This window comes from Enterobacter cloacae complex sp. SHL009 (assembly GCF_049237205.1).
In the GTDB taxonomy this organism is placed as follows: domain Bacteria; phylum Pseudomonadota; class Gammaproteobacteria; order Enterobacterales; family Enterobacteriaceae; genus Enterobacter; species Enterobacter cloacae_M.
On sequence record NZ_JBMKIW010000007.1, the window covers coordinates 170,023 to 227,089 of the forward strand.

Below are 57,067 nucleotides of genomic sequence, written 5' to 3' on the forward strand. Positions count from 1 at the left end.
CCAGCAGCTCACCGCTGTCCAGCGTCAGGTTGATGTCCTCCAGCGCGGGCTTACCGCCGTAATCGGCGTACAGGTTCGTAATATTCAGCATGGCGGACTCCTTATTTCACAAAACGATCGGTCACGTACTGGCTGTAATCCGTCGCCACCGCTGGCACTTTGCCCTGCTCTTTCAGGAAGGTGGCGGTATCAACAATCGCTTTGTTTACCGGCCCGGTAAGCTGCTGCACCTGCTGCGCGGGGGTCAGATAGGTATTGCCTTTCACCAGCCCCGGCACGTCCGCTTCCGGCACGCCGCTCAGGCGGGAAAGTTTTTCCAGGTTGGCGGGCTGCTTCAGCCATTCATCCGGGTTAGAGATGTACGGCTGCTGGGCATCAATCGCGCTTTTGGCGAAGGCTTTCACCACCTCAGGATGTTTCTCGGCGAAGTCTTTGCGCACGACCCACACGTCGAGGGTTGGCGCGCCCCACTGGCCCACTTTTTCTGAGTCGGTCAGCACGGTGCCGTCTTTTTCGAGTTCGTTCACTGCCGGTGCCCAGACGTAAGCCCCGTCAATATCCCCGCGCTGCCAGGCCGCGATAATCGCCGGCGGCTGCAGGTTGATGATTTGTACCTGACCCGGCTTGATGCCCCAGTGTTTGAGCGCCGCCAGCAGGCTGTAGTGGGTTGTGGAGATAAACGGCACGGCGATGCGTTTGCCGATCAGATCTTCCGGTTTAGTGATGTTTTTCTTCACTACCAGCGCTTCTGAGTTACCGAGCTGCGAGGCGAGCAGGAAAACCTCGATCGGCACCTGCTGGCTGGCCGCCACCGCCAGCGGGCTGGATCCGATATTGCCGATCTGCACGTCGCCGGAGGCTAACGCACGCACCACGGATGCGCCGCTGTCGAACTTGCGCCAGTCGACTTTCGCGCCGCTCTCTTTCGCAAAGGTGTTGTCCGCCTGCGCGACTTTCGCCGGTTCCGCAGAGGTTTGATACGCGACGGTGACGTCCACCGCCTGCGCCTGAAATGCCCACAGCGCCAGTGCGCCGAGAAGTGTGATTCGCGATGAAATTGCCATAGTGCCTGCTCCCCTTGTTGTTATGAGGGCAGTATTTCCGGCGCGGGAATTTTGATAAAGGAATAAAAATGAATCGCTCATAACGATTCGTTTTTAGATAAAAAGCGGGAAAGGATAGTTGATTTTGTGCGGTTGTTTTTTTCTCCTCTCCCCTTTGGGAAGAGGGTTAGGGTTAGGGTGAGGGGAACATAAGGCGGTAGTGGTCATTCCGTTCACTTTATGTTCCTTGCTACTCTGTAATGGCATGACCTGTGAACGTGCCAGGGTGGCTAAGTCGCCACCACCCTGGCGACGCGGGCTCCCGGCGGTAAATCGCCGCTACGCGGTGCCCTCGGCTTATTCCCTCCGGCTTATCGGGGACGGGCGGAGGTAACGTCCCTGTAAAGCCCGCCCTCTCGGCGCATCCCTGCGCCTCGCCCCGGCCTGCAGGAAACGCCTCAGCGATTTACAGCCGGACCAGAGCATAGCTGAAAGCCTTCAATCGTTCTGAAACAACTCATGTTGCTGTTTTTGATGTTTTTTCCCTCTCCCCGTGGGAGAGGGTCAGGGTGAGGGCATCAGGCGCACGAAACCTTAGATGTAGGCCGGGTAAGGCGTAGCCGCCACCCGGCAAAGCACTCAGCGCTGCGCGTTCAGCTCAGCAATATCTTTCGGCGTGGTGCGACAGCATCCACCGATTAATTTGGCCCCAGCCTCCAGCCACTGCGGTAGATACCCCGCCAGCGTCTCGCACGCTTCGCCGTGGTGGTGCCAGGTTTTGGTGACCGCATCATAATGCTCGCCCGAGTTCGGATAGACCACCAGCGGCAGCGACGTCAGGCTTTGCAGATGCTTCAGCGCCGCCGTAGTGTTTTCCAGTGCGATGCAGTTAATGCCCAGCGCGACAATCTGCGGAGAGTTTGCCAGCGCGCTGACCACCTCACGCAGCGGCGTACCGTCGCTCAGGTGTTCACTGTCCCGCAGGGTAAAGGAGAACCACGCCCGGGCGCGGGGGTACTCGGCCAGAAGCGCCGCCAGCGCCTTAATCTCGGTAAACGAGGGAAGCGTTTCGCAGGCCAGCAGGTCAGCGCCCGCATCCAGCAGCGCTTCCACGCGCGGGCGATGGAAGGCCGTAAACTCCCCGGCGCTACGCACGTAGTCGCCGCGATACTCTGAGCCATCCGCCAGATAGGCGCCGTACGGCCCAACGGAGCCCGCCACCAGCAGCGTGCCCGCGTGCGGATTTTCAGCCAGATACGCTTCGCGCGCCTTGCGCGCCAGCTCCACGCTTTTACCGATTAGCGCGCGGGACTGCGCTTCGTCCAGGCCGCGCGCCGCAAACCCCGCAGGCGTGGCCTGATAGCTGGCGGTGATCGCCACCTGCGCGCCCGCGCGGTAGTAATCGAGATGCACTTCGCGAATGAGTTCCGGGTTTTCCACCAGCACTTTGGCTGACCAGAGGCTGTCTGCCAGGTTACAGCCGCGCGCTTCCAGCTCCGTCGCCATCGCGCCATCCAGCACCACAAACGGCTGTTTTTCAAGGATGGCGGTAAGCGGGTTATTCTGCGACATGTTCAGGCTCCTGCGATGTCATATTTCGGGTCAGGTAGTACGCACCATAACACAGGGCGACAAACGGAAGCCCGCAATAAAGGGCAATGCGCTGGCTCGGGTCAAACCACAGGCCGACACAGGCCACCACGCAGAGGATAAAACCAAGCACCGGCACCAGCGGATACCACGGCGCACGATACTGCAGCGCAGAGAGCGGCTGACCGGACTGCAGATGACGGCGGCGGAAAACGAAGTGCGACGCGCAGATGCTGATCCACACCGCCACCACCGCAAAGCCAGAAATCGCCGAGAGCGCGACAAACACCGTGTCCGGGGCCACGACGCTGGAGAACAGCGCCAGCACGCCGCCGAGCATAGAGACCGAGAGCGCCGTCAGCGGCACGCCGTTTTTGTTCACGCGGGCAAAGCAGCGCGGCAGCGTTTTCTCATTCGACAGCGACCACAGCATGCGCCCGGAAGCGTACAGGCCCGAGTTCGCCGCCGAGAGGATCGCCGTCAGGATCACAAAGTTAAAAATATCCGCCGCGTAAGGAATACCGACCTTTTCAAACACCAGCACGAACGGGCTCTTTTCCACGCCCGCCTGCTGCATCGGGATCAGCGCCGCCAGCACAAACACGGTGCCGATAAAGAAGATAATCAGGCGCGCAATGGTGGTGCGGATCGCAACCGGAATCACCTTGTGCGGATTTTCCGTTTCCCCCGCCGCGATGCCGATGAGCTCGGTACCGGAGAAGGCAAAGTTCACCGCCACCATGGTCATCAGGATCGGCAGGCCGCCATGCGGGAACCAGCCCTCGGCGGTGATGTTGCTTAAGCCCGGCGCGGGTGAACCGTCCTGCATAGGGATAAAGCCAAAGACCGCCGCGCCGCCAAGAATAATAAAGGCGATAATGGTGATGACTTTGACCAGAGAGAACCAGAATTCGCCTTCCGCAAAGAAGCGCGTAGAGATGACGTTCAGGCCAAAAATCACCACGCAGAAGACCACGCACCAGGCCCAGACCGGCACCTGGGGGAACCAGTACTGCATGCAGAAGCCCGCGGCGGTAAAGCTGGAGCCGAGCGCCACTGTCCAGGTGAGCCAGTAGAGCCACGCCACGGTGTAGCCCGTCGCCGGGCCAAGATAGCGGGCGGCATAGACGTGGAACGCGCCGGTTTCCGGCATCGCCACGGAAAGCTCGCCCAGACACTGCATCACCAGCCAGACCACCAGCGCGCCTATCAGGTACGCCAGCAGCGTGCCCGCCGCCCCGGTGGTTGAAATGATGTATCCGGTATTGAAGAATAACCCTGTCCCAATCACGCCACCCAGCGAGAGCATAATCAGGTGGCGTGTTTTCATGGTGCGTTTAAGCTGCCCATTTTCTTGTTGTGTTTGCATATTACCTTCTATACGTATGGACATCTAAACATCCAAAGAAGGTGTGTTATACCGCGATTGTTAATAAAAAGCTAGATGACCAGACGCAAACGGGCACGCCTCGCGCTGAGTCTGGGGTGGGTCGTGAGGATCACATAGAGAATCGGACGCCAGGCCATAAGCACCTCCGCAAGCAGATACTTACAGCATGGTGCGGGAAAAGGCGATCTTCGGTCAGTCGAAAGTGGTATCCGCGAAGAGCGGATTCATACCGCAACACTGCCCGCAGGACGGTTAAGGCGCAGCCGCTACCCGGCGCAAGGTTGGTAATTCTCACAATCAGTTCTATAGTCGACACAGTTTCTTAGTAACCAGGACTGACTGATGCGCTTTAACGGACTGACCAAAGGTTTCTTTATCTTTATTCTTGCCCTTGTGACCTGGGCCTTCTTCGACGTGCTGTCGCCCTACTTCTCCGCGATACTCTGGGCCGCCATTCTGACCGTCATCTTCAACCCGGTAAAAAACAGGCTGCGCACCGCGCTGGGGGATCGCAACGGGCTTGCCTCGCTGTTGACCCTCGGTATTATCTGCCTGATCGTCTTTATACCGCTGATGGTGATCCTCTCCTCGCTCGCCATTGAGCTGAACGTGGTTTATACGAAGCTTCAGGAGAACAACACCCAGTTCCCGGAAGTGGTGGCAAGCATCTTCAACCATCTGCCTGACTGGGCCAGCGGCTTCCTGGCGGATCACAACCTGACCAACGCCGCGCAGATCCAGAAAAAACTCTCCGATGTCGCCCTGCAGGGCGGGCAATATCTTGCCGGCAGCGCGTTCCTGATTGGCAAGGGGACGTTTGGCTTTGCGATTAGCTTCGGCATCATGCTTTATCTGCTGTTCTTCCTGCTGAAAGACGGCCCGTATCTGGTACGCCAGATCCTCGACTCCCTGCCGCTGTCTGATTTCGCCAAGCAACATCTGTTCGCCAAATTCGTCGGCGTGTCGCGCGCCACGGTAAAAGGTACGGCGGCGGTGGCGGTGGTTCAGGGCATCCTCGGCGGGATTGCGTTTGCGATTGCCGGTATTGACGGCAGCGTGCTCTGGGGCGCGCTGATGGCCTTCCTCTCGCTGGTGCCCGCCATCGGCTCGGCGATTGTCTGGGTGCCCGCCGCCATCTTCCTGTTCGCCACCCACCAGGTGTGGCAAGGGCTGTTTATTGTCGGCTTCTTCGTGATTATCGTCGGGCTGGTGGACAATATCCTGCGCCCGCTGCTGGTCGGGAAAGACACCAAAATGCCGGACTACCTGATACTGATCTCCACCCTCGGCGGCATGGAGCTGTACGGCATTAACGGCTTTGTGATTGGGCCGCTCATTGCCGCGCTGTTTATCGCCTGCTGGAACCTCTTCTCAGGGCGCGATCACGAAGGTAACGCCGAAGAGCTGGACCCCGACTTCATCGAAGAAGGAAAAAATCCTCCAGAATTGTGAGGATGTGACGATATAGACCACACCAGGCGGCGCTGTGCCGCCTTTTTTTTCGCCTTAAATCAGACGTTTTCTATAATTTGAAGAACGCCATCCTACTCATGTCGTAAAAGGATCATCAGGTGCGAATCGCGACGATAACAAACTGGGCCTATGGGGCCACGGTCTGCCTGACCATCGCCTCCGGCATTATCATGCTGATGGCGTCCAGTGCTGATACCCTCGAGCGTCAGGCCGTTGAACAACGCCAGCGTTTTGATGAGCTTACGGAAGATATCGAAACCGATGTCTGGGCACAGTCCGATTTAGCGCGCCTCTACGTCATCAAAAAAGATCCGCAAACGCTAAAGGAATATGGCCAGTCAGAAAACAACCTGAAGAGCGTTGAACTCGGGATTGAAAAGCTGCGGGACAACGGCGCATCGGATGATGAGCTGTCCCTGCTGCGCGAAGGCATAAAAATAATCGATGAACTGCAGGACGAACAGCAGACGGCACTAACGAGCGCGGCGCAGGGAGAAGACGCGCAGGCCGTTGCGCTGCTCTACGGTGCGCCCTATGAGCAGGAGCTGGAGCGCGCGCAGAACCAGATCGATCACTTCCGCCAGATACTCGACAAACGCGTCATCGCCTCCGTTCAGGACGCGACAAAAAAATCGAAAGCGCTGCGTACCGCGTCTGAGCTGATGGTCGGCCTGACCGCCCTGCTGTTCTTGTTTGTTCTCGGCTTTATATTGAAGCGCCGCGTGCTGCGTCCCGTGGTGCGCCTGAGCGACGTGGTGCACCGCCTGGCGTCCCAGGATTACGCGGTTGAAACGCCCAATTTCAACCAGATTGATGAGATAGGCGATATGGCCCAGGCCATCCGCATCTTCCGCGAAAACGGCCTGGCGCGACAGCGTCTGGAAAGAGAACGCGATGCCGACTGGGCCATCCGCGAGCTGCTGGCGCGCATGACCCAGCGGCTGCAGGGGTGTGAGAACTTTAACGATGTGATTAACGTGGCGGAGCTGTTTGCGCCTAATATCGCACCGGGGATCGCGGGCCGACTTTACGTCCTTGACCGCGAGCCCTGGCAGATGCGCTGCGTCGCGCAATGGCTTTCGCCGGTTGGGGAAGAGACGAGCTTCCACCCGGACGAGTGCTGGGCCGTGCGCCGCGGACAGAGCCACCCGCCGGTAAACGGTGAGCCGGATATCGCGTGCTATCATCTTCCGGCCCACCAGGCGGATAGCTCGCTGTGCGTGCCGCTTATCGCCCAGGGCGAGGCCATTGGCCTGCTCTCCTTTCAGAATATTACGGCGGACAACGCCCCTTCCCGCGCCTATCTGGAACTGATGGCCGAAGCGCTCGGTCTGGCGCTGGCCAACCAGCGTCTGCGCGACGCGTTGCTGGAAAAAGCCTTGTTCGACCCGCTCACCGGCCTGCGTAATCGTCATCATCTGGAAGATACCCTGCAAACCCAAACGGCACAGGCGTTGCGCACCGGCGAGCCGTTAAGCTGCATGATGATCGACATCGATCACTTCAAGAGCATCAACGACCGCTTCGGCCATGAAGCGGGCGATCAGGTGATTAAAAGCGTGGCGTCAATTGTCCAGCGGGCTGCCCATGACAACGGACTCGCATTCCGCTACGGGGGCGAGGAGTTTCTGGTGCTGCTTCCCGGTGCCGATGAACCAGAGGCGCACGCCTGCGCGCAGAAGATTTACACCGGCGTACATGAGCTGTCGATTCGCTACGGGCTGACCGAGATTGGGCCAGTGGACGTGTCGATTGGCATTGCCAGCTACCCGCAACATGCCCAGACTGACAACCTGCTGCGCGCCGCGGATGTGGCCTTGTACCGGGCGAAAGAGCTGGGCCGCGCGCGGATTGTGAGCTTTGGGATGCTGGAGGCGGGCTGACGCTTATTCTCGCGCCCTGACTTTCCCCGGTTCAGGCGCGCGTGATAGCCCAGAGCACCACAATCCCCAGGGCATTGCTCCGCTTTTCCACATACAGGATGGTATCGGAATAAACGTTACCCTGCGGGTTACAGATGCGGATCTCCTTCTTTAATTCCGGCTCGTAGACTTCCGCACCCGAGCAGCTGTGGCGGGTACTGGACTCATACCGGTAAGGTTTGCTCCAGGCCGAATAGTCCCCCTCCAGCAGCCAGGCCGTTGTAAAGACCACGAACATGGCAACCGGCAGGCTGCAAATAAAGAAGCCGAGGTAGATTTTCACCGCGTCAGCAAGGCGCTTACCTTTTAGTCTCCCCTTTCTGATGAAATAGACCATCGGCACCAGCGCCAGCAGCAACGCCCCACAGGCAAGGTACTGCTCCCCGCGGATCGAAAGGTATGTCACGCGGTAAATGTTGACTGACCAGACCACAAAACCCGATATCAGTGCTATCCCGCCCGCGATAAGAGGGATCCAAAAGGAAAAGTGCGCTTTTTTCATGGTGGACTCGTCCTTCTCATTCTTGCCGGGTCAGAAGGTCAATCATTGCCCGGGTGGCTGCCGACTGACGTCGGTGCGGTGCGAACAGCACGGAGAAAGGTCGCGACCGTCCCCGGAGTTGTGGCAACACCTCAACTAACTGGCCGCGCTGTATTCTGTCCTGGACGATAAATTCATAGCTCTGGCAGATCCCCATCCCCTGCTCCGCGAGCGAAACCACGCCGAGTACATCGTCTGATATTTCGATGGTTGACCCCGGCAACCAGTCAATATCGCGCCCTTCATCCCGAAATACCCAGGGGGCAATGCGACCGGTACGCGGCATGATAAACGGCAGGCACTGATGGCGCTGCAACTCCTCCAGCGTCTGAGGTTTCCCTCTTCGATGCAGGTAGTCCGGGGAGGCGACCAGAAGCAATGCCGCGTCTTCCAGCTTTCGCCCCACAAGCCCGCTGTCAGGCAACTGTCCCAGACGGATCGTCAGATCGAACCCCTCCGCGATCAGGTCAACGTTGCGATTGGTGATGTTCAATTCAACCTGAACGCGCGGGTAGTGTTGGGTAAAGCGTGCCCGCAGCGGCGGCAGGCGGTAGTGGGCATAGGTCGTCGGGACACTCATTTTCACGCGACCGGTCAGATCCCCCTCCTGACCGCGTCCATCGCGTTCGGCGTCATCAAGCAGAGAAAACGCGGAGCGCGCCTGCTCAAGATAGACGCGCCCTGCTTCAGTCGGCCCCACCCGGCGGGTCGTGCGCTGTAACAGCTGCCTTCCAAGACGCGCTTCCAGGCGGGTGACCGCGCGACTCAGTACCGAAGGAGTGGTTGAAAGGGCAACCGCTGCGGCAGTAAAAGAGCCATGTTCAACAACAGCAATGAAGACTTCAACGTCTCCGAGGTAATCGAATTTTCGGCTCATTTTGCTCTCTCAGGAACAAATCTTTTTCAATTTGGCTAATTTATCTCCCGTTGGGCGATGAGTAAAGTGGCCTACATTCATCACCTGAACGTGCCACTGGAGACTTTCAATGTTCAACCGCCCCCTTATTCTGCCCGCCATCGCATTGGCGGCATTGTTTACTTTCCCGAGTGTAGTCAACGCGGCGAATAACCCGCCTCTGGAGCGCTGGCGAAGCTACGCCGGCGTGAGCTGGGATTCCGCTCAAGACGGAAAGATACCGGCGACGTTTTCCGGTTCGGTCAATGCCCCTATTGCGGGTATCCACTTTGATGCAATGGACCGGGCCTTTGTCAGCACGCCCCGGCTGGTTTCAGCTGCGGCTCCCGCGACATTAAGCATTCTTGATACCACTGCGCAGTCTGGCCCTGCCCGCCTGACGGCGTTTCCCTCCCGCGAGGGGAATGCGGTAAACACCGATCCTGCTAAGAGCCTGCGCAACGTGCTCGGTTTTTATGTTGACCGTAAAAACGGCTGGCTATGGGCGCTGGACATGGGGTTTGTTGCAGGCGAAACAGAATCCCCCGTGGGGGCGCAGAAACTGCTTGTACTGGATCTCCACTCTGGCCGCACCATCAAACGTATCGCCCTGGATGGCGTAGCGGACCGCAAGGCCAGCTTCCTTAATGATGTGGTGGTCGATGAGAACCGCCGTGTCGCCTATATCTCCGACAGCGGCTCGCGGAGTGCGCCGGAAAACCGTGTGGGCGTGATTGTCGTGGACTTCGCCACCGGTAGGGCACGACGCGTACTCGATCGTCACCCTGCGCTGCAGATTGAACCTGGCGTTAACGTTGTCTCGCACGGGGCTGAAGTATGGCCGGGTAAACCATTGCTGATTGGCATCAATGGCATTGCACTTTCTCCCGATGCGAACACGCTGTACTGGACAGTGACAACCGGCACGCGTGCGTATGCGGTACCGACCGCAATACTCAGACAGCCAGCTTCAACAGATGTGCAAATCGCCGAACAGATCCGCGATCTGGGCAGAGTGGGAGGCAACACCGACGGTATGGTGACAGATGAAAAAGGTAACCTCTACATTACCGATGTCACACGCAATGGTATCGTCAGATACGACCCTAAGACCCTTTCCATGCCGCTGATTGCGGCAAGCGAAGAGGTGCGCTGGCCAGACACGCCGGCAATCCGTCCGAACGGAGACCTTGTATTTACCTCGAGTCGCCTCAGTGACCACTTCGCGGGAGCCGTTAAACCGGGAGAGGAACGCTATGATTTGTGGCGCTTGCGTCTCGATGCTTTACAAAAATAAGGGCAAATAAACCAGGAGCCCAGCATATGGGGCTCCTGATTTTACACGATCTTATTTCCTTAAAGGCTGAACGTGGTGTCTTCCCCCTGCTCAGGAAGAAGCGGTTAACATTGCGCTCCTGGATATTCCGTGAGCCGCATTTTACTTCACGCTTCACCGAAGTAACGCACGTTTGCACAACGTAGACTGGGCCTTCGTTAATCAGAGGATGATAAAATGAAAACCCAGCAGGTCGATTTTGCTTCTTTATATTTTGGTACACCGGTCGCCATTATCTCCAGCCAAAATCCTGACGGTTCAACCAACCTGAGCCCGGTCTCCTCGTGGTGGATCCTTGACCGGAATATCGTATTCGGGCTTGGCACCTCCGGAAAGTGTTATGAAAATATCACGGGCAACCCCGATATTGTTCTGAACATTCCGGACAGCAGGCTCTGGCCGAATATTGAAGCTATCGCAAATAAAACGGGAAAAGCATCCCCACCGGAATGGAAGAAAAAGATGGGATATGTTTTTGAACCGGATAAGTTTAGCTGCGGAAATTTCCATAAAGAAAAGGCAGTAACGATTAACTCATTGAGAATTAAAGAGTGTCCTGTACAAATAGAGGCTCGGGTTTGCGGTATAGCGCCCCTGACAGGTTCACAGGGGAACCTGGTGTCCGTTGATGCCGCGATAACCTGCGTCCACGTTTCTGAGGCATTATTAATTCGTACTCAGAGAGGGGTGAAATTTAACGTGGAGAAATGGAATCCCCTCTATTACCTGTTTCGCCACTATTTCACGCTGGGTAATCGACTCGGTCAAAATTTCCGACACGATGAGTAACCCGGTCTTTTTGACTGCGGAAAGGTTTAAACTTTTCGTGATATTCTTTCTTTACGCCCCTTAGTTCTTATACTCGATCCATATTCGCCACTGTATTAACACCTGTCACGCGCAATACGTTGCGCATGACAGGTGAAGATATTTTGTTCCGGAAAAACGTCTATGTCGAAACTGGATTTGAGGTCCAAAAAAACCTGGGGGGCGCTGGCAGCTATCGCCGTTGTCGCCAGTACGCTGGCTTCTGCTTTTGCATGGACGGCGGGCTGGTTTGGGTCACGCACGGTCAGCCAGGCACTGGTGGGTGAAACACCGAAACCCTTCCCGCCAGGTTTTCGTCGCGCGCATGGAAAAGGCATCTGCTTTGCCGGAACCTTTACGCCAAACGGCTCGGCGGATTCTCTTTCAACCTCCCGCCTCTTCTCACAGCAGGAAGTGCCCGTGGTGGGCCGATTCTCTATTGGTACCGGCGATCCGCATGCCCCGGATAGTACGACCAAAACCCTGAGCATGGCGCTGCTGCTGAAGACAGATGACAAGCAACAATGGCGAATGGCGATGAACAACGAGCCTTTCTTCGCCACCCACAGCCCGGAAGGTTTTCTGGCCTTGCGAAAAGCCACTGCTGTTGATGCAGCTACCGGAAAACCGGACCCGCAGCGTCTCAAAGACTTTTTAAAAGCGTACCCGGAGGCGGAGAAATACCTTAAATGGGCGACACAAAAACCCGCGCCCGGCAGCTTCGCGGGCGCGACGTTTTACAGCATTAACGCCTTTTACCTTGTGAACGCGCAGGGGGATCGTCAAGCCGTTCGCTGGATGATGCGTCCGCACGAGCCTTTCCTTTCGATGAGCGCTGAACAACGACAGAAAGCCGATGACAACTTCCTGTTTGAAAACCTGCGTCAGCGTCTGGCGCAGAAGCCACTCTACTGGGATTACGTTTTGCAGCTCGCACAGCCGGGCGATCCGGTGGATGATCCTTCCCAGCCATGGCCGGAGGATCGCAAGCAGATGGTGGCCGGCACGCTGGAAGTGACGCGGGTCGAAGCACAATCCACAGGCGCGTGCCGCGACGTTAACTTTGATCCTTCTGTCGTTCCTGCAGGCGTTGCGGTGTCTGATGATCCCATCTTAAACGCCCGCTCCGCAGCCTACTCCCACTCTTTCAGTCGCCGCGAGCGGGAAATCGGCTACGGCAAGGCCACTGAAGCCGTGCAAAAGCAGGAGGTAAAATGAGCCCGAATAAAAATATACGAGAGCACGCGCCGCAGCATTTCAATATCCTGGCGCGAAGCCTGCACTGGCTGATGGCGGGGATGATCCTGGCGATGCTTTTCATCGGTGCCGCGATGATGACGTCGTTACATCACCGGATTTGGTTAATCGACCTGCACCGGCCGCTGGGTATCGCCATTTTACTGCTGGCAGTGGTGCGTCTGGTCAACCGGCTCCTTAGCCGGACGCCTCCACTACCTCCCGATTTGCCCGTCTGGCAGGTGCTTGCCGCAAAGGCATCACATTGGATGTTGTATGGGTTAATGCTGGCAATGCCACTGCTGGGCTGGGCGCAACTGTCGGCAGCGGGCCTGCCGATTGTGATGTTTGATGGCGTCAACCTGCCGGCGATTGTCCCGACCAGCCCAGCGCTGTATGCCTGGTGTCACGACGCCCATAGCCTTCTGGCAAAGTTGCTTTTTGCTGTGGTGCTGGTCCATCTCTCTGCCGCACTCGTTCATGCGTGGATCTACCGGGACGAAGTGTTTTCCAGCATGGCGAGAGGGGGTAAGTCGGCGTCAACCATCCAGGATGACCTGAAGTAAGTAAAGCGATGCGGGACAAGCACAATCGGAATGTTCGAGTCCTCACATATCATCGTCATCCTGAAGCTACAGACACAACCGGGACGCGTATTTAGTCTCCAGATTCGCGCCCCAAAAAGCCACGGACATCCAAAAATTGTCGTGGAAGTTAATATCAATCAATTAAAGCGATTATTTTTTAAACAGAAGAGCATTTGTGCCCATAATTTTAGCTTTTATCAAAAAGTTAAGCGTCGCTCGAGTATCAAACTCCCTGTCATCCGCAACGCCTAACTCATTGATTAAAATGAGTTTACCTCAACAAAAACGATAAAACCCCTTACTCCCCAACAAAATATATCAACTCGTGTGATATCTAAATTATAATTCTTATACTTATGTTAAAAAGGTGGAGGTCAAAATGCGATTAACCCTACTGCTGTTATGCTGTCTCGTACAAAGTGTAACCTGGGCTGGCGAACTGCCAAAACCAGTTGGTAAACCCATTTTAACGATTTACGGTAATATAGAAAATACCAATGAAAATGGAAAAGCAGTGTTTGATCTCGCCAGCCTTGAAAAACTGGGTGTGGTGAGTTTTGAGACGACATCTCCCTGGTATAACGGTCGCACGAAGTTTGAGGGTGTTCCCATGAATAAACTCATGGATTATGTGGGTGCGAAGGGAACTAATGTTAATGTTATTGCGCTCAATGATTACTCTACCGTGATCCCTCTCAGCGACTTTAAAAAATACAATGCCATACTTGCCTTAAAGATCAATGGCGAATATATGCGCATTCGCGATAAAGGCCCATCATTCATTGTATACCCCTATGACAGTCTTCCTGAGTTGAATAATCAAATTTATTACTCGCGTTCAGCATGGCAGGTTAGCAAAATGAAGATTGAGTAGTCGTTCAGGAGAACATAATGAACAGGATACTGGTTGGTATCATTTTTTCTCTTTTTATCACGACAGGATATATTGCATTTCTTGTTTACGATCGACAGCAGGAATTGCAAAAACTGACTCAATACACTGAGTCCTGGTCCGTGGCACAACTGGTATCAGAGTATTACCGTTTTGAATCATGGCTTGGTCTATACGCAACCGATACCGATGACGTTACGATAGACCAGGTCCGCATGCGTCTTGAAATTATGCTAAGCCAGAGCGATTTAATGAAAGGGGGAGATTTAGGTCGCTATATTGACAGCGATAAAGCGCATCAGGAACTCGCTTTTCGCTTAGAGAAAATACTGAGCTATCTGGATAGTCATCTTGAAAAAATGAGCCATCCAGAGTTACAGGCATACCTGACAAATATGCACGATCTCGACGCGCCGCTGAGCCAACTTTCTGCAACGGCACTTACGAAAGATATTAACACGGTTAATGAATCCAACCATAAAATACAGATCCTTTACTATATTTATTCGGTACTTTCATTATTACTAGTGATATTAAGCTTTATTCTGGGTTTCTTAATGATCTACCAGAATAAAAACATTCTCAAAGCGCACATGCAGGTTAAAAGCCTTGCTGACGAGCTTCAGATATCAAAAGAAACGCTGCAAATTCAGAACTCAAAGCTGGAGTATGATGTTTATCATGACTCCCTCACCGGCATGAAAAACCGTCTTTTCTTCTGGGACGATCTTAACAAAATTAATCTTCAGGCCGATAAAAACCACACCCCTGTCACGGTAATGCTATTTGATTTAGACCGGTTCAAGGAGGTCAACGATACCTATGGCCATGATGCCGGAGATTTGCTGTTGAATCAGGTATCCAGACGCCTCACCTCAATGAGCAGCGCCACTGATACGTTTTACCGTTTGGGCGGAGACGAGTTTGCCCTGCTTTCCAGCGGCCTCACTGAAGCAGCAGCCGTTTCGCGTGCCAAAGAAATCAGCGAACATATCAGCCAGCCCTATACGATTAATAACCAGCTGATAAAAATCGCCACCTGTGTGGGTATTGTTTTATCTGATAATGAACGGCGCTCTGATTATCTTTATAAATTTGCCGATCTGGCGCTCTACGAAGCCAAAAAAGAGGGTTCACAGCAGATAAAAGTTTTCCGTCAGTGGATGCTGCAAAAGTTACAGGAAAGCAGAACCCTTGAACATGATATGGCACTGGCGATCGATAACCATGAATTCGTTGTTTATTACCAGCCTATTGTCGATTCATTCAGCAATGAAATTTACGGCTACGAAGCGCTTATTCGCTGGATACACCCGGTTAAGGGGATACTTTCACCTGATTACTTTATCTCTGTCGCTGAAAAAACGGGGATGATCAATCAGATTGGCAAAAATGTGCTTGAGCTTGCCTGCCGGGAAGCGGTCTCCTGGACGGTTCCGGCAAGGATCTCTGTTAACGTCTCACCCGTTCAGCTGGGCACGAAATCCTTTACGGCGATGGTACAGTCCATCCTGAAGGAGACAGGACTTCCGGCAAACCGTCTTGAATTAGAGGTTACGGAGTCTTCGCTCTTCAGTGACAGCAATACGCCGATCACTATTCTCAAAAAGCTAAGAACGCTGGGTGTAAAAATTTCAATCGATGATTTCGGGACGGGTTATTCGTCGCTCTCACGGCTGAGTGAACTGAATTTTGATAAAATTAAAATCGACAAATCCTTTGTGAACCCGATATCCACGCAGGATGACGCCCTTAATATCGTTAAATTGATAACCGGCATGGCAAAGAGCCTCAATATGCGGGTCATTGCGGAAGGTGTTGAAACCGAAGCGCAGCTTGAGCGTCTTCAGGCTCTTGGCTGCGATCTCGTGCAGGGATACCTGTTCGGAAAACCACAGGCTGAGATTGACAGGAAGATTAGATACGGTTGAAATGGTTCTCCGGTTGTTTCTGGCCCAAAACCCTTCAGGTGATTGATAATAAAAGGTTAAAAAATGAAAAAAACAGCCCCAAAATATACGCCTGTTGATTTATCTCGTTGGGCCAGAAAGGAGCATTTTGAAGTCTTCCAGTCATTTGCTGAGTGTACTATTAACCAAACGGTTTTGATCGACATTACCGCACTGCGAAAACATATCAAAGAGGTCGGCTGGAAGTTTTACCCGACGATTATATTTCTCCTTTCTAAAATCATGAACCGACATCCGGAATTCCGTATGGCTATGAAGGATAATGAGCTTGTCATATGGAATGAAATTCATCCAAGCTATACCATTTTCCATCCTGAAACGGAGACCTTTTCGTCATTATGGAGCCACTTCGACGGCAATATAAATAACTTCCAGGAAACGTACGCAGAAGATATTGCACGCTATGGCAATAACCTTTCATACTGGCCTAAGGAAGAATTCCGGGAAAATATCTTTTTCGTATCGTCGATTCCCTGGGTAACGTTTACTAACTTTAATATGAATATTGCTCACATGAAGAACTTCTTTGCCCCTATGTTCACGTTTGGAAAATACTACGAACAGGATGGAAAAGTTTTGTTACCTCTCGCCGTTCAGGTTCATCACTCCGTGTGCGATGGTTTCCATGTAGCAAGAATATTCAATGAGTTGCAGGAGATGTGTGAATCACCACGAATAATCCCGACAATACCAACTCGTTGAACGTATTAATTTTAATATTATTTCGAAGACATCTAATCGCTCGAACCATGCCGATGCTTACTGTTATAAGACATTCTTTATAATATTCCCCTATTGAACTTAGAGCTTAACATGCTCACAGCGAGAGCATCTAGCCTGGTTAATAAAATGATGTTTATTATTACCTCATGATTTATTTCAAAAAAAACACCTCTCATTTTATTGTGTAATCTCTTTAAAGTTTGACCATAGTCTATAATAACCATTATCTTAAACAACCAAGTGGATTCCTCTCATCAAATGCCTGCCCTCCCTAAAATGATGCTGATATTGTGAAATTTATTAGCATACGGACAGTAATGAATCTTGCCTTTAGAAAGGCAACGTATATAAAAATCAAACACTAACCAACGCCCACTGTATTTGCATGAAAAAATGATACTGGAACTTCTATTTTACAAGAAGTTCCTTTAGGCATTCTTTCGCCCCAAACTCATAAAATAATCAGGAATATTTAGATATATTTCACTATACTGACAAATTTACTTCATGGTTCGGATGCTTTGATGTAATCGGGAAGCGAGCCTCCCGGCTTTATCTATACAAAATTCATTATTATGACATTAGATCCCGAGTATGCTCCCACAGGAAAGTTTCCAATTAACTTATCTTGTATTTTAACAGACGAAACACCAGCAGGTAATGTGATTTTAGAACCTAATGGTTGTTCATTTATACTTATTTCTGCTTTCTGCCCTTCTAAATAAATATATTTTTCATCACTTCCAGGCAGACTAAATTGCACATCAGTAGTTTCGCTACATTCAATAGAAATTTGTTTGCTACTAATATTTCCGTCCGTAAGTCTCAGCGAACCATGATCCAATAGTACTTCTTGCGTGATAAACTTACAATTTGCATTTGACGGCGGAGCTGTTATACATCCACCGGGAGCAATTAGTAATTTATAATCTACATGATCCTCACGGGGGGCTGCCCCCCATGCCATACAGTTATTAGGAGACGTATGCACTCTTTTATTTCCAGAACGATATTCAGCCGGGGCATCATTATATGCCTGCATAGCCAATTCTCCTATTGTATGTGAGCCGTCAGCAATAATACCATTAGCCAAAAAACTTACTATATCTTTATAATTTACTTCTTCGCGAGCCCATAACGTCACCATGTATCCGGAAGGAACTATTTGTTCAGAAGCAGGACCAATATTTGTTGTAATAGTTTTGAAATAGATATTCTTAACCCCATAAGGTTCATCAACGGACTTAGTCGGAATAACTACAGGATACTCACTTGCGCTTACTGAAAAAACAATCAGATTGATTAATAAATATAGTGCTCGTTTCATTAAAAACATCTCTGAGATTTATTGATAGTTTAGCATAAATGTACTAACTGCTGAAATATTACCAGGTGTTAGACTACTATTAGCAATCTCCGTAGGTTTTGCTTGTATATATGCAGAAAATGTTAACTCATTATTTCCATTAGTTAACTGTGTAAATGGGCTAGATTTATTAATGACAAGTGACGTCCCGTTACTTGTTTCTAAACCAATCGCAACGCCCCGTGCACTTGCGGAAGCGTCTAACGCCAGCATATCTGTTAGCTCATCATCAGCTATACCTTCAAATGTCACACTTACTGTTTTCATAACTGAAGGGTCGCAATTCTCAAGATGAATAGTAAACAACTCACTCTTAGTATGTTGATATTGATAAAGGTATTTGATAATTACCGAACCAAAATCGACATGTATATCGGTGTCGGAGTCTGGGATAGAACAGGGTTCGGACACTAATGCTCCAGAGAAGTGTACATTGTCCGCCGCCTGAGCTGTGTTAACTAACAGCATAGCTGCTATCATAAAGTGAATAATCCTTACTCGCTTCATCTTACAGCTCCTCATAAATAGTCAGCTTTAAGCGTCATCGTTGCCTCAAAGGCCCCTTCGGTTAAAGTCACCGCAGGATCGCGAACCGGTACTGCCTCTATTTTCGGCAGAGATGCAGGAGTACTAACTGCGATTCGCTCTGCGAAAGTTACAGCATTACCATCAATCAGAATACGGAGCCCCAGACCAGTTTTGTTTGTCATCACAGCAGCAGTATCAAAGGCTGCAGGAGCTGTAGTATCGACTATAATCGCAAGATTGTTGATGCTGTAATCGGCATCGCAATCCACGCTGTAATTAATCGGCTGCTTATAGTTGTTGCCATCAATCTTGGTAATACCAAGATTATTACCAAACGCAACCTCAATCGTCTGACCGTTGTTAATAGTGCATGGTGGTGCTACCAGGGTCCCGTGGAATGTCATGTTGTCAGTGGCTTGGGCCACGATTGGCAGCACTGCAGCCAGGGAAAGTATTTTCATTAATTGTTTCACTGATAATCTACCGTCATGGTTGCAGCCGCAGTGAAGTCGCCAGTCGGCAGATGCGTGCCAGATTGCTGCACGAGCAGCGCTTTTAGTGCTGGTTTAGTGGAAGAGGTTGTCATCACCAGGTCCGTGTTTACTGGATAGTCAATCCCGTCAGCTTTTATTTTTATGCCCAGTTCCGGAATACTTGTTTTAAGCAACTTATCGTCGAAAGTTGTGCCAGAACCATTGATTCGCATCACAAGAGTTTTGCTCTCATCAGCATTCGCACAATTCAATGTATAGTTAACATCCTTTTCTATCACTCCTCTCGACACATCGGTGGTAATAATTCCATCGCCGAAGTCTACATCGATAGTCTGGTTATCATTGATCGTGCAAGGTCCCGCCATAACAGTAACTTTTACAGTGACATTGATGGAAGTATCATCAGCAAGTGCGGTATTGCATATCACCCCCCCCACCAGAATAGCTATTGCCAGTCTATGCAGTTTCATAGCCCCTCCCTACTGATAAATCATGCTGAAATTAACCAGCGCATGATACGGACCGGCAACGAACGGAGCTGCGGTGCGTTCAGGCTGCAGGGTGAAGGTCACCTGGTTCTGGCCCGGGTTCAAAAGTATGCTGTCACTATTGCGTGATAGCATTACCGATTTCCCCTGGCTATCGCGCAGGCGGAGGCCGATACCGGATGCCCCCATTACTTTAATCAGCGCCGGATTGTCATCATCCTGCACCGCCATAAAACGCGCCTTATAAGGTGGCTGTAAAGCGCTGATGGTGGTTGTCATAGGCGTTATATTGGTGCTCCAGTTCGCCAATTCAGGGCAATCATGCAGATAGATGTTCACTTTTACCGGCGCAGCAGCTTTACCGACCTGGTTTACGTCCGCGTGACTGATGCTGCCGAGATCCACATCCTGCCAGGCCGAGTCCATCACCATCCTGCAGGTGTTCTCCAGTAGGTCACCATGGACAAACAACGTTCCCGTATCCACCAGAGGTTTTTCGTTTTCTGCACTTGCAGTACAGGCTACGGCCAGTAACAGGCTAGTGAGCAGCATAGTTTTAGTCATTCCATTCATTATGTTCTTCCTTTAGCCGGTGGTTACTTGTCTTTCAGCAGACTAGCAGTGCAACTAGCACCATTGCAGGTAAACTGAATTTGCGGTCGTCCACCGTAGTCATTCACATAGGTCAGCACTGGCGTGTTACCCAGCGCACTGGCAGCTGCCTCAATAGCGCTCTCTGTTTTTGGAGCTACCATGACCGGCTGGAAACTGACCGGATTTCCTTTTGCAGACGGGCGCCCTTCAACAATCGTCAGGTAGTACGGGGTGGGGTTGTTCAGCACATACCGATCCCCCTTGCGGGTCAGGGTCACTTTCTCTACCCAGTCCCCCTTTGCGGCCTGAGTTTTATCCAGCGCAATGCCCGACGGGCGATAGAACAACTTGATGCGGGTCTGCAGTGCAATCTGCAGAGTGTTCGGCTTGTTGCTGCGCGGAGGGATTTCTCGCAGGTTGAAATAAAACAGGGATTCCCTGTCCTGCGGCAACGAGCTTAGCGCAGGAGTGGTTTGCACTTTAACCTGACTTTTTTCGCCCGCTTCCACGCGCTGCACAGGTGGCAGTACGGTCAGCGGTGAGGTGACCTTGTTACCCTTAGAATCCTCAATCCAACCCTGAGCAAGGTATGGCAGATTTTTGTTCTCGTTGCTGATGTTGAGACTGACCGATTTCTCGCCGCCGTTTACAATTACGCGGGTGCGGTCAAGCGCGATAGCAGCACTGGCCTGTTGTGCGGTCATCAGGCCAGTCAGGGTGATAGCAAGAACGGAAAGTGCATTTTTACGGTTTAACATTTTCATTTTGTTCACTCATTTAATGATTTCAGCGCCGTCACTCATTGGCACGGCAGTAACAGATTTCCGTTCTGGTTCAGTCCTGTTAATTTCTCCGGGACGGTAACGGTGCACTGTACTTTTCCATCCCAGCTCACATCCAGTTTTGCGCCCGGCTTAAGGCCGGAGAGATACGTCTGACCTTCGTCGTTGACGATCCCAATTTCCTGTTTATCAGAGTTCTGTACGCTGGCACCAAACGGCGGGAAACTGCCATCGGCCAGACGAATAACTCCCATTGCCTTTTCTCCGGAGATCACGTTGAATTTACGGTAGCCAATCGCCCCCTCGGTCAGCGTGGCCTGCACCACCGAGGAAGAAACTTCGGCGTTATCCGGCAAGTCATTAATATCGATGCTCAGGTTATTTTTGTTATAATCGCTGACTTCAGTGATTACCGCCTTGCCGAAGCGGTTAGTACGAGTGCTGTCACTGTAACCCTGTACCGGAATGTCTGTGGCGTCACCGGTATCCACCATCACGCGAGTCCCCCCCAGGTTGTTCGCTCGGTGCAGTGCCGCACCATGCGATGTTGCCGTCACCCCTCCACGCAGAGATAGACCGGCAGAAGTGTACTGGTTCTGCTGGTAATCGACGTTGGCGGTAACATCGGTCACATCCCCAGAATGATCGTAGTAACCACTAAGCGTGCCGCCATCATTACTGCCACCTGCGGCAATACGGTAGTTATCACCATTTTTAAGGTGGTCAAAATACGCCAGATTATGGCTATTGCTGTCGCCGTTTACTGAGCCGTTATAACTGATCGAACCGGAGTCTCCCCATGGCACGGAAAGAGACAGGTACATACCATCATCATTTTCACCGTTAAATTTATTGCGATAAGCCGTCAGTGAACCGTTAATGTTTTTCCATTTACCGATGTCGAAGTAACGCGAGAGCGATAGGTTATAGCGATCTTCTGCTGGGTTATTCCAGTAAGTCTGATGCGAATAGTTCAGGTATGCGGAAAGCCCCAATGACTTAAACTGCTGGCTGAAGGTCATTGTGTACATCTCTCGACTCTGCATAAAGTCATCGTGACTCGTCGTGTAATTCAGATAGTCATTGAAGCTCATGTAATCTTTCTCGGAGAAGCGATAACCCGCGAAAGTCACCTGGCTACCGGTATCATCAAAGCGTTTCGAATAACTGACCCGGTATGACTGTCCATGTCGATCTTGGTCTTCCAGCTTTGTGTCTGAGCGCGTTACATCAAATGAGAGAGCACCCAGTATCAGCAAATCACGGCCAATACCCGCCGCCACGGAAAGGTAATCGCTGCTGCTTACCATCCCTCCATATAAGGACCAGCCGTTGCTGACCCCCCAAGAGAATTCGCCCGAACCAAAGGTTTCGCCTTCAGTGCTGTGATCGTAACTCGTCGGTTTTCCGGCAAACACCTTGTAGCGCACGCTGCCCGGACGGGTCAGATAGGGAATGCTGGCTGTGCTAACCTTAAATTCCTGCACTGAACCATCCTGCTCCTGTACCCGCACGTCAAGCATGCCAGAAACCGCATTATTCAGATCCTGTATGGCAAACGGCCCAGCCGCCACCTGAGTTTCATAAATCACTCGCCCCTGCTGGGAAATAGTCACTTTGGCATTGGTTTTCGCGACGCCGGTCACCTCTGGCGCATAACCACGCAGGTTTGGTGGCAGCATGTTGTCATCAGAAATCACGCTGGCCCCGGTAAAGCGGAAGCTATCGAACAGATCCGAATTGAGGTAGTCCTCACCCAACGTCAGCTTTGCTTTCAAGGCGGTCAGTGCTCGGTAGAGATATACCCGACTCCAAGTCCACTGTTTCTGACCAGAACCGTTATCTTCACCGGAGTGATCGTCATAATTAGTTTGCCAGTCCGCACGCGCACGCCATGCTCCCATATTGGCACCGAAGGTACCGTTACCGGAGACACTGTTCTCGTCACTGCCGTGCGAGTTCTGACGGGTCTGAGCATTGAGGTTATAGTCGGCCAACAGGCCGGGTACCCCCTCATCCCACATGCTGCTCGGCACCCAGTTATCATCGGTGTATTCCAGATAAGCCTGCGGGACGCTGATGGTCAGTACCCCGGAACTCAGATCTGGGTTCACCTCCACACCTTTCAGGGCCGTAATGTCCACGCACTGACTGTTGTGCCAGGAGGTAAATGCTTTTGCGCTGTCTTCTTTAAAGCCAAGTTTCTTTACCACTTCAGGTTTAAAACACGCTTTCGAATCCTTGCCATCCTCGCCATCGGGATAAACCGATATCGACTGCTCTTCCAGTTCGTTCTCATTAATTTTAATTTTAAATATATAATCCCCAGGCATGATATAACCACGTTTTGCGAAGTGGCTTAGATCGATATTTTCTTTATCTTTAATATCTAGCACATCAGTATTAAACTGAATATCACCCGCAGCTTTTACGTTACCGTGAAAATTTATAAAGACACATGCGGTCAATACTGTCCACTTTGCCGACCTTTTAACAAGATTATTATTTATCTTTCTGTAAATCATATCCGCCACACCAGTAACCTGACAGTCAAATAAAAAGAAAAAAGCTTGCAGAACTGAATTTAGAAATATTCAATTCGGTACCGAATAATGGCACTATAATCACCAACAACTATATCGCGCATTGTATTTCTGAGTCTAAACTGATAATCCAGCCGGTTATCTGACACTGTTATCTGCTGTAAGGATACAGGCCGACCTGGGTGGATAACTGCACCATGGCTGTCCTGCAGTTGTAGCGCTACACCGCCCGTATTACCGCTGACCCGGAAAAGGCCATCCTCTTCATCACCGTCAAAAATTATGTTCAAATACTGCCAGGCGGAGGGCTCCGATGAAGAGTCAATTGCGCACTTGGTTAAATGGATGGAAAAGTCTTCAGGTACACCCTCACCGGTGCGTTTAATATGCCCACGGGTTTCTCCGGGCATAGTAATTTCCTGATAACCGTCTCCCATATCAATATCACAAGCACTGGAAATAATTGCACCATTCATACTGACGCGTCCGGATAACGCCGGATCAAACTCTGAAGGAGGGTTAACGTCCCGGTGCGAGGCCTGCGCCGCGAAAGCCATTGCGGTAAGTAAAAACGTCAGTACGGCGTACATTAATTTACTCATAGTTTCCGGTTCTGATATTAAAAAAACGCCTGCGGGGTACAGGCGTTTCCAGCTCAGCCGCTGGGTTTACTGGTAAGCGAGAGTAAAATCAGCAATCGCGGTGAAATCACCCGTGGTTGCAGTCACACCACTATCACCCTGCAGATAAGCGGAGAACAGCAGGGTGTTGTTACCATCCTGCAGAGAATGACCGTCAGAAGCTTTACCCAGCTCAATCTGTTTACCATCCCCGTTAGTCAGGATGATGCTCGCACCTTTAGCGGTACCGGTGATGCCCAGAGAGCCCGCAGTCGCACCTTCCGCACCAGTGAAGGTTGTAGTAACAGTTTTAGCGGTTACATCGGTGCAGTTTTCCAGCTTGATTTCAAAGTTACGCGGTGTGGATGTGCCACTGTTTGCCAGCGCAGCATTTGAAATTTGTCCAAGACTTACAGTCTGATCGATACTGTCTGGGCTAATTGAACATGGAGCATCAATAATAGAGCCAGTGAATGTTACTTTGCCGTGCCCCTGGTCAGCCGCATTTGCATTCGCCATCAAAGCACCACTGAGCATTGCAGCAATAAAAGCAATTTTTTTCGTATTCATAACTTATATTCCACTACGATATATTTTTCGGGCTGATTTAATCGACCCATCCTTAACAAATAATTAACGCTACATTCCAATGTGGCGTTCGTTTGTTCGCTTTCAATTATTGCGACAGATGTATCTTCTTACAATTCAAAACTGATCCCAATTTAGACAGAGACACTTATTAAGTCATATTACCAAAATTAGAGCTTCCATTATTAAAATGCCATTCTAAATTTGGATCAATTAAAATTAAGAGCTGATAACCATGGGTGCTAGACTTATGTTTTTTCCTGGAAGAAGTGTTCACTTCACATGGAAAAATTAACACGTAAAAACATGTAACTAGTAATGGAAGATAACACATCAGTCATTATTATCTGCTTTGAGTAATTTTGTGAGTGGTATCTGCGCCTTCACGATTTCAGCATATTTACCGAAGAAAATGTCAATACCCTGCTTTATGAGGAAAGACAAGAATATTACCCGTACTCACCATTAATAATTGATGCGTACCACGGTATTTTTTACTTAAACATAGAAAGCATCACTATTCATATCGTTTATTTAAAATCAGAATTGAACCAATAAAAATTAAAAAAATTTTATTGCATATATTTCAAATTTGACTAATTTGACGGTTGCGTCTATATTTTTATTACATAATACCTAATAACTTAGAATCTATGGTAACTGTTAATCTCAAGTCAACACGCACAAATCCGAAATATTTGATGGCGTTGATGGACAAGCTGGCGCCTTATCTGCAGTATAAGCGCGTCGAAGTAAACACCCGTTACACCATAACGGCTCAGCGGCAGTCCCCCTGCTATTTTATCCGCACGGGTGCAGTTTCCATGTACCGGCAGCCGGATGACATTCTCATCGATCTGTTTGATGCCCCCACACTGCGCGGCGTGATTGCCTTACCGCCGGAAACTCTTTCGGTATACGTCATCAAAACTATCGTACCCTCTGAAATAGCGATTATCGATCGTGAAAAACTGTTCGCGCTTCTTACCGAGCACAATCTTTGGGAACTTTTGGCTGACCATCTACTGGAAGCAAGCAGCATGGTTGTCGAGAGGATGTTTAAATTAATATCCCCGACGACCTATAATGTTGTCCGCCATCAACTCTATGAACTGATCAACCTTCCGGAGGACGTTCGAGAAACCATTCTTGCGGAAAATTACATTCGCAGTAAAACCCGCCTCTCCCGCAGCGGTATTATGCGCATCCTCTCTGATTTAAAGGATGGCGGATATATCGTTATTGTTAAAGGAATCCTAAAAGAAGTTCATCACCTTCCGGAGAATTATTAAAACAACTTAGATCATTTTGTACTTCCCTGGTGCTAAGACGGAGCCGAACGAAACAACATTATTAAAGTTCCCTTGTCGCCAGCGTAAACCTTTCCTCTTTTCTTACAAAGGCTTGAGACATAGAACAAGGAGGGGCCTCATTTATACTCGGCAGAAACAGTGAACACTAATGACGACGGAGAGTCCTTCCTGTCGGAAGCTAAAGCACAAAGTTGATTTCGGTAGGTTTTCGAAGAGTTTGAAATGGTGCGATAATAGGAGCGCAACACAACAACAAAAAATATGATTCATAAGCATTTTTACGTATAAGGTCCTTTGAGATACCCCCAAAAGTACCCCCAACAAATGTAGTTGCCCCTACAAAGCTACAAGATTGACAACTGATAGTTCTTCAAATGAAAGCTATAAGTTTCGAAAGGAAAATGTTGTCGTGCGTGACGAAAACACAACTTAAGATGAATGATGAGCTTCCTTGTTCCGTATTCAAGTAGTAGGCTGCTACATTAGTGATCTTACATTTTCATTAAAGCGATGATATGAAAAACAGTCCATATACAAATACAGACACCACTCTGCGTGCTGCCGGCTCAGTCTTGGGGCTCTTACCACAGATTACAGGTTTAGCCGTAGGGTTTACAGGCCTCGCTTATATAATTGGATGGAAAGAATCCTCTGCATACTATCGTGAGCTTGGAGCACCTTGGGCCTCCTCCATGTTAACTTCAGTCCAGATAATGCAGACTAGTATTTCTCTTATCACTATTATTTTTGCGGTTGCATTCTGTAGCTTTGTTGCGCTGCTTGAAAATAAAGCCGGAATGAAAGGCCTTCGTCGGTGGTCAATTTTTTTCCTTGTGCTGGCGTCGATTTCTTACTGTTCATCATTGATTTTTGATAAACATGTAAGTTCGAATTTATTAGTTGGTATTACTGGTTTTTTTTGGGCGATAGCCACAGGCACTACTGTGGGAGAATTAATTGCCTGCTTAGCACTTCGTGAATTAAAATGGAGTGGGTACGAAGTTTATTTATTGTATTTCATTCTAGCATTTGGAATTTTTTATGCTCCCACCCTGATAGGGGAGTCCAGGGCTAAGATGGCTGCCGACTTTACTTCAAATAGACTGCCAACCGTTCGTTTAGATGAAAATAAAATAAATGAATGGAAACTATTAGGTCCATGCGGTGATAATTTCTTATTGATAACACAAAGCACTGACAAAAAAGGAAGGCTATTTAAAGTAGTTGCCGCAGAGAGCATTTCCGAAATCAAAGCCACAGCAAGGTAAAGAAATCCCTCTCCAAAAATAAGCAAATAAAGCTATGACTTTAACTAAGACATAGCTTTTATTGTTCAACCTCTATCGAATAAAGGATGTATTACAAAGGTACGTTTCATATCTGTTATATCCAGATCAGGCTTATCATATGAAGAGTATATAATTAGAGTGTCTGTTTTCTTAATACCAATTACACCAACAATAAACCAAACCTTCATTAACTCATCAAAGTTCATAATTATTTTTGTATGCAATTCACTTTCATTTTCCGAAGGAGCTCTGTCTAAGATATAAGTTAGCACTTCATTTTTATTATCTTCACTTATAGAATCTAACGAAAAGTTAGAATGTTTTAATATGGAAAGTGAGTCAACATACTCAGATATGTTTTTGTAAATACTAACCCATTCAGAAACCAAGGCTCTTTTACGTGAGGAAAAGAACTTTTCCTCAGCCATCAAGACTATATCTTTATCTATACTAACATTACCATCGCATTCTTTTAAACAATAATTGATAAAACTTATAGCATCTCTTGGCCTTAGCATTGTTCTGTCAAGGATGTAATCATCTGCTTTTACATCATCTATCATAAAGTGAAAAATATCTCTCATTGTAACTGTGCGTGAGCCTTGATACTTATTTTTTATAAGATGATTCAGACGCATATCGATTATGTTTCTTATCTCAGATTTATTCCAGGAAACAGCATAAATGAGAGATTGATCCTTTTCATCTTGCCTGAGAGTTTTGTTATAAATCCCCATTAGTATGTCAGTCCTAATTGAAATTAGAACCTTCACAGACTTAATGTCTAACAACTCCCTGAACGCTTCAAGTAATGCATTTATAAAGTCGTATCGTATATCACTTGAACTTAACCATGATCTATCCAGATCATCTATACTTATTATAATTCTAAACTGCCCTACTTCAGAAAATTCTTCGTTTAATATTTTTATTAACTCTTTTTGTTTTCTTATTAACTCTCGACTAACATAACTAGAAGTTTCGGATTGAACTTTTTGAGTTTCCTCACGACCTAACTTCCCTCCCAGGTCAATACCTTTTATCCCTATTTTAGAGGATAGTTCACTTTGCATCTTATTACTAATTTCTATTAAAGCTTTATCATTAAAAAAAACATCCTTGAATTGTTCAATGTATTCATTTGCTAACTCAGGATTATAAGATTTTTTCTTCCCTCCAATTAATTCCTGAACTCGATTAAAAAAACTCTGATAAGTTGATCTATGTAATGCTGGGATAACTTTTATTAATAATGCATGTAGCCACAATGATTTATAGAACACCCTTAAATCAATACCATTTTCATTTAAAGAAGATATAAAAACATTATTTTTCACATGTTCAAATATTGTATTTTCAGCCTCTATTTTGTCATAAACCTTAATACTTCCCTCATCGAGAATCTTTCTTAGCAGCGCTGATTTGCCACTTCCGGTCCTTCCAACTATAATTCTTTTGGTGAAGTCTGGATTCTTCTCCGAAGAATCGAAATTCATTATCCCTTTGAATATGTTAGTTTCATAAAAACAAGCATCTAAATAAGTGTCTGATTCAGCCTCAAGCTTTCCAATTTCGTCATTATTTCTAAAAACATGTGTATTCACTCAGATCACTCCTCAAGATAATTAAAGATCAAGAAAAATTAATTAGAGCATAAAGTTAGGTTATTTGACTTTAATTTACACCAATACTAAATAACCACAAGGAAATATTTTAATCAAAAAAATAGCAGTTTAAGCCTTTGTTTACCAGTAGCCAAACGAGACCAGCGTCTGGTTTTTATACAAAATCTCTCATCATTTATTTAGTTCAAGTTCTGGTTCTTACACACGGAAGGAACTGTAACTTAGAGCACGTTCAGCCGAAAATCCCCTTTGGCGCTGCCGGAGGGTGGCAACTTTTGACAACTCAATCTGAACGCCAGCGTCCGGGCAAACCAGAACAGCGATCTGAAAGAAACTAGAGGATGGTTGCCAAGGGGGAGTGCTTAACACCTCCCCTTCACGAGTTCGTGTACCTGAAGTTTTCTGAAGCGGTAGCGGTTGACACTTTCCCCCTAGTTTTCCCTGGTAAGGCATAACAAACCATAACAGGCTGACACCTGCCCTGCTTCGCATCAGGGTTAACAAAAGCTAACAGCCAAGGCTCAACAAATCTCAACGCCAGCCCTTTACACTTCTACTGTAGCTGCTGTTCGTAGGCGTCAGGATCCGTTAGGTTGGGTTGACACTTTTCCCAGTTTCTCGCGAAAAAGTGTCAAGTTTGAGGGGCTGGGGGGTTTACAGTTTTTCGCCGTCCAGCAGGCAGAGTGACATTAAACCAGTTTTGTTCCAGTCATCCAGCGTATCGGGGTGCATTGTGGCAACGTAAGCCAGCTCAGAACGAAGAAACCGTATAGCGCCTGCTGCACGGTATTTGCCATAGAAGCTGTGGGTTTCTTCATCCGGCCGGAAGAGAATCAGCAATTGTTCATCGGGCTCGTGCTGAACATCAAAACCCAGCTCAGCGGCTGCGGCCTCTATTCGCTGGCCAGCATCATTATCAGCCGGCAGCGCTTTCCCGCCGTCATGCTTCCATACCCATGCGGCGGCCTGCGCCCACGTCATTTCAGTCTGGTGTTCGCCAGCACCAGCAGAATTTTGTTTAGCCTGCGATGCTTCGACATCCACTTTATCGCCTGAAATTACAATTTCACCGCGGGCTATCCAGCCGTAAACAGTTTGCCGGCTGACGCCCATATGCCTGGCGTAGGCTGATTTACTTAATAGCATCGTGATGTTTCCCTCCGGGCAGAAAAAAGCCGCCCTCAGGCGGCCTGCTTCTCTTCTGAATGTGTCTGCCGCTGGCTGCCTTTGAGCATCGCGCTGACATGTTCGCTTAACTGATCAAGGCCGGTCATGCGGGGCTGTACGTCTGATGGATCGTCGTTCTTCCCGTAAACGAGATTGTTATACCAGGTTCGGACAGCTGTAATTTGTGCGATGTCCTTCCTTACCGCGTCGACCAGATCGGCAACCGCGTTAATCACCTGCCCGTTCTCTGATGCAATACGGGAGAAGCCGAGACGTTTTAGCTGTTCCGTATCGAGTCCCGAACACACAGCGTGCGCCCTCAGTAAGGCGTCCGCCAGCCCCTGATGCTTTCCACTGTGCATCGACAGCAGCATTTTTTCCTGGCTACGGCGATCCAGCCGGGCGAATGCCTGGCGCATTTCACTGTCACGCATGAATCCCTGAACATCATCGGATGCCAGTGGATTAACCGGAGCGAGCTTGTTCTTCAGGTAATCGAGAATGTTTGCGGCCTGCTCGCTTACGGCTGCCACCCCGCGGGTAAAGTCTTTGAGCGTGTCCGGGTTCCGGGCTTCACCTGCCCTGCGATTTTTTGCCTGTTCGTTCAGATCCGGATCGTTGCGGATAACGTCCAGCAAATCCGCCTCAGCTTCGGCCTGCTGCGCCGTTGTCCTCAGGCTGGTGAGTTCGCCCGCCATACCACGGAATAAAGCGGCCATCTGAGTATTTGGCGCAACAACCTTACCGGCATAACCTGCCAGCTCGATACTGTGTTTCCCTATTTTGATTGAGTAGCTCACTGGCCAGCCTCCATTTTTGACAGCCCTGCATCAAATACCTTGCGCGCAACAGCATGGATTGACGGCGCGATCCCCATGCCCGACTTCTGGCGCTCCCTCTCCTGGATGGTTTTCAGAGCCTGAATCTGCTCCCCGTTCAGCAGAACGGGCTTAACGTTAACCTTGCTCATAATGCCCCCTGTTATAGCGACCGTTAAAGTTCCATTAATCGCAACAATCAATTCATCAGTTGCGATTTATGGAACGATATTAATGAAATAGCAGGGGTCCACAACGTGAAAAGAGTGGATGCGTTTTAAAGAATTTGCCCTCAAGGTATACATGGTGTTCATAAAGGCGATAAATTACATATAAAACAATAAATTAACCCATGAACACCGGTCTACATACAGGGATTACAAGTGTTCATGGTGTTCATATTTCTGTTTACTTTATAAGCACATATTTAAAGTGACCTATGAACACTATGAATACCCTATGAATACCTTACACAAAGGTGTTCATAGTCAATCTTATTGATTTAATTGAACTTTAACCAATCAATGAACACTATGAACACCTTTCGCCATATTTAGCTAAACATTCATCTTTTTTCCTCAGCTAACGGGTGCGCCTGCGGCAGCCAGTCCTCCGCACTCTCTGAAAGTTCGACGTTCGTCACCACGCCGCGGGTCTTTCTCTCCTTGCGGTACTCGTGATTAAACTCCCGCATGGCGCTTTCCATTCCCTCAGAGAATTTATTCAGCGTCAGCGGCTTCTCGAAGCCGTTCGCCTCAAGAAACTTCAGATAAGCGTGATAGAGGTACATGCGGGGGCGATGAGGCGGGTTACGGTTACCCACCAGCATTCCCACGCAATCAGCCAGGCGCTCCAGATGCGCGCAGAAGGCATATAGCGGATCCGTTTTCTGCTTTACCTCCAGTGCTTCTTCGCTGTTCCGTTGCTCCAGCAGCAGCGCCCGCGCTTTTTCCGGATCCGCAAAGTTCGCCAGCAGCCGGCGAACAACCACCGGAATTTCAGCGGATATCTTTTCTGCCAGTTCGGGATCCTTATCCTCTTCGCTGACGCGCCGGTTAAACTGGAAAATTACGCGGCGCCGGGAAACGCCGCCGGCACGCTCGGTGAAAATCATCGGCGTGTTGTTCGTGGCCACAATCACCGCCCGCAGAACGGCGGTGTACTGGTGCTCGTGCTTCGGGTCTATCTCCACCGCATCCCCGCCGGTTATCGCTTTTATCCCCGTGCCCTCTCCTGAATATTTAGGCTGGTCAGGAAGCGTTATCATGCTCTTGCCTACGAACTGCGCCCGCCCGCGCGCGCTGTCGAGCGCCGCCATGTTCCCGCTGGCGGTGTTATGCGCGCCGGCCAGCATCGTGGCGATATGGGTAAAGACGCTTTTCCCGCTGCCGCCCTCCCCGGTTATCTCGAGGAACAGCTGCCAGTCGTACCGGTTCGCCAGCACCATAAAGAGCGCTGCAGCGATGCGCTGCATCTTAATTGCGTCTCTATCTGATGCGTAACTTAGCCACTTATGGAAGTTCGGCGCGTGGTCGCGGAGGTTTTCGCCCGGTACCGCCGGCGTGTAGGTCACGCCGTTATGGTTGGTCAGCCAGTTATCCTGGCTGTGTTCGGAGAAAACGCCGGTTTCCATATCGTAGACGCCGTTAGCAAAGGGGATCAGGCTGCGCCGCGGCTCCCCCATTACCGGGATAACGATTTTCAGGGCGTCGATAACGTTGTTGATCGCGCGCTTGCTGAAGTTGGTTTTATTCTCGTTGTAGATAGCCACCATTTCGCGGCTCAGCTCGAGCAGTGACGTTTTCTCCCAGATGCCGGCGCGGTAGACGTACACGCCTTCGCTGTTTTCATGGATCGCAATGCCGGTGTAACGCGCGGCCAGTATGAGCGCCTTTTCGTTATCAGCCAGGTCGCGGAGGTTTACATCCGTCAGCGGTTTGCCGATCACCATGCTTTTGCCGGCTTCCGCATCGGCTTTGAGGCGCGGCAACTGTGGCGTCCAGTCCTCCAGAAGCTGATAACCTTCAGAGTAGAATTGAGCGCGCTCCACGCCGGCCACCGCCAGCTTTGTGGCGAGAATGGTTATCTGTCGTTCGGTCAGATGCCCGCCGCGGCATACCCGGGTATAGAGCCGGCCATCATCCACAATGCGGATATTCTCCAGCTCTGCCAGCTGCTTTTTATCCAGCACAACCGGCGGCACCGTATCGCCAATCGGGTTCATTTCCTGCCATGCTTTGGCGAACGTCCAGGCATCGGCGCCGGCAAAGATGATTGACTCCTCCATGAGATCCGCCGGCTGCTTTTTAAGATTTGGTGCATTCTTCATTTTCTGTTCCCTCGCTCCCTGATGATTTCCCGCATAACCCGAATTCGTTCGATGCCCTGCACCCGCATAATTCGATCGATATCTCTTCCACTGGTGCCCGGCGCGGAAGAAACAAATTCAAATTCCCGCACCAGTCGTTCTGGCGTGCAAAAACACGGTGAGCTGTACCCCTCGCGGCAAAATGTCACTCTGTCGAATCGGTAACTTTCGATAATTACGATATTGCCCCGACTGTCCTTCCATTTATCGCCCGGCCTGATTTCAGGGTGAGCGCGGGCACCAGCAGCTAAGCCGGAATTTTTAATCGTCATATTTTTTACCTCACGCTGCTGGCGGGATTACCTGATAACCAATTTTCCTCAGAAAGCGCGCGGCACTCTCCACCGTAAAAATGATCTCGTCGTCCATAAGGGGGCGCATCGACTGAAGACCATTTGACGTGTCCACCAGATAGCGGCCGCCGGCCGGGAAACTGAAAACGTTTTTGCCGTCGGCCCGGCGAACCAGATCGTAAACAGGAGTCATAATTTCTCCTCCCCATCCCTTAATGACTGGCTGGCAAAACAATATCGCGCACTATTTAATTGCTCAGATACGTGATCGGCAAAAGCGCCGAGACGGCAAAATTGGATAACCATTTTCATACAGATACCTCCATGGCCAGACGGGATTGAATGGCGGAGGCCTTACTGCCTAACTGGAGGTAAGTTCGGGTGATTGCCGGGTTACTGTGCCCGAGCATTTCAGAGGCGACCAGCAAGCCCTGTTCGCCGCCGGCGGACATGAGATTAAAGGCGGCAATTTTGCGGCTGGAGTAGGCACTCAGGCGCAGACGCGTGTTTACTACGCGGGTAAACCACACCATTACGTTGTGCAGTTTCTTCCAGATTGTCTGGCGGCTCACGCTACCTTCCAGAGACTGGCAACGATTACTTTCAATCTGGCTGCGGGAAAATACCAGGTCGTCACCGATAAGATTGCGCTCCATGCGTTCGCGCAGTCGTTTGATGATGCCCGGCGGCAGCTGTTTGGTGTCGTGCTTCACTTCAGCCTTTGCCACCAGCTCAAACACGATCGCCTGTTCTTCTTCCGTCATGCCGGCGGCCAGTTCGTCGCAGCTCACGCTATCCCAGTGCATGTACCCAATGTGATCGCCAGCAAGCCGGGCAGCGTCCTTGCGCTGCTGGCGAACAATCTCGATCCCCTTACGGGTCGCTCTGGCTTCCGCTGCTTTGGTCTGCTTCGCTACGATGATTGTGGCAATGCCGGTTTCCCAGTTGATGCAGGAGTAACGGAAGTTGCACACGTCGCTGGTACGCCAGCCGGTAACGGTCGCAATATCCCACCAGAGTAAAACCCAGTCCGGCTGAGTCTGCTGGATGCGTTCACGTAGTTTGCGCTGCTCTTCCCGTTCGTAAACAGGGGTCATGGTGCGGGTGCCCTTCGTGGTAGTGGCTTTTACCACGTTACCGCGCAGCTCGCGTGCTTTTGCTGTCAGGGTCTGGAGGTTAAACATGCTGTACCTCCTTAAGACGAAAACGACACGCCAGAATACAGACACATCCTGCAGGCGTTTTTTCGCGTGCTTCGTGTTCGGTGGAAGCAGTAACGTTGACGATCTGATTTGTGAATTCACCCAGGGTGAGAAAACGCCATGTAAATTCAGGGCGTGTTTGGGTAGACTTAGTGCAAGCCATAATGTTAGTACCTCTAACGTTGTGGTCAGACGCCCTGAAAGTGTTCCCGCACTTCGGGGCGTTGTTTTTTTTAACTTCTGTGTGTAATGTGTCATCACACATAAACACATTACATCGGGTGTAATTAACGTGTCAACACACAAAAACGAGAGACGTGGTAATCCTCCATTCCAATTTCGGCTGGATCCAGAACTGCGAGAAATGATGGAACGGGCGCAACAGCAAGATGGTGATGAGTCACTAGCTGCGTGGCTGAAGAGGATCGTTCGCAAAGAACTCCAACAGCGTGGAATTGCACCTAAAGAGTAAATAATGAAAAAAATCCTGCTTGGTCTTATCGTCTTATTAATAGCAGTATTCGCACTCAAATCATGCCTCAGCAGTGAGAGCGCTTGCGGAAGTAACGAAAAAGACGTACTGAAGCAAAGTTGCGAAAAATTACTTAACAAAAATTGATTATCGCAGGGGGCGACGGAGAGAGCCTCGCCCTTGCTACGGGGAATAATTAATTGGCTGCTTTCGGTGCGAGCGAAGCCCTGCCTCAGATGGGCATAAATGTTCTTCATGGCATTAACCTTTTTGAATTGTTTAGTGAGCTGTCGCGACAAACTTATTCTGCGAGATCCGAAGTGCAAACTCTCGCAAATTATCTTTGCTCACGGAATCTCAGTTCGTTTGGCTGCGTGACGATTCAATGCGCTCACTAATCCATTCATCAATTTCGCTTTCAATGAAAGCGATTGCTCGAGAACCAATCTTTATGGATGAGGGGAAACGTTGCTCAGCCATGAGTCGATAGATCCAAGCCTTGCTATAGCCGGTTCTGCGCTGAACTTCAGGTAAGCGGATAAGGGATTGGGACATATATACCTCTCGAAGTCTAATGTGGTCTACGAGGTATATTTCAGCAAAAACATGCGGGTAGTTGTGGAAGTCACGGTAAATCAGTTGGAAGCAGCGCCTCCACTGAAATAGAAGTACGGCCAGAAGTTTTAGAACCTGAGGATCGTCTTTTTGGAAATCCTTACGAGCTATTTGGAAGCGTATGTGTTCAGAGCTTCATTAATTAGCATAGTCAATGCCTTATCTGTCACATCGATGCCATCGCCATGCTCCAATATGCTTCTTGAAGCACTTCTAGCAACTTCGGATTTGTTCAAATTTTTACCGCGAACATATTTGCCACCTGATTTTTCAAGCGCAATAGCCATTCCAGCGATCAGTTTTAACGCTGTATCTTTACCAGCAAACTCGCCCCACACGCTTCGTAAAGGCTGGTACTTTTCGCTAGAGCTATCTGGATCACATCCAAACCAACTATCTGTAGCTGATATTTCTTTTACAGCCCAAGGCCAAATATCATTGGAATAAAAATCAGCTCCAGTGATATCTCCGCCAGGTGAGTTAGACCATGTTCTCTTGGGATGTAGTTCTTCTGCGTTTACAGCACTCAAAATTATCCTCAAGTAACTGGAAGCAATGTTGTAAATCTCAGGAGGGAATTTAGCTTTCAACTCATCTAAGCGTGAACAACTGTACACGCCAGCCATAGCCATTGCAGCCTGCTCAGCAGTGACCACACGTTGTCGGCGAAGATGATGGGGCATGTTGAGGATGTTTTCTCGCATAAAAGCTTCCTGCTAACGATAGTCTACAGAAGTCTACTACTGTCAATTAGCACTGTCTATACATACAGTTAAGCGCTTTTCCCAAACGTTCCATGCACGACATTTTCGCCGTTTTCTAACGCTTCCATATAGTCGGCATACCACTGGAGCATTTCGCGGCGACCATCCAGATACTGCGCATGGTTGTACGTACCTCGGATAGAGTTTTTGTCGACGTGTGCCAGCTGCGTTTCTATCCACGCGGTGTTGTAGCCCTGTTCGTGCAGGATGGTACTCATGGTGTGCCGGAAACCGTGCCCGGTGACTTTTCCGTTATAGCCAATCCGCTTAAAGACTTGGTTTATGCTGGCTTCACTCATTGTTTTTCGCGGATCGTTACGGCCAGGGAACATAAGCGGGTAATTGCCTGTTAGCTCTTGGAGCTGGCCAATAAGCGTAAGAGCTTGCCTGGACAACGGTACCACATGAGGGCGACGCATTTTCATGCGTGAGGCTGGTATTTCCCAGACGGCCTTACTGATATTGATTTCATCCCAAAATGCCCCGCGGAGTTCGCCGGTACGCAAGCCGGTGATAATCAGCAGACGAGCAGCCAAAACTACTAACGCGCTTCCTGTATATCCTGACAACGCCTTGAAGAAATCAGGCAATTCTTTCGGTGTGAGGAAAGGATAATGATTGGACTCATGCCCTTGCATGGCGCTGGTGAGATCCGGAGCGGGGTTATACTCAGCACGCCCGGTGACTATTGCGTAACGGAAAACTTCCCCGCAGCGCTGCCTAACTTTTTTGGCCTTTTCAGTAGCGCCGCGCCCCTCAATGCGCCGCAGCACATTCAACAGTTCAAGCGGTTTGATATCGGCTATTGGTTTTTTGCCAATGTAAGGGAACACATCTTTGTTGAAAGCCTCCAAGATGTCTGAAGCATACCCAGCAGACCATTTTTTTAGTTTGCTGCTGTGCCACTCAAGGGCAATATCTTTGAAGGTGTTGTTTAACTGCGTTTCACGGGCGATCTTCTCTTCCCGTTTCGCTTCCATAGGATCGATACCCCCAGCGATACCCCTTTTGGCTTCTTCACGTTTTGCCCGAGCATCGGCCAATGTGACTTCAGGATACACACCCAGCGCTAACAGCTTCTCTTTGCCGGCTACACGATACTTGAGCCGCCAGTATTTGCCGCCATTAGGTTTAATCAGGAGATACAAACCACCACCATCAGCCAGCTTGTAAGGCTTATCTTTAGGTTTGGCGGTGTCCACCTGCCGGGCGTTTAGTTTCACTTGGGGGTACCTCCTCTAGACCGAACAGCATATACCCCCATAAGTACCCCCAAACGACTGTAGATTTCAGGGAACTTTAGTAGACGTGGAAATACTAAAAGGGGCTGTAAAGCGCAGAGTATAAGGGGTTCCAGTGAACTTTAGTAGACTTGGGGAGACGTTAGAATGGTGCCGATAATAGGAGTCGAACCTACGACCTTCGCATTACGAATGCGCTGCTCTACCAACTGAGCTATATCGGCCCTGAGAGGCCGGTTACGAGCGTAACCACGGGGCAAAAGGTTAGATCTATCCGGGTGATGCGTCAATGCCCTTTTGAATCAAACGGCTATTTTTGCATCACCCGTGATTATTTACGCACGAATCGTATCGTCGCCGAAGCCGATCCACTTGTACGTGGTCAGCGCTTCCAGCCCCATCGGGCCGCGCGCGTGCAGTTTCTGCGTGCTGACCGCCACCTCTGCGCCGAGGCCGAACTGGCCGCCGTCGGTGAAGCGGGTGGAGGCATTCACATATACCGCTGAAGAATCCACTTCGTTCACGAAGCGATCGGCATTGCGCAGGGTGCGCGTCAGGATCGCGTCAGAATGCTGCGTGCCGTGTTCACGGATGTGCGCAATGGCGTCGTCGAGATCGGCAACGATTTTCACGTTCAGATCCAGGGACAGAAACTCATCGTCGTACTGCTCCGCATTTACGGGAACAACGTTAGCCGGGCCATCCTGAAGCAGCGCGAGCGTGCTGGCGTCAGCGTGCAGCGTCACGCCGCTCTCTGCCATCTGTTTGCTCAGAGCCGGCAGGAAGGTGTTCGCAATATCCTGATGCACCAGCAGCGTTTCTACGGTGTTACAGGTGCTTGGACGCTGGGTCTTCGCGTTCACTATAATCTTCAGCGCCGGTGCAATCTCCGCACTGTCGTCCACCACGATATGACACACGCCAATACCGCCGGTGATCACCGGAATCGTCGACTGCTCGCGGCACAGCTTGTGCAGGCCCGCGCCACCTCGTGGGATCAGCATGTCGATGTATTTATCCATGCGCAGCATTTCGTTGACCAGCGCGCGGTCCGGGCTCTCAATTGCCTGCACGGCACCCGCAGGTAAGCCACACTCTTCCAGCGCCTGCTGAATGACTTTCACCGTCGCAGCGTTGGTGCGCCATGTCTCTTTCCCACCGCGCAGAATAGCGGCGTTACCGGTTTTCAGGCACAGGGACGCAACATCCACCGTCACGTTTGGACGAGCTTCATAAATAACGCCGATAACGCCGAGCGGCACGCGGCGGCGCTCCAGGCGTAAACCGCTGTCGAGCAGCCCACCGTCGATCACCTGCCCTACCGGATCGGCCAGATTGCAGACCTGACGCACATCGTCGGCGATGCCTTTCAGGCGTGCCGGCGTCAGCGCCAGACGGTCGAGCATCGCTTCGCTCAAACCGTTACGACGCGCTTCCAGTAAATCCTGCTCGTTGGCGAGCAAAATCTCCTGGGACTGTGATTCCAGATAATCAGCGATTTTTTCCAGCACGCGGTTTTTCTCGCGGCTGGAAAGGAGCGCCAGTTTATAAGAGGCAGCCTTCGCGGCAGCGCCCATTTGTTCCAGCATGTTCTGGCTCCTTAACGAATAATCATGTCATCGCGATGCACGGCAACCGGACCATATTCATAGCCCAGAATGGCGTCGATCTGCTGCGAGTGGTGACCCGCGATGCGGCGCAGAGCATCGCTGTTGTAACGGCTTACGCCGTGGGCGATGTCGCGGCCTTCGAGGTTACGGATACGGATCACTTCACCACGAGAGAAGTTGCCTGTCACGCTTTTAATTCCTTTAGGAAGTAATGAACTTCCTCGTTCCAGAATCGCGGCGGTTGCCCCTTCATCGACGACGAGTTCGCCAGCAGGAGGCGCGCCAAATATCCAGCGCTTGCGGTTTTCCAGCGGGGATTCCTGGGCGTGGAAGCGGGTGCCGACGGAGATACCTTCCATTACGTCGCCAATCACGCCGGGGCGGCTGCCCGCTGCAATGATGGTGTCGATACCGGCGCGGCACGCGACGTCAGCGGCCTGCAGCTTGGTCCCCATACCGCCCGTTCCGAGGCCTGAAACGCTGTCACCGGCGATGGCGCGCAGCGCATCGTCGATGCCTTGAACGTCGGTAATCAGCTCGGCTTCCGGATTCGAGCGCGGGTCGGCGGTGAACAGCCCCTGCTGATCGGTCAGAAGCAGTAATTTATCGGCACCGGCCAGAATCGCGGCCAGCGCCGAGAGGTTATCGTTATCACCCACTTTTATTTCAGCGGTAGCAACGGCATCGTTCTCGTTAATGACCGGAACAATGTTGTTGTCCAGCAGCGCGCGCAGGGTATCGCGGGCGTTCAGGAAGCGCTCTCTGTCTTCCATATCCGCACGCGTCAGCAGCATCTGCCCGACGTGGATGCCATAGATAGAGAACAGCTGTTCCCAGAGTTGAATGAGTCGGCTTTGCCCCACGGCGGCCAGCAGCTGTTTGGAGGCGATCGTCGCGGGGAGCTCGGGGTAACCCAAGTGTTCACGCCCGGCGGCAATCGCCCCGGAGGTCACAATCACAATACGATGCCCTGCGGCATGTAGCTGAGCGCACTGACGTACAAGCTCGACAATGTGGGCGCGATTTAGGCGGCGCGATCCGCCTGTTAAAACACTGGTACCGAGTTTTACCACCAGCGTCTGGCTGTCACTCATGATTCTCTGCCGTTCAACGATAAGGGAAAGTAATGTCGAACGAACGTTTTAGCAGGAGTCAGCCCCGTTGCCAACTGCCTTAGCACATCGCGAAACACTTTGTTGCGCGGGATCAGGAAGCGTAGCGGGGGAATTTGACACTTTTATTACCGAAATAATAAATCACAGTTTTTTAAAATTATTCTTAGTTTGTCATAAAAGTTTCATTCCAGAACGATAAAACCCTTCCTGTTTTTTCACGGGACTTAGGCATGAGCTTATCGTCCAGCGAATTTTTTAGCGCGTTTATAAGACAGGATCGAAAATGAAAAAGAGCACTCTGGCATTAATGGTTATGGGCGTAGTGGCTTCTGCATCCGTTCACGCAGCTGAAGTTTATAATAAAAATGGTAATAAGCTGGACGTGTACGGCAAAGTGAAAGCCATGCACTACATCAGCGATGATGCCACCAAAGATGGCGATCAGACTTACGTTCGTTTCGGTTTTAAAGGCGAAACGCAGATTAACGATCAGCTGACGGGCTATGGCCGTTGGGAATCTGAATTTGCAGGTAACAAAGCTGAGAGCGACTCCTCTCAGAAGACGCGTCTGGCGTTTGCTGGTCTTAAGCTGAAAAACTTTGGTTCACTGGATTACGGCCGTAACCTGGGTGCCCTGTATGACGTCGAAGCATGGACCGATATGTTCCCTGAATTCGGCGGTGACTCTTCCGCACAGACCGATAACTTCATGACCAAGCGTGCTACCGGCCTGGCGACCTACCGCAATACCGACTTCTTCGGCGCGGTTGACGGTCTGGACATGACGCTGCAGTACCAGGGCAAAAACGAAAACCGTGACGCCAAGAAACAGAACGGCGACGGTTTTGGTACCTCTCTGACCTATGACTTCGGCGGCAGCGATTTCGCCGTCAGCGGCGCCTACACCAACTCTGACCGCACCAACGCTCAGAACCTGCTGGCACGTGGCCAGGGCCAGAAAGCAGAAGCCTGGGCAACCGGTCTGAAATATGATGCGAACGATATTTATCTGGCTGCGATGTATTCTGAAACCCGCAATATGACGCCAATTTCCGGTGGGTTTGCTAATAAAGCGCAGAACTTTGAAGTGGTCGCACAATATCAGTTCGACTTCGGTCTGCGCCCGTCCCTGGGCTATGTCCAGTCTAAAGGCAAAGATATTGAAGGTATTGGCGACGAAGATCTGGTGAAATATATTGACGTTGGCGCGACCTATTACTTCAACAAAAATATGTCCGCGTTTGTTGATTATAAAATCAACCAGATTGACGACAAAAATAAACTGGGCGTGAGCAGCGATGACATCGTTGCCCTGGGTATGACCTACCAGTTCTGATGATGTGAAATAAAAAAACCGGCTTGATGCCGGTTTTTTTATTGTCGGGGATTCATGCTGTCTGGTGCCCTCACCCCGCCTCTCTCCCACAGGGAGAGGGAGAATTTGTAGGCCGGGTAAGGCGAAGCCGCCACCCGGCGCTGTGACACCATCAGGCAGTCAGCTTCACCGCTTCGCTGGAAAAGTCATCCGCGGGTTCGAACTTGAGATCCAGGGTAGCCAGCAGCGCGCGTGCCTTATCGTGAAACTCTTTTAGCGTATATTCCAGGCGGTCAATCACTTCCTGATCTTTAATCGTGGTCGCCTGCCAGTTGCCGTCTTTATTAAACAGGCCAAACTGGTAGCTATACGTAAAGCGTTTTTCCTCTGCTTCCATTTCCATCCACCAGCCCCAGAATTCACGTTTTTCGGGTGCAGGCTTCACGTTGACGCATACAGCCAGGCAGTCGAAAAAAAAGCGATTCTCTTCACACTGCTCTTCTCGAATATACGGGCCGAGAGCCATAAACTTCTTAATCAGTCTACTTTTCGGGTGTCCACTCGGTAACGTCATTGCGATCTCCTTTTGTGAAGCCACTGTTTTACCAAACCAGCGAAATTTAGCAATCTATTAACACAATCTCTGAGCGATCCAGCGCGTAATCTCTTTCAGTGATTTGTCGAAATTCTGATAGACCGGGCTGAACGGCACCTCAAGCAATTTGCCATCCGCAGATGACGAAGTGATTAATCGCGACTCTTCTTCCGGGCTGAACGGATCGTTTTTCCAGAACCCTGACAACATCGGCGTTGGGCAGCGACGTCCCAGCAGCCCCTGCGTTTTTAACGAGTAGCGATTGAGCTCAACCCGCAGCGCTTCGTCTGATGCATCATGCATGCCAAGGCGGCTGGCCAGCACATCAAGGTACATTTCAGGTACGCTCCCCTGGCGTGCAGGATCGCTGAGCAGAGCGTGTACGACCGGGCCGAGGCAGGCGACGGCTTTCAGACGAGAAGATTCAAGGTAAGCCAGACGCACCGCGACGTTCGCGCCGAAACGGAAGCCGAAAGCCGCCACGCGGGTGTGGTCAACCCACGGAATGTTTTCCAGCGCTTTGAGCGCATGCTGGTGCAGCAGGCTGGAATCCTGCGTCAGTTTCCATTTGGATGAGAAACCAATTGAAGGCATATCAAGCGTCAGCATCGCGATCCCTTTTGGTGCGAAGTAGCGCTCATACAGGCTGTAATAATCAATTTGCAGCGAATCCAGCCCGCCGCACATGAGGACGGTCGGGAACGGGCCGTCGCCTTCCGGCATATGCAGGAACCCGGTGACGGGTGCGCCACCTGGAATGCTGAACTCAAGCTCGCGCATTTGGCCCGGCAAACGCTGCGCCGCCTCTTCATAAGCACGGTTCGCCAGCGCCTGGGCCTGCTCTGCCAGCTCATCGCCTTTTAGATGCGGATACGCGGCGATGGCGTAGAGATTGGCCGCATGCAGCCAGTGCTTGCCGCTGCGCGTGGCGTCCTCTTCCTGGCTGGCTTTTTGCTGCCAGAGCATCGCCTGCTTAGACCACTCGTAGATCCAGTTTCCGCCACGGTAGCCCACCACCGTATCGTAAAGCTCGCTGTCGGTGCGTTCAGATTCGCTCATCACGATACGTGCCTGCACGTCAAGGATTTCACGGGGGTCAATACCGCGCCAGATCCACATCAGGCGGTTAATCATGCGATACCAGTGAGGCACGTTTTTACCGTCTAACGCGGACTGGACGGCAGGCTGGGTACCCGGATTAAAGCGACGCACCAGCGTCGACGTTTCAGGGTGTTTGAAACGGGGTTTGAAGAGAGTCTCGGTGAGATTCGCCTGCGTCATTGCGTTGCCTCCATGAATACGTCATATGAAGACTATTGTAACGCGTGGCAGGCCAAAAAGAACAACGCCCGACATAGCCGGGCGTGTAAAGTTACGTACTGGTATTAACGGCCTGAAATAGGCGGTACGAAGACCACGCCCATATCCCATGGCTGTTCAATCCAGGTGTCCTGCGGGATATCAATCACGTAATCGTCAACCAGCGGGCGGCCAGCAGGCTTCGCGAAGATAGTGACGAAATGTGCTTTCGGATACATTTCGCGGATAGCAACCGCAGTACCACCGGTATCTACCAGGTCATCAATAACGATGAAACCTTCGCCGTCGCCTTCCGCACGTTTCAGCACGGTCAGCTCACGCTGGTTGTCATGGTCATAGCTGGAGATGCAAACGGTATCGACATGACGAATACCCAGCTCACGTGCCAGCAGCGCCCCCGGTACCAGACCGCCACGGCTGACGGCAATAATGCCTTTCCACTGTTCGGAAGGCATCAGACGCGCAGCCAGTTTGCGTGCGTGAATCTGCAACATGTCCCAGGTGACGACGTATTTTTCGCTCATGTGAAGTGTCCCAGCCTGTTTTTATACGGCTTAAAAAAGTGTTCGAGGGGGAAATAGGTTGCGCGAGATTATAGAGATCTGACGCACTAAAAACCAGTGTTTAGCGCCCTCTGCCTGAGTTTTTACATGCTTTATGCTACCAGCCAGCAGAGAAAGTGGTATTCTCAGTTTCATCTCGCAAGCCTGACTTGTGGTAACTATTAACCTGCTAACCCTGTGACCTGCAACCCTGTTTGCAGCGCCTCGACAAGGAGACTTATCGTGTCTGAACTGTCTCAATTATCTCCGCAGCCGCTGTGGGATATTTTTGCGAAAATCTGCTCCATTCCACACCCTTCCTACCATGAAGAACAGCTTGCCGAACACATTATGGGCTGGGCGAAGGAAAAAGGTCTGCATGCTGAACGTGACCAGGTTGGCAACATTCTGATCCGCAAACCTGCTACCGCAGGGATGGAAAACCGTAAACCGGTTGTGCTGCAGGCGCACCTGGACATGGTGCCACAGAAGAACAACGACACCGTTCACGACTTCACCAAAGACCCGATTCAACCGTACATCGACGGCGACTGGGTGAAAGCACGCGGCACCACGCTGGGCGCGGATAACGGCATCGGTATGGCCTCTGCGCTGGCCGTGCTGGCCGACGACAGCGTTGAGCACGGTCCGCTGGAAGTGCTGCTGACCATGACCGAAGAAGCGGGCATGGACGGCGCGTTCGGTCTGCAGGCGAACTGGCTGCAGGCGGACATCCTGATCAACACCGACTCTGAAGAAGAAGGTGAGATCTACATGGGCTGCGCGGGCGGGATTGATTTCATCTCTACCCTGCCGCTGTCGCGCGAAGCGATTCCTGCGGGCTTCCAGACTTTCAAGCTGACGCTGAAAGGGCTGAAGGGCGGCCACTCCGGCGGTGATATTCACCTGGGGCTGGGTAACGCCAACAAGCTGCTGGCGCGCTTCCTGGCAGGCCATGCGGCCGAGCTGGATTTGCGTCTGGTGGACTTCAACGGCGGTACCCTGCGTAACGCGATTCCGCGCGAAGCGTTTGCCACCGTGGCGGTTCCCGCGGCAAAAGCGGACGAGCTGAAAAAACTCTCCAGCGTATACCTGGATATTCTGAAAAACGAACTGTCGGCGAAAGAGAAAAACCTGACCGTAGTGCTGGAATCTGTATCTACAGATAAAGCCGCGCTGACCGCGCAGTCTCGTGACACCTTCGTTCAGCTGCTGAACGCGACGCCAAACGGCGTGATCCGCAACTCTGACGTGGCGAAAGGCGTGGTGGAAACCTCACTGAACGTGGGCGTGGTGACCATGAGCAACGACAGCGCGGAAATCATCTGCCTGATCCGCTCTCTGATCGACAGCGGTAAAGAGTATGTGGTGAGCATGCTGGAATCTCTGGGCACGCTGGCGGGCGCGAAAACGTCTGCAAAAGGCAGCTACCCGGGCTGGCAGCCGGATGCAAGTTCTCCGGTGATGGCGCTGGTGCGTGAAACCTATCAGCGTCTGTTCAACAGCACGCCGAACATTCAGGTGATCCACGCCGGTCTGGAATGTGGCCTGTTCAAGAAACCGTATCCGGACATGGACATGGTGTCCATCGGGCCAACCATTACCGGCCCGCACTCGCCGGATGAGCAGGTTCATATCGAAAGCGTTGGTCACTACTGGACGCTGCTGACTGAGCTGCTGAAAGCGATCCCTGTTAAGTAATATCCTCACCCCAGCCCTCTCCCAAAGGGAGAGGGTGAAAAACGTAGGCCCGGTAAGCTTAGCGCACCGGGCTTTTTTACAATCCCAAAACCAGCTGTCGCTCTAACTGCGGATCCAGCAGCGTGACGTGCAATCCCACCAGCCTCACCCCTCGCCCGCCCCGGCGCTCTTCCCATGCCTTTTTCGCCGTCGCAATGAGATCGTCCTTATTCAGACGCGGCCAGACGTGTTCCTGCGTGGTCTGCTGGAAGTCGTTGAATTTTAATTTGATACCCTGACGGGCAATCAGCAGGTCCGGCTTCACCTTGCTTAAGCGTCGTTCCAGCTCCGGGTAAAGCTGTTCCGTGATAATGGTTTCGCATTCGGACCAGTCATGAATATCTTCACTGAGGGTGCGCTCAACGCCGACGGATTTTCGTAGCCGTTCGCTGTTCACATCGCGATCGTCAATCCCCTGGCTGCGCTCCCACAGCACGCGGCCAAACTTTCCAAAGCGCTTGAGCAGCATGGCGAGATCGCTTCGCTGCACATCTTCGCAGGTCCGTAGCCCCATGCTTTCCAGCTTTGCGGCGGAGACTTTTCCTACCCCAGGTATTTTGCCAAGCGGCAGCGTTTTCAAAAACGCCGGCACCTCGTCAGGCGTAATGACGTATTGACCGTTGGGCTTATTTAAATCGGAGGCAATTTTGGCGAGAAATTTCACGGGCGCGACGCCCGCCGAAGCCGTCAGATTCAGCTCGTTGAAAATCGTCTGGCGGATCTCCTGCGCCATCAGCGTGGCGGAGCCGTGGCAGTGCAAGCTGTCGGTCACATCCAGATAGGCTTCGTCCAGCGACAGCGGCTCGATCAAAGAAGTATAGCGGGAGAAGATTTCCCGAATATGGAGGGAAGCCTCTTTATAGGCTTCAAAACGGCCGGGCAGAAGCGTGAGATGAGGACAAAGCTTTAAGGCCATCGCCGTCGGCATCGCGCTGCGCACGCCAAATTTGCGCGCAGGATAGTTGGCGGTGCTGATGACACCACGCTGAACGCGGCTGCCGCCAATGGCGATGGGAATATCCCGCAGCGCCGGGTTGTCACGCATCTCCACTGCGGCAAAAAAGCAGTCCATATCGACATGGATTATTTTGCGCATAGTAAGCCCTCACTCATCACTGGATAAGTATACAGTAAACAAATGAGGGTTGAGAAGCAGATGTGAGAACGCCGGGTGGCGGCTTTGCCTTACCCGGCCTACAAAAAAATTAAATAATGCGCTGCTGTTCGCGGGCCATCCTTTTCTTCCGCGCATCGCACGGTTCCGGGCAGTCGCAAACCTTTTCCATCCCAATAGAGGAAATACCGCCGCAGCTGCCCTGAATGCTTTTCCGCTTAACGATCCAGCCTAACGACATGCCGAAGATGACAAGCACAAACACCACAAAGGTTGCCAGAAACGTCAGCATCATCAGCCTCCAAAGTCATCGAGCAAGATGTTCTCATCTTCGACACCGAGATCTTTCAGCATCTTAATCACGGCGGCGTTCATCATCGGCGGACCACACATATAGAACTCGCAGTCCTCAGGCGCCGGGTGCTGTTTGAGGTAGTTTTCATACAGCACGTTGTGGATGAACCCCGTATAGCCCGTCCAGTTATCTTCCGGCTGCGGATCGGAAAGCGCCACGTGGAAGGTAAAGTTCGGGTTTTCACGCGACAGCTGTTCAAACTCATCTTCATAGAACATCTCGCGCAGCGAGCGCGCTCCGTACCAGAAGCTGATCTTACGCTGGCTACCCAACCGCTTGAGCTGGTCAAAGATGTGCGAGCGCATCGGGGCCATACCGGCACCGCCGCCGATAAACACCATTTCCGCGTCGGTATCTTTCGCGAAGAACTCCCCGAACGGGCCGGAGATCGTCACCTTATCGCCAGGCTTCAGGGACCAGATGTATGACGACATGACGCCCGGCGGTGCATCCGGCACATTCGGTGGCGGCGTGGCGATACGCACGTTGAGCATGATGATGCCCTTCTCTTCCGGGTAGTTGGCCATCGAGTAGGCGCGCAGCGTCGGCTCTTTCACCTCAGATACAAAGCGGAAGAGATTGAATTTGTCCCAGTCGGCGCGGTACTCATGCGGCACGTCAAAGTCCGCATAGGCCACAGCGTGCTCCGGGCACTCAATCTGAATGTATCCTCCGGCGCGGAACGGGACATGCTCGCCTTCCGGCACCCGCAGCTTCAGCTCTTTAATAAAGGTGGCTTTGTTATCATTAGAGATAACCTCGCACTCCCATTTTTTGACGCCGAAGATCTCTTCCGGCAGCTCTATCTTCATGTTCTGACGCACCGCGACCTGGCAGGCCAGACGACAGCCCTCTTTTGCCTCACGCTTTGTGATATGCGCCAGCTCGGTTGGCAGAATATCGCCACCGCCCTCTTTTACCGTCACGCGGCACTGCCCGCAGGAACCGCCGCCGCCGCAGGCTGAGGAGACAAAAATGCCGTTACCGGAGAGCGTGTTGAGCAGCTTGTCTCCCGCCGGCGTGCGGATCTGATTCTGCGGCTCGTCGTTAATATCAATGACCACGTCGCCGGAATTCACCAGCTTCGCGCGCGCCGCCAGAATAAGCCCTGACAGCACCAGTACAATCAGCGTGAACATCACCACGCCAAGGATAATTTCCATCTGTTTGCCCTTATAGCTGCACACCGGAGAAGGACATAAAGCCCAGCGCCATCAGCCCGGTGGTGATAAAGGTGATCCCCAAGCCACGCAGACCCGCAGGCACGTTGGCATACTTCATTTTCTCGCGGATCCCCGCCATGGTGACAATCGCCAGCATCCAGCCGATGCCGGAACCAAAACCGTACACTACGGATTCGCTGAAGTTGTAATCACGCTGCACCATAAACGAGACGCCGCCAAAGATGGCGCAGTTCACCGCGATCAGTGGCAGGAAGATCCCCAGCGCGTTGTAGAGCGACGGGAAATACTTATCGAGGATCATCTCGAGGATTTGCACCAGCGCCGCGATCACTCCGATAAAGGTGATGAAGTTCAGGAAGCTGAGATCAACTCCTTCCACCAGCGCGCCGTCCCGCAGCACAAAGTTGTACACCAGATTGTTAATCGGTACAGATAAGCCGAGCACCACGGTGACCGCGATACCGAGACCAAATGCCGTCGACACTTTTTTGGAAACCGCAAGGAACGTACACATGCCGAGGAAAAACGCGAGCGCCATGTTTTCAACAAACACCGCCCGCACAAACAAACTCAGGTAATGAGCCATTGTCGGTTACTCCTTTTCCTGCTGTTCTGGCTTCAGCGTACGAATCAGCCATATCAACAAACCGATAATGAAAAATGCGCTAGGAGCCAGCAGGAACAGGCCGTTTGGCAGATACCAGCCGCCGTTCTGCACCGTGTCCAGCACCGTGATGCCAAACAGCTTGCCGCTGCCAATCAGCTCGCGCAGGAACCCAACGGTCAGGAGGATCACGCCGTAGCCAAGGCCGTTGCCGATGCCGTCCATAAAGCTCGCCAGCGGCGGCATTTTCATGGCGTAGGCTTCCGCACGCCCCATGACGATACAGTTGGTAATGATCAGCCCGACAAACACCGAGAGCTGCTTTGAGGTTTCATAGGCGAAGGCGCGCAGCAGCTGATCGACCACGATCACCAGCGAGGCGATGATCGCCATCTGTACGATGATCCTCACGCTGTTGGGAATGTGGTGGCGGATCATCGAGATAAACATGCTGGAGAATGCCGTGACCAGTGTGACCGCCAGCGTCATCACCACCGCCGTTTCCAGCTTGGTCGTTACCGCCAGAGCGGAACAGACGCCCAGCACCTGGAGCGTGATCGGGTTATTGGCTAACAGTGGGCCAATGAGCACCTTTTTAACTTCTTTCAGTTCACCGGTATCAGCCATTGTTCAGCGCTCCTTCACGTACGTTTTTCAGGAAAGGACCAAAGCCCAGCTCGCCCATCCAGAAATCAAAACTGTGCTGCACGCCTTTTGATGTGAGCGTAGCGCCGGAAAGCCCGTCAACGGCGTAGTCGTCACCGGGACGTGCCGCCCCTTTCATCACCTTCAGCGCAGGCAGACCGTTATCGTCGAGCACTTTCTTGCCGACAAACTGTGCCCGCCAGTTAGGGTTCTCAACTTCGCCACCCAGCCCCGGCGTTTCGCCCTGGTCGTAATACGTAATGCCTTTTACGGTGCGCCCATCGGTATCAAGGGCCACAAACGCGTACATCATTGACCACAGACCGTTACCGTAAATAGGCAGTACCACTTCCTGAATACGTTTTTGGGGGTCGCGAACCAGATAGATTTCGGCCAGGTTGCTGCGACGCTTAATCCCGGCGGGATCTTGCGATGCCTCCAGCGTCAGGCTCATCTGCGGATCTTTAAGCGCCAGCGCCTGGTTGAATTTTGCCGGGTCTTTATCCAGCAGTTCACCCGTTTTTAAATCCACCAGACGCGCCGAAATACGTTCAGCAAAGACGGCCGAAACGTCATCTGCGCTCATTCCTTCCTGCATCAGCCCGGCAACGGCAAGAATGTTGCGCTGTTTATCCAGCGCACGTTGCTCCTGCTGCAGGGGTTTTAACCCCACGGCGGAACCGGCCACGACAATAGAACAGACCAGACAGAGCACCAGCACCACCAGCAGCGTTTTGCTGATGCTGTCGTTATTTTTAACCTCAGCCACGCGCCTTCCTCCGCTTAATGTTGGCCCGCACCACCAGGTAATCGAAGAGCGGCGCAAACAGGTTGGCAAACAGAATGGCCAGCATCATCCCTTCCGGATACGCCGGGTTGACCACGCGGATCAGAACGCACATCGCGCCAATGAGCACGCCATAGCTCCATTTACCTTTATCTGTAAACGAGGCAGAGACGGGGTCGGTGGCCATAAACATCATGCCGAACGCGAAGCCACCCAGCACCAGATGCCAGTACCACGGCATGGAGAACATCGGATTGGTGGTCGAACCGATAACGTTGAACAGGGTGGCGGTCAGCACCATGCCGATCATCACGCCCGCAACGATCCGCCAGGAGGCCACGCGACCAAAAAGAATGATCGCGCCGCCAAGCAAAATCATCAGCGTAGAGACTTCTCCGATAGAGCCCGGAATATTGCCAATAAAGGCATCAAACCAGGTGACTGGCTGACCCGTTGCGTTGTTAACCAGCGTTTCGCCGCCGTGTGCCGCCCACTGTGAAAGCGGCGTCGCGCCGGAAAAACCGTCTGCCGCCGTCCACACGAGGTCGCCCGAGATTTGCGCCGGATAAGCAAAGAACAGAAACGCGCGTCCCGCCAGCGCCGGGTTGAGGAAGTTCCGACCGGTGCCGCCGAAGATCTCTTTGGCTATCACCACGCCAAAGCTAATGCCCAGCGCCGCCTGCCAGAGCGGCAGCGTCGGGGGAACAATCAGGGCAAACAGGATAGAGGTAACGAAGAAGCCTTCGTTGATCTCATGTTTACGGATAATGGCAAACAGCACTTCCCAGAAGCCGCCCACGATAAATACCGTGATGTAAATCGGCAGGAAGAACACCGCGCCCAGCGTCATCATGCTCAGCCAGCCCGCATCTGCGGCGAAGCTCACCCCTAACGACTGGGCCAGACGGTAGTGCCAGTCGGACTGGATCACCTGCGCCAGCTGCTGTGCATCGTACATGTGGTGAAGCGCCGGAATGGTCTGCAGGCCGACGTTATACATACCCCAGAACATCGCCGGGAAGACGGCAAACCACACCAAAATCATCATGCGTTTCAGGTCGATGGCATCGCGAACGTGCGCCGCCCCCTTCGTCACCAGGCCCGGCGTGTAGAAAATGGTCGTCGTTGCTTCATATAACGGGTAGTACTTTTTGAGCTTCCCTTCGGTAAAGTGCGGCTCAATTTTTTCAAAGAGGTGTTTTAAGCCCATCGGTTATCCTTCCTGCTCAATACGGGTTAACACCTCGCGCAATACCGGTCCATATTCGTATTTGCCCGGACAGACATAGGTACAGAGCGCCAGATCTTCTTCGTCCAGCTCCAGACAGCCCAGCGCCTGCGCGCCGTCGGTATCGCCGGCCAGAAGATCGCGCAGCAGCACGGTGGGAAGAATATCCAGCGGCATGACGCGCTCGTAGTTGCCAATCGGGACCATGGCGCGCTCGCCACCGTGCGTACTGGTTGAGAAGTTAAACAGCTTATTACGCAGGAAGTGGCCCAGCGTGGTTCGGGTGACGGAGTATTTTTCTGCGCCTGGCAGAACCCAGCCAAACAGCTCTTTCTCCCGCCCTTCCTGCACAATGCTGACCTGCAAATGGAAACGTCCCAGGTACGCGTGCGCATTGGCAGCATGGCGACCGCTGAGGACCGATCCGGAAATCAGGCGGTTTTCGCCCTCTTTCGTTTCCCCCACCAGCAGTTCGTTGATGTCAGCGCCCAGCAGCGTCTTCACCAGGCGCGGATTTGCAGCCTGCGGTCCGCCGATGGCGATTATCCGTTCAGCGCAGAGTTCACCCGTAGTAAAGAGCTTACCGATGGCGATGACGTCCTGATAATTAAGGTGCCAGACCTGTTTCGTCAGGCTGACTGGCTCAAGGAAATGGATGTGCGTCCCGACCAGACCCGCCGGATGCGGGCCAGAAAATTCATTAAACGTGACCTGCCCCAGCGGATGGCCGCCAAGCATGCCGCCGCCGGCCTGGCAAACGTGCACTTTTCCGGGCGTGAGGCGGGTTAGAATTGTGAGTCCTGCATCAAAAGCTTTTCGCTGTGCCAGGATAACCGGTTCCGGGTCCACGCTGAGCGGGTTGGTGTCGATGGCGGTGACGAAAATCGCGGCCGGCTCCGTGCCCGGAACAGGGGATTTGCTGAAGGGGCGCGTACGAAGCGCGGTCCATAAACCGGACGCCAGGAGCTGACCCTGAACGGCGTCACGGTTCAGCGACGCGAGCTCTGCGGCGTCGTAATGGGCAAATTCACGCTTTTCATCGCCCTCAATGCGGATAACCACCGACTGCAGAACGCGCCGCTCGCCACGGTTGATGGCCACAACGGTGCCGCTCGCGGGGGCTGTGAACATCACGCCGGGATTTTTTTTGTCCTCAAAGAGCGCCTGTCCTTTGATAACGCGATCGCCCTCCTGTACCAGCATTGAAGGACGCATACCCAGGTAGTCTTCGCCCAAAATGGCGACATGACGGACACTTGCGCCTGTCGAAACGTGCTGCGCTGGCACGCCTGCAATCGGCAGATCAAGTCCTTTTTTAATTTTAAACATGTGGTTAGCAGGTTTCCATGAACAACAATCCAGTGGGCGCAAAGTGTAACATTTTCCCCTTCCCGCGGGCAGGGAATCCGCCGTCGCGCGCGCCAAATTGCGAGCTAATGCGCAAAGTTCCTGGAGCCATCGCAATTTTGATGGTTTATAAAGTAAAACTAATTTGTAAACTCAACGCCCGGCTCTTGCGAAAATCTATAGCGGTGCTAATGTGAGCGCTCCTAACAGAATAATCTGATTTCGGGTCTCTTTTGCCGTCCTGGCAAGTTGGTCATGGTTTTATCAAGGAACTAGTAGTATGCGTAAAATCGCATTGTTCATTGCGATGCTTCTGATGCCGTGCATGTCGTTTGCCGGACTGCTCAGCAGTAATAGCTCAACGACGCCGGTCAGCAAGGAATATAAACAGCAGTTAATGGGATCGCCGGTTTATATTCAGATCTTCAAGGAAGAGCGCACTCTCGATCTGTTTGTCAAAATGGGCGAGACATATCAGCTGCTTGATAGTTACAAAATTTGTAACTACTCCGGCGGACTGGGGCCAAAACAGCGTCAGGGCGATTTCAAAAGTCCGGAAGGGTTCTACAACGTTCAGCGCAGCCAGCTCAAGCCTGACAGCCGCTTCTATAAAGCCATTAACATCGGCTTCCCGAATGCCTATGACCGTGCACACGGTTATGAAGGTAAATATCTGATGATCCACGGTGCCTGCGTGTCTATCGGCTGTTATGCGATGACCGACTCCGGCATTGATGAGATTTTCCAGTTCGTGACGGGCGCGCTGGTCTTTGGGCAGCCTAACGTACAGGTCAGCATCTATCCGTTCCGCATGACGGACGCCAACATGGCGCGTCACAAGTACTCATACTACGCGGATTTCTGGAAACAGCTGAAGCCGGGTTACGACTACTTTGAGCAGACCCACAAGCCACCGGTGGTCTCTATCGTCGATGGCCGTTACGTGGTCAGCAAACCGCTGAGCCACGAAGTCGTCCACCCGCAGCTGGCGTCAAATTACACGGTCCCCGAGACAAAATAGCACCCACTCGCCTGGCATAATCTTTTGCCAGGTTTCGTTGCCCGTCAGCGGCTGCGTTGCGATAACAGTGACCACATCGTTCGGTGTGGTCTCCTTCTGAAAGTCTATCTCCACATCCTGATCGAGCAGCGTCGCAACGCCAAACGGCGCACGGCGGGTGATCCAGAACAGATTCGTCGAGCAGAACGCCATCACATAGCGGCCGTCAGAGAGCAGCATGTTGAACACGCCTTTTTCACGCAGTTCAGACGCCAGCGTCGCGATGTATTTGAATACGGCAGTCATGTTGCCGGGCGTGCGGGGATAGCGCTCCGTCAGCTTGTGCAGCAGCCAGCAGAAGGCTTTTTCGCTGTCCGTTTCGCCGACCGGGCGGAAATTGCCCGTCTCCAGCGACTTATAGCCCGTGAGCTGCCCGTTGTGCGCGTAGGTCCAGTTTCGGCCCCACAGCTCGCGGGTAAACGGATGGGTATTTTCCAGCGCTACTTCGCCACGGTTAGCCTGACGGATGTGGGCGATTACCGAGCGGGACTTGATCGGGTAGTCCTGCACCAGTTTGGCAATAGGTGAGTTAAAGCTGGGCTGTGGATCTTTGAACGTGCGACACCCTTTGCCTTCGTAGAAGGTGATGCCCCAGCCGTCTTTATGCGGCCCGGTTCCTCCACCACGCTGAACCAGCCCGGTGAAACTAAAGCAGATATCAGTTGGCACATTGGCGCTCATCCCGAGCAGTTCGCACATACAGCACCTCCACAAAACGCCTTAACGCGGGAAGGCGTAATTGTTGCAGCCAGTTTGGATTCGGACAGCGCGCAGAAACCGGAGCGTACACGTAGTACGTGAGGATTTCGAGCACTGCCCGGATTCAAAATGGCAAATAAAATAGCCTTCTTACTTAACCATCTCTTTTTCGATCAGCTGAATCAGGATGTGGATCACTTTGATGTGAATTTCCTGAATACGGTCAGCATAACCGAAGTGCGGAACGCGAATTTCGACATCCGCCGTACCGTCCATCTTACCGCCATCTTTACCGGTCAGGGTGATGACCTTCATCCCTTTTTCACGCGCGGCGGCGATCGCTTTGATCACGTTGCCGGAGTTGCCAGAAGTAGAGATCCCCAGCAGCACGTCGCCTTCACGGCCTACGGCTTCAACGTAGCGGGAGAAGATGTGGTCGTAACCGAAGTCGTTGCCTACGCAGGAGATGTGGCTCACGTCGGAAATCGCAATCGCCGGGTAGCCCGGACGGTTTTCGCGATAGCGTCCGGTCAGCTCTTCTGCGAAGTGCATAGCGTCACAGTGGGAACCGCCGTTACCGCAGGAGAGCACTTTGCCACCGGCTTTGAAGCTGTCGGCAAGCAGGACCGCTGCGCGCTGAATAGCGTGAATATTGGCATCATCTTTCAGAAAGTTCGCCAGCGTTTCCGCCGCTTCGTTCAGTTCGTTACGAATAAGATCCTGGTACATGAGGATAATCCTTCAGTATTGATGAAATAACACAGTGGAGTGTACCGGATAGCAAGAAAAGCGAGAAGCTAAAGCCATGCGAAACGTCCGGCGTTTTGATTTTTTGTGCCGGCTAAAACGCGAACAATGTGAACCAGGTTGTAATTATTTTGTAAACATATTGCTAAAGGAAATAACATCAACTACAACCATATCATCACAAGTGGTCAGACCTCCTACAAGCAAGGGAGCTTTTCTTTATGATGATTTTGAGCATTCTCGCAACCGTTGTTCTGCTCGGTGTGTTGTTCTATCACCGCGTGAGTTTATTCCTGAGCAGCCTGATTCTTCTGGCCTGGACGGCTGCGCTTGGCGCCGCAGGCCTCTGGAATATCTGGCTTTTAGTCCCTCTTGCCATCATTCTTCTGCCGTTTAACCTGGCCCCGATGCGTAAATCAATGATCTCTGCGCCGGTGTTCAAAGGCTTCCGCAAAGTGATGCCGCCCATGTCGCGTACCGAGAAAGAAGCGATTGACGCAGGCACCACCTGGTGGGAAGGCGATCTGTTCCAGGGCAACCCGGACTGGAAAAAGCTGCATAACTATCCGCAGCCGCGCCTGACCGCTGAAGAACAGGCCTTTATTGACGGCCCGGTGGAAGAAGCGTGCCGTATGGCCAACGACTTTGCCATCACCCATGAAATGGCCGATCTGCCGCCAGAGCTGTGGGCGTATCTGAAAGAACATCGCTTCTTCGCGATGATCATCAAGAAAGAGTACGGTGGACTGGAATTCTCCGCTTACGCTCAGGCTCGCGTCCTGCAAAAGCTGGCAGGCGTCTCCGGGATCCTGGCGATTACCGTTGGCGTGCCTAACTCCTTAGGCCCGGGCGAACTGCTGCAGCATTACGGTACCGAAGAGCAGAAAGATCACTACCTGCCGCGTCTGGCACGCGGTCAGGAAATCCCATGCTTCGCGCTGACCAGCCCGGAAGCGGGCTCCGATGCAGGCGCGATCCCGGACACCGGCGTGGTCTGCATGGGCGAGTGGCAGGGCGAGCAGGTGCTGGGCATGCGCCTGACCTGGAACAAGCGTTATATCACCCTGGCGCCAATCGCCACCGTGCTGGGTCTGGCCTTTAAGCTCTCTGACCCGGAAAAACTGCTGGGCGGTGAAGAAGATCTGGGCATTACCTGCGCGCTGATCCCAACTTCTACCCCAGGCGTTGAAATTGGTCGTCGTCACTTCCCGCTGAACGTGCCGTTCCAGAACGGTCCGACCCGCGGTCAGGACATCTTTGTGCCGATTGACTACATCATCGGCGGTCCGAAAATGGCCGGTCAGGGCTGGCGTATGCTGGTGGAATGTCTGTCCGTGGGCCGCGGCATTACCCTGCCGTCGAACTCAACCGGCGGTCTGAAGTCGGTCGCGATGGGGATTGGCGCTTACGCTCATATCCGCCGTCAGTTCAAAATCTCCATCGGCAAGATGGAAGGTATCGAAGAGCCGCTGGCGCGTATCGCGG

58 protein-coding genes and 1 tRNA gene (2 of these 59 running past the window's edge) are annotated in these 57,067 nt (G+C 51.7%); 16 read left to right on the forward strand and 43 right to left on the reverse strand.

All coding sequences use genetic code 11. The features are described 5' to 3' along the window. The 4 genes from tauB to mmuP all read right to left on the reverse strand — a co-directional run. Positions 1–91 carry the 5' end (the start) of a taurine ABC transporter ATP-binding subunit gene (gene tauB, locus ACOTZC_RS16830; RefSeq protein WP_126302966.1) on the reverse strand. 677 nt of this gene lie to the left of the window's left edge, so 91 of the gene's 768 nt are visible here — the first part of the coding sequence; the start codon lies at positions 89–91; the stop codon falls past the left edge of the window. A 10-nt stretch (positions 92–101) separates the two neighbouring features. Further along, a complete protein-coding gene (gene tauA, locus ACOTZC_RS16835; protein ID WP_001018397.1) occupies positions 102–1,064 on the reverse strand; it encodes a taurine ABC transporter substrate-binding protein in 963 nt (320 codons plus the stop codon). Positions 1,065–1,682: 618 nt separating this feature from the next. After that, complete coding sequence (gene mmuM / locus ACOTZC_RS16840; protein ID WP_045356365.1) at positions 1,683–2,615, reverse strand: homocysteine S-methyltransferase; 933 nt, start codon at positions 2,613–2,615, stop codon at positions 1,683–1,685. Continuing rightward, positions 2,602–4,002, reverse strand: coding sequence for an S-methylmethionine permease (gene mmuP / locus ACOTZC_RS16845; protein WP_001194698.1), 1,401 nt, complete (start codon positions 4,000–4,002; stop codon positions 2,602–2,604). Before mmuP ends, mmuM begins: the two co-directional genes overlap by 14 nt. Positions 4,003–4,365: 363 nt before the next feature. Between mmuP and ACOTZC_RS16850 the strand changes: the two genes are divergently transcribed. Together ACOTZC_RS16850 and ACOTZC_RS16855 are read left to right on the forward strand one after the other, a co-directional pair. After that, positions 4,366–5,475 carry an AI-2E family transporter gene (locus ACOTZC_RS16850; RefSeq protein ID WP_163353493.1) on the forward strand — a complete coding sequence of 370 codons (1,110 nt, stop codon included), beginning with the start codon at positions 4,366–4,368 and terminating at the stop codon, positions 5,473–5,475. Between the two features lie 119 nt (positions 5,476–5,594). Further along, positions 5,595–7,379, forward strand: coding sequence for a diguanylate cyclase (locus ACOTZC_RS16855; RefSeq protein ID WP_126302968.1), 1,785 nt, complete (start codon positions 5,595–5,597; stop codon positions 7,377–7,379). Positions 7,380–7,410: 31 nt separating this feature from the next. On the opposite strand, the gene ACOTZC_RS16860 is transcribed toward ACOTZC_RS16855, so the two are convergent. Together ACOTZC_RS16860 and ACOTZC_RS16865 are read right to left on the reverse strand one after the other, a co-directional pair. Next, entirely contained in the window at positions 7,411–7,920 is a 510-nt protein-coding gene (locus ACOTZC_RS16860; protein WP_163353492.1) for a hypothetical protein, read from the reverse strand. A 16-nt stretch (positions 7,921–7,936) separates the two neighbouring features. Continuing rightward, on the reverse strand, positions 7,937–8,836 hold the full coding sequence (locus ACOTZC_RS16865) for a LysR family transcriptional regulator (protein WP_421635886.1): 900 nt from the start codon (positions 8,834–8,836) through the stop codon (positions 7,937–7,939). 109 nt (positions 8,837–8,945) lie between these two features. On the opposite strand from ACOTZC_RS16865, the gene ACOTZC_RS16870 reads away from it, so the two are divergent. The 7 genes from ACOTZC_RS16870 (at position 8,946) to catA (ending at position 16,384) form a co-directional block, all read left to right on the forward strand. Then, complete coding sequence (locus tag ACOTZC_RS16870; RefSeq protein WP_163353490.1) at positions 8,946–10,151, forward strand: L-dopachrome tautomerase-related protein; 1,206 nt, start codon at positions 8,946–8,948, stop codon at positions 10,149–10,151. Between the two features lie 216 nt (positions 10,152–10,367). Next, positions 10,368–10,979, forward strand: a complete 612-nt coding sequence (locus ACOTZC_RS16875; protein ID WP_163353489.1) for a flavin reductase family protein — start codon at positions 10,368–10,370, stop codon at positions 10,977–10,979. Between the two features lie 162 nt (positions 10,980–11,141). Then, positions 11,142–12,215, forward strand: a complete 1,074-nt coding sequence (locus tag ACOTZC_RS16880; RefSeq protein WP_163353488.1) for a catalase family peroxidase — start codon at positions 11,142–11,144, stop codon at positions 12,213–12,215. Next, positions 12,212–12,799: a cytochrome b gene (locus ACOTZC_RS16885; RefSeq protein ID WP_045400572.1), complete on the forward strand. Its 588-nt coding sequence runs from the start codon at positions 12,212–12,214 to the stop codon at positions 12,797–12,799. The genes ACOTZC_RS16880 and ACOTZC_RS16885 overlap by 4 nt, the downstream gene beginning before the upstream one ends. A gap of 400 nt (positions 12,800–13,199) precedes the next feature. Beyond that, entirely contained in the window at positions 13,200–13,694 is a 495-nt protein-coding gene (locus tag ACOTZC_RS16890) for a molybdopterin-dependent oxidoreductase (RefSeq protein ID WP_045356353.1), read from the forward strand. A 17-nt stretch (positions 13,695–13,711) separates the two neighbouring features. Then, positions 13,712–15,643, forward strand: a complete 1,932-nt coding sequence (locus ACOTZC_RS16895; RefSeq protein WP_045400568.1) for a putative bifunctional diguanylate cyclase/phosphodiesterase — start codon at positions 13,712–13,714, stop codon at positions 15,641–15,643. Positions 15,644–15,706: 63 nt separating this feature from the next. Then, entirely contained in the window at positions 15,707–16,384 is a 678-nt protein-coding gene (gene catA, locus ACOTZC_RS16900) for a type A chloramphenicol O-acetyltransferase (RefSeq protein ID WP_248161579.1), read from the forward strand. Between the two features lie 577 nt (positions 16,385–16,961). Here the strand turns inward: catA and ACOTZC_RS16905 are convergent. The 9 genes from ACOTZC_RS16905 to ACOTZC_RS16945 all read right to left on the reverse strand — a co-directional run bounded on the left by ACOTZC_RS16905 (position 16,962) and on the right by ACOTZC_RS16945 (position 24,390). Continuing rightward, the gene (locus ACOTZC_RS16905) at positions 16,962–17,732 is read right to left on the reverse strand and encodes a hypothetical protein (protein WP_248161581.1); all 771 of its coding nucleotides are present in this window, start codon (positions 17,730–17,732) and stop codon (positions 16,962–16,964) included. 18 nt (positions 17,733–17,750) lie between these two features. After that, positions 17,751–18,278, reverse strand: coding sequence for a fimbrial protein (locus tag ACOTZC_RS16910; RefSeq protein WP_080337283.1), 528 nt, complete (start codon positions 18,276–18,278; stop codon positions 17,751–17,753). An 11-nt stretch (positions 18,279–18,289) separates the two neighbouring features. Then, positions 18,290–18,760 carry a fimbrial protein gene (locus ACOTZC_RS16915; protein ID WP_047174794.1) on the reverse strand — a complete coding sequence of 157 codons (471 nt, stop codon included), beginning with the start codon at positions 18,758–18,760 and terminating at the stop codon, positions 18,290–18,292. An 8-nt stretch (positions 18,761–18,768) separates the two neighbouring features. Continuing rightward, positions 18,769–19,263, reverse strand: a complete 495-nt coding sequence (locus tag ACOTZC_RS16920) for a fimbrial protein (RefSeq protein WP_047174793.1) — start codon at positions 19,261–19,263, stop codon at positions 18,769–18,771. 9 nt (positions 19,264–19,272) lie between these two features. Further along, complete coding sequence (locus tag ACOTZC_RS16925) at positions 19,273–19,854, reverse strand: fimbrial protein (protein ID WP_126302975.1); 582 nt, start codon at positions 19,852–19,854, stop codon at positions 19,273–19,275. Positions 19,855–19,877: 23 nt separating this feature from the next. Then, positions 19,878–20,633: a fimbria/pilus periplasmic chaperone gene (locus ACOTZC_RS16930; RefSeq protein WP_126302991.1), complete on the reverse strand. Its 756-nt coding sequence runs from the start codon at positions 20,631–20,633 to the stop codon at positions 19,878–19,880. Between the two features lie 41 nt (positions 20,634–20,674). Continuing rightward, positions 20,675–23,182, reverse strand: coding sequence for an outer membrane usher protein (locus tag ACOTZC_RS16935; RefSeq protein ID WP_421635890.1), 2,508 nt, complete (start codon positions 23,180–23,182; stop codon positions 20,675–20,677). A gap of 59 nt (positions 23,183–23,241) precedes the next feature. Continuing rightward, positions 23,242–23,802, reverse strand: coding sequence for a fimbrial protein (locus ACOTZC_RS16940; protein WP_157843295.1), 561 nt, complete (start codon positions 23,800–23,802; stop codon positions 23,242–23,244). 66 nt (positions 23,803–23,868) lie between these two features. After that, positions 23,869–24,390 carry a fimbrial protein gene (locus tag ACOTZC_RS16945; RefSeq protein ID WP_047174791.1) on the reverse strand — a complete coding sequence of 174 codons (522 nt, stop codon included), beginning with the start codon at positions 24,388–24,390 and terminating at the stop codon, positions 23,869–23,871. Between the two features lie 719 nt (positions 24,391–25,109). Between ACOTZC_RS16945 and ACOTZC_RS16950 the strand changes: the two genes are divergently transcribed. Next, positions 25,110–25,700 (forward strand): winged helix-turn-helix transcriptional regulator, encoded by a 591-nt coding sequence (locus ACOTZC_RS16950; RefSeq protein ID WP_045400548.1) that lies wholly within the window; start codon positions 25,110–25,112, stop codon positions 25,698–25,700. Between the two features lie 536 nt (positions 25,701–26,236). Further along, a complete protein-coding gene (locus ACOTZC_RS16955; RefSeq protein WP_248188904.1) occupies positions 26,237–26,989 on the forward strand; it encodes a hypothetical protein in 753 nt (250 codons plus the stop codon). Positions 26,990–27,054: 65 nt separating this feature from the next. Here the strand turns inward: ACOTZC_RS16955 and ACOTZC_RS16960 are convergent, their stop codons facing one another. From ACOTZC_RS16960 to ACOTZC_RS17000, 9 genes are all read right to left on the reverse strand, one after another. Continuing rightward, positions 27,055–28,614, reverse strand: coding sequence for a KAP family NTPase (locus ACOTZC_RS16960; RefSeq protein WP_248188903.1), 1,560 nt, complete (start codon positions 28,612–28,614; stop codon positions 27,055–27,057). A gap of 675 nt (positions 28,615–29,289) precedes the next feature. Next, a complete protein-coding gene (locus ACOTZC_RS16965) occupies positions 29,290–29,781 on the reverse strand; it encodes a helix-turn-helix domain-containing protein (RefSeq protein WP_248188902.1) in 492 nt (163 codons plus the stop codon). A 35-nt stretch (positions 29,782–29,816) separates the two neighbouring features. Continuing rightward, positions 29,817–30,602 carry a hypothetical protein gene (locus ACOTZC_RS16970; protein ID WP_214604059.1) on the reverse strand — a complete coding sequence of 262 codons (786 nt, stop codon included), beginning with the start codon at positions 30,600–30,602 and terminating at the stop codon, positions 29,817–29,819. Next, positions 30,599–30,772 (reverse strand): hypothetical protein, encoded by a 174-nt coding sequence (locus tag ACOTZC_RS16975; protein ID WP_014830800.1) that lies wholly within the window; start codon positions 30,770–30,772, stop codon positions 30,599–30,601. The genes ACOTZC_RS16970 and ACOTZC_RS16975 overlap by 4 nt, the downstream gene beginning before the upstream one ends. Positions 30,773–31,185: 413 nt before the next feature. Beyond that, positions 31,186–32,949, reverse strand: a complete 1,764-nt coding sequence (locus tag ACOTZC_RS16980) for a DNA primase family protein (protein WP_421635887.1) — start codon at positions 32,947–32,949, stop codon at positions 31,186–31,188. Then, complete coding sequence (locus ACOTZC_RS16985; protein WP_421635888.1) at positions 32,946–33,260, reverse strand: DUF4222 domain-containing protein; 315 nt, start codon at positions 33,258–33,260, stop codon at positions 32,946–32,948. The genes ACOTZC_RS16980 and ACOTZC_RS16985 overlap by 4 nt, the downstream gene beginning before the upstream one ends. 10 nt (positions 33,261–33,270) lie before the next feature. Beyond that, positions 33,271–33,474, reverse strand: coding sequence for a hypothetical protein (locus tag ACOTZC_RS16990; RefSeq protein ID WP_020686326.1), 204 nt, complete (start codon positions 33,472–33,474; stop codon positions 33,271–33,273). Between the two features lie 115 nt (positions 33,475–33,589). Further along, entirely contained in the window at positions 33,590–34,465 is an 876-nt protein-coding gene (locus ACOTZC_RS16995) for a tyrosine-type recombinase/integrase (protein ID WP_023299399.1), read from the reverse strand. Beyond that, positions 34,458–34,748 carry a host cell division inhibitor Icd-like protein gene (locus ACOTZC_RS17000; protein ID WP_309233083.1) on the reverse strand — a complete coding sequence of 97 codons (291 nt, stop codon included), beginning with the start codon at positions 34,746–34,748 and terminating at the stop codon, positions 34,458–34,460. Before ACOTZC_RS17000 ends, ACOTZC_RS16995 begins: the two co-directional genes overlap by 8 nt. A 27-nt stretch (positions 34,749–34,775) precedes the next feature. On the opposite strand from ACOTZC_RS17000, the gene ACOTZC_RS17005 reads away from it, so the two are divergent. Beyond that, the gene (locus ACOTZC_RS17005) at positions 34,776–34,955 is read left to right on the forward strand and encodes a hypothetical protein (RefSeq protein WP_095455415.1); all 180 of its coding nucleotides are present in this window, start codon (positions 34,776–34,778) and stop codon (positions 34,953–34,955) included. A gap of 357 nt (positions 34,956–35,312) precedes the next feature. On the opposite strand, the gene ACOTZC_RS17010 is transcribed toward ACOTZC_RS17005, so the two are convergent. The 6 genes from ACOTZC_RS17010 to proB all read right to left on the reverse strand — a co-directional run bounded on the left by ACOTZC_RS17010 (position 35,313) and on the right by proB (position 40,279). Next, complete coding sequence (locus ACOTZC_RS17010; protein WP_045339018.1) at positions 35,313–35,510, reverse strand: helix-turn-helix transcriptional regulator; 198 nt, start codon at positions 35,508–35,510, stop codon at positions 35,313–35,315. Positions 35,511–35,677: 167 nt separating this feature from the next. Further along, positions 35,678–36,274, reverse strand: coding sequence for a hypothetical protein (locus ACOTZC_RS17015; protein ID WP_077226802.1), 597 nt, complete (start codon positions 36,272–36,274; stop codon positions 35,678–35,680). 68 nt (positions 36,275–36,342) lie between these two features. Further along, complete coding sequence (locus ACOTZC_RS17020) at positions 36,343–37,557, reverse strand: tyrosine-type recombinase/integrase (RefSeq protein WP_072139887.1); 1,215 nt, start codon at positions 37,555–37,557, stop codon at positions 36,343–36,345. Between the two features lie 166 nt (positions 37,558–37,723). Continuing rightward, a tRNA-Thr gene (locus tag ACOTZC_RS17025) sits at positions 37,724–37,799 on the reverse strand. A gap of 111 nt (positions 37,800–37,910) precedes the next feature. Next, positions 37,911–39,164: a glutamate-5-semialdehyde dehydrogenase gene (gene proA / locus ACOTZC_RS17030; protein ID WP_248161594.1), complete on the reverse strand. Its 1,254-nt coding sequence runs from the start codon at positions 39,162–39,164 to the stop codon at positions 37,911–37,913. A gap of 11 nt (positions 39,165–39,175) precedes the next feature. Further along, positions 39,176–40,279 carry a glutamate 5-kinase gene (gene proB, locus ACOTZC_RS17035; RefSeq protein ID WP_023310508.1) on the reverse strand — a complete coding sequence of 368 codons (1,104 nt, stop codon included), beginning with the start codon at positions 40,277–40,279 and terminating at the stop codon, positions 39,176–39,178. A gap of 304 nt (positions 40,280–40,583) precedes the next feature. Between proB and phoE the strand changes: the two genes are divergently transcribed. After that, positions 40,584–41,636, forward strand: coding sequence for a phosphoporin PhoE (gene phoE, locus ACOTZC_RS17040; RefSeq protein WP_045356222.1), 1,053 nt, complete (start codon positions 40,584–40,586; stop codon positions 41,634–41,636). A 151-nt stretch (positions 41,637–41,787) separates the two neighbouring features. On the opposite strand, the gene crl is transcribed toward phoE, so the two are convergent. The 3 genes from crl to gpt form a co-directional block, all read right to left on the reverse strand. Next, the gene (crl, locus tag ACOTZC_RS17045; protein ID WP_023310506.1) at positions 41,788–42,189 is read right to left on the reverse strand and encodes a sigma factor-binding protein Crl; all 402 of its coding nucleotides are present in this window, start codon (positions 42,187–42,189) and stop codon (positions 41,788–41,790) included. A 57-nt stretch (positions 42,190–42,246) separates the two neighbouring features. Next, complete coding sequence (frsA, locus tag ACOTZC_RS17050; protein WP_109846588.1) at positions 42,247–43,491, reverse strand: esterase FrsA; 1,245 nt, start codon at positions 43,489–43,491, stop codon at positions 42,247–42,249. Positions 43,492–43,595: 104 nt separating this feature from the next. Beyond that, positions 43,596–44,054 carry a xanthine phosphoribosyltransferase gene (gene gpt / locus ACOTZC_RS17055; protein WP_010427903.1) on the reverse strand — a complete coding sequence of 153 codons (459 nt, stop codon included), beginning with the start codon at positions 44,052–44,054 and terminating at the stop codon, positions 43,596–43,598. Between the two features lie 261 nt (positions 44,055–44,315). Here gpt and pepD point away from each other — a divergent pair, with 261 nt between their 5' ends. Next, a complete protein-coding gene (pepD, locus tag ACOTZC_RS17060; RefSeq protein ID WP_045400541.1) occupies positions 44,316–45,773 on the forward strand; it encodes a cytosol nonspecific dipeptidase in 1,458 nt (485 codons plus the stop codon). Positions 45,774–45,849: 76 nt separating this feature from the next. Here pepD and dinB read toward each other — a convergent pair whose 3' ends face one another. The 8 genes from dinB to ACOTZC_RS17100 all read right to left on the reverse strand — a co-directional run bounded on the left by dinB (position 45,850) and on the right by ACOTZC_RS17100 (position 53,058). Next, positions 45,850–46,908, reverse strand: a complete 1,059-nt coding sequence (gene dinB, locus ACOTZC_RS17065) for a DNA polymerase IV (protein WP_045400538.1) — start codon at positions 46,906–46,908, stop codon at positions 45,850–45,852. Positions 46,909–47,017: 109 nt separating this feature from the next. After that, complete coding sequence (gene nqrM, locus ACOTZC_RS17070) at positions 47,018–47,221, reverse strand: (Na+)-NQR maturation NqrM (protein WP_023615899.1); 204 nt, start codon at positions 47,219–47,221, stop codon at positions 47,018–47,020. Further along, positions 47,221–48,444, reverse strand: coding sequence for an NADH:ubiquinone reductase (Na(+)-transporting) subunit F (gene nqrF, locus ACOTZC_RS17075; RefSeq protein WP_047174671.1), 1,224 nt, complete (start codon positions 48,442–48,444; stop codon positions 47,221–47,223). The genes nqrM and nqrF overlap by 1 nt, the downstream gene beginning before the upstream one ends. Before the next feature lie 10 nt (positions 48,445–48,454). Continuing rightward, positions 48,455–49,051 carry an NADH:ubiquinone reductase (Na(+)-transporting) subunit E gene (gene nqrE / locus ACOTZC_RS17080; protein WP_008500255.1) on the reverse strand — a complete coding sequence of 199 codons (597 nt, stop codon included), beginning with the start codon at positions 49,049–49,051 and terminating at the stop codon, positions 48,455–48,457. 6 nt (positions 49,052–49,057) lie between these two features. Further along, the gene (locus ACOTZC_RS17085) at positions 49,058–49,696 is read right to left on the reverse strand and encodes an NADH:ubiquinone reductase (Na(+)-transporting) subunit D (RefSeq protein WP_014882676.1); all 639 of its coding nucleotides are present in this window, start codon (positions 49,694–49,696) and stop codon (positions 49,058–49,060) included. Further along, positions 49,689–50,483 (reverse strand): Na(+)-translocating NADH-quinone reductase subunit C, encoded by a 795-nt coding sequence (locus ACOTZC_RS17090; protein ID WP_023310500.1) that lies wholly within the window; start codon positions 50,481–50,483, stop codon positions 49,689–49,691. Before ACOTZC_RS17090 ends, ACOTZC_RS17085 begins: the two co-directional genes overlap by 8 nt. Further along, a complete protein-coding gene (locus ACOTZC_RS17095) occupies positions 50,476–51,711 on the reverse strand; it encodes an NADH:ubiquinone reductase (Na(+)-transporting) subunit B (protein ID WP_047653269.1) in 1,236 nt (411 codons plus the stop codon). The genes ACOTZC_RS17090 and ACOTZC_RS17095 overlap by 8 nt, the downstream gene beginning before the upstream one ends. Positions 51,712–51,714: 3 nt before the next feature. Then, positions 51,715–53,058, reverse strand: coding sequence for a Na(+)-translocating NADH-quinone reductase subunit A (locus tag ACOTZC_RS17100; protein ID WP_421635889.1), 1,344 nt, complete (start codon positions 53,056–53,058; stop codon positions 51,715–51,717). Positions 53,059–53,356: 298 nt separating this feature from the next. Here ACOTZC_RS17100 and dpaA point away from each other — a divergent pair, with 298 nt between their 5' ends. Continuing rightward, positions 53,357–54,097 carry a peptidoglycan meso-diaminopimelic acid protein amidase gene (gene dpaA / locus ACOTZC_RS17105; RefSeq protein WP_023310497.1) on the forward strand — a complete coding sequence of 247 codons (741 nt, stop codon included), beginning with the start codon at positions 53,357–53,359 and terminating at the stop codon, positions 54,095–54,097. Here the strand turns inward: dpaA and ACOTZC_RS17110 are convergent. Beyond that, on the reverse strand, positions 54,068–54,835 hold the full coding sequence (locus ACOTZC_RS17110) for a class II glutamine amidotransferase (RefSeq protein ID WP_023310496.1): 768 nt from the start codon (positions 54,833–54,835) through the stop codon (positions 54,068–54,070). The genes dpaA and ACOTZC_RS17110 overlap by 30 nt on opposite strands. Positions 54,836–54,985: 150 nt before the next feature. Then, a complete protein-coding gene (lpcA, locus tag ACOTZC_RS17115) occupies positions 54,986–55,564 on the reverse strand; it encodes a D-sedoheptulose 7-phosphate isomerase (RefSeq protein WP_010427884.1) in 579 nt (192 codons plus the stop codon). A 239-nt stretch (positions 55,565–55,803) separates the two neighbouring features. Between lpcA and fadE the strand changes: the two genes are divergently transcribed. Next, positions 55,804–57,067: the 5' portion of an acyl-CoA dehydrogenase FadE gene (gene fadE / locus ACOTZC_RS17120; protein WP_023310495.1), read on the forward strand. 1,181 nt of this gene lie beyond the right edge of the window; only the first 1,264 of its 2,445 coding nucleotides appear in the window; it begins with the start codon at positions 55,804–55,806; its stop codon lies off the right edge, out of view.

Bases quoted from the DNA above. Each gene is read 5' to 3' on its own strand.
- tauA (WP_001018397.1), bottom strand. From the start codon at position 1,064: ATGGCAATTTCATCGCGAATCACACTTCTCGGCGCACTGGCGCTGTGG.
- mmuM (WP_045356365.1), bottom strand. From the start codon at position 2,615: ATGTCGCAGAATAACCCGCTTACCGCCATCCTTGAAAAACAGCCGTTT.
- mmuP (WP_001194698.1), bottom strand. From the start codon at position 4,002: ATGCAAACACAACAAGAAAATGGGCAGCTTAAACGCACCATGAAAACA.
- ACOTZC_RS16850 (WP_163353493.1), top strand. From the start codon at position 4,366: ATGCGCTTTAACGGACTGACCAAAGGTTTCTTTATCTTTATTCTTGCC.
- ACOTZC_RS16860 (WP_163353492.1), bottom strand. From the start codon at position 7,920: ATGAAAAAAGCGCACTTTTCCTTTTGGATCCCTCTTATCGCGGGCGGG.
- ACOTZC_RS16865 (WP_421635886.1), bottom strand. From the start codon at position 8,836: ATGAGCCGAAAATTCGATTACCTCGGAGACGTTGAAGTCTTCATTGCT.
- ACOTZC_RS16870 (WP_163353490.1), top strand. From the start codon at position 8,946: ATGTTCAACCGCCCCCTTATTCTGCCCGCCATCGCATTGGCGGCATTG.
- ACOTZC_RS16875 (WP_163353489.1), top strand. From the start codon at position 10,368: ATGAAAACCCAGCAGGTCGATTTTGCTTCTTTATATTTTGGTACACCG.
- ACOTZC_RS16880 (WP_163353488.1), top strand. From the start codon at position 11,142: ATGTCGAAACTGGATTTGAGGTCCAAAAAAACCTGGGGGGCGCTGGCA.
- ACOTZC_RS16885 (WP_045400572.1), top strand. From the start codon at position 12,212: ATGAGCCCGAATAAAAATATACGAGAGCACGCGCCGCAGCATTTCAAT.
- ACOTZC_RS16890 (WP_045356353.1), top strand. From the start codon at position 13,200: ATGCGATTAACCCTACTGCTGTTATGCTGTCTCGTACAAAGTGTAACC.
- ACOTZC_RS16895 (WP_045400568.1), top strand. From the start codon at position 13,712: ATGAACAGGATACTGGTTGGTATCATTTTTTCTCTTTTTATCACGACA.
- catA (WP_248161579.1), top strand. From the start codon at position 15,707: ATGAAAAAAACAGCCCCAAAATATACGCCTGTTGATTTATCTCGTTGG.
- ACOTZC_RS16905 (WP_248161581.1), bottom strand. From the start codon at position 17,732: ATGAAACGAGCACTATATTTATTAATCAATCTGATTGTTTTTTCAGTA.
- ACOTZC_RS16910 (WP_080337283.1), bottom strand. From the start codon at position 18,278: ATGAAGCGAGTAAGGATTATTCACTTTATGATAGCAGCTATGCTGTTA.
- ACOTZC_RS16915 (WP_047174794.1), bottom strand. From the start codon at position 18,760: ATGAAAATACTTTCCCTGGCTGCAGTGCTGCCAATCGTGGCCCAAGCC.
- ACOTZC_RS16920 (WP_047174793.1), bottom strand. From the start codon at position 19,263: ATGAAACTGCATAGACTGGCAATAGCTATTCTGGTGGGGGGGGTGATA.
- ACOTZC_RS16925 (WP_126302975.1), bottom strand. From the start codon at position 19,854: ATGAATGGAATGACTAAAACTATGCTGCTCACTAGCCTGTTACTGGCC.
- ACOTZC_RS16930 (WP_126302991.1), bottom strand. From the start codon at position 20,633: ATGTTAAACCGTAAAAATGCACTTTCCGTTCTTGCTATCACCCTGACT.
- ACOTZC_RS16935 (WP_421635890.1), bottom strand. From the start codon at position 23,182: ATGATTTACAGAAAGATAAATAATAATCTTGTTAAAAGGTCGGCAAAG.
- ACOTZC_RS16940 (WP_157843295.1), bottom strand. From the start codon at position 23,802: ATGAGTAAATTAATGTACGCCGTACTGACGTTTTTACTTACCGCAATG.
- ACOTZC_RS16945 (WP_047174791.1), bottom strand. From the start codon at position 24,390: ATGAATACGAAAAAAATTGCTTTTATTGCTGCAATGCTCAGTGGTGCT.
- ACOTZC_RS16950 (WP_045400548.1), top strand. From the start codon at position 25,110: ATGGCGTTGATGGACAAGCTGGCGCCTTATCTGCAGTATAAGCGCGTC.
- ACOTZC_RS16955 (WP_248188904.1), top strand. From the start codon at position 26,237: ATGAAAAACAGTCCATATACAAATACAGACACCACTCTGCGTGCTGCC.
- ACOTZC_RS16965 (WP_248188902.1), bottom strand. From the start codon at position 29,781: ATGCTATTAAGTAAATCAGCCTACGCCAGGCATATGGGCGTCAGCCGG.
- ACOTZC_RS16975 (WP_014830800.1), bottom strand. From the start codon at position 30,772: ATGAGCAAGGTTAACGTTAAGCCCGTTCTGCTGAACGGGGAGCAGATT.
- ACOTZC_RS16980 (WP_421635887.1), bottom strand. From the start codon at position 32,949: ATGAAGAATGCACCAAATCTTAAAAAGCAGCCGGCGGATCTCATGGAG.
- ACOTZC_RS16985 (WP_421635888.1), bottom strand. From the start codon at position 33,260: ATGACGATTAAAAATTCCGGCTTAGCTGCTGGTGCCCGCGCTCACCCT.
- ACOTZC_RS16990 (WP_020686326.1), bottom strand. From the start codon at position 33,474: ATGACTCCTGTTTACGATCTGGTTCGCCGGGCCGACGGCAAAAACGTT.
- ACOTZC_RS16995 (WP_023299399.1), bottom strand. From the start codon at position 34,465: ATGTTTAACCTCCAGACCCTGACAGCAAAAGCACGCGAGCTGCGCGGT.
- ACOTZC_RS17000 (WP_309233083.1), bottom strand. From the start codon at position 34,748: ATGTGTGATGACACATTACACACAGAAGTTAAAAAAAACAACGCCCCG.
- ACOTZC_RS17010 (WP_045339018.1), bottom strand. From the start codon at position 35,510: ATGTCCCAATCCCTTATCCGCTTACCTGAAGTTCAGCGCAGAACCGGC.
- ACOTZC_RS17015 (WP_077226802.1), bottom strand. From the start codon at position 36,274: ATGCGAGAAAACATCCTCAACATGCCCCATCATCTTCGCCGACAACGT.
- proA (WP_248161594.1), bottom strand. From the start codon at position 39,164: ATGCTGGAACAAATGGGCGCTGCCGCGAAGGCTGCCTCTTATAAACTG.
- proB (WP_023310508.1), bottom strand. From the start codon at position 40,279: ATGAGTGACAGCCAGACGCTGGTGGTAAAACTCGGTACCAGTGTTTTA.
- phoE (WP_045356222.1), top strand. From the start codon at position 40,584: ATGAAAAAGAGCACTCTGGCATTAATGGTTATGGGCGTAGTGGCTTCT.
- crl (WP_023310506.1), bottom strand. From the start codon at position 42,189: ATGACGTTACCGAGTGGACACCCGAAAAGTAGACTGATTAAGAAGTTT.
- frsA (WP_109846588.1), bottom strand. From the start codon at position 43,491: ATGACGCAGGCGAATCTCACCGAGACTCTCTTCAAACCCCGTTTCAAA.
- gpt (WP_010427903.1), bottom strand. From the start codon at position 44,054: ATGAGCGAAAAATACGTCGTCACCTGGGACATGTTGCAGATTCACGCA.
- dinB (WP_045400538.1), bottom strand. From the start codon at position 46,908: ATGCGCAAAATAATCCATGTCGATATGGACTGCTTTTTTGCCGCAGTG.
- nqrM (WP_023615899.1), bottom strand. From the start codon at position 47,221: ATGATGCTGACGTTTCTGGCAACCTTTGTGGTGTTTGTGCTTGTCATC.
- nqrF (WP_047174671.1), bottom strand. From the start codon at position 48,444: ATGGAAATTATCCTTGGCGTGGTGATGTTCACGCTGATTGTACTGGTG.
- nqrE (WP_008500255.1), bottom strand. From the start codon at position 49,051: ATGGCTCATTACCTGAGTTTGTTTGTGCGGGCGGTGTTTGTTGAAAAC.
- ACOTZC_RS17085 (WP_014882676.1), bottom strand. From the start codon at position 49,696: ATGGCTGATACCGGTGAACTGAAAGAAGTTAAAAAGGTGCTCATTGGC.
- ACOTZC_RS17095 (WP_047653269.1), bottom strand. From the start codon at position 51,711: ATGGGCTTAAAACACCTCTTTGAAAAAATTGAGCCGCACTTTACCGAA.
- ACOTZC_RS17100 (WP_421635889.1), bottom strand. From the start codon at position 53,058: ATGTTTAAAATTAAAAAAGGACTTGATCTGCCGATTGCAGGCGTGCCA.
- dpaA (WP_023310497.1), top strand. From the start codon at position 53,357: ATGCGTAAAATCGCATTGTTCATTGCGATGCTTCTGATGCCGTGCATG.
- ACOTZC_RS17110 (WP_023310496.1), bottom strand. From the start codon at position 54,835: ATGTGCGAACTGCTCGGGATGAGCGCCAATGTGCCAACTGATATCTGC.
- lpcA (WP_010427884.1), bottom strand. From the start codon at position 55,564: ATGTACCAGGATCTTATTCGTAACGAACTGAACGAAGCGGCGGAAACG.